34 protein-coding genes, 2 pseudogenes and 1 riboswitch (1 of these 37 running past the window's edge) are annotated in these 57,671 nt (G+C 73.3%); of the genes and pseudogenes, 21 read left to right on the top strand and 15 right to left on the bottom strand.

The window, feature by feature from the left end:
- A protein-coding gene (locus tag ACFRCG_RS24510; protein ID WP_380034747.1) for a hypothetical protein crosses the window boundary here: on the top strand, positions 1 to 2,684 show its 3' portion. Its footprint begins 1,816 nt before the window's first position; only the last 2,684 of its 4,500 coding nucleotides appear in the window; the start codon falls outside the window, past its left edge; its stop codon occupies positions 2,682 to 2,684.
- 29 nt (positions 2,685 to 2,713) lie between these two features.
- Here ACFRCG_RS24510 and ACFRCG_RS24505 read toward each other — a convergent pair whose 3' ends face one another.
- A complete protein-coding gene (locus ACFRCG_RS24505) occupies positions 2,714 to 3,736 on the bottom strand; it encodes an ABC transporter substrate-binding protein (protein ID WP_380034744.1) in 1,023 nt (340 codons plus the stop codon).
- Between the two features lie 223 nt (positions 3,737 to 3,959).
- Here ACFRCG_RS24505 and ACFRCG_RS24500 point away from each other — a divergent pair, with 223 nt between their 5' ends.
- The gene (locus ACFRCG_RS24500; RefSeq protein WP_380034741.1) at positions 3,960 to 5,360 is read left to right on the top strand and encodes an aminotransferase class V-fold PLP-dependent enzyme; all 1,401 of its coding nucleotides are present in this window, start codon (positions 3,960 to 3,962) and stop codon (positions 5,358 to 5,360) included.
- A 16-nt stretch (positions 5,361 to 5,376) separates the two neighbouring features.
- Here the strand turns inward: ACFRCG_RS24500 and ACFRCG_RS24495 are convergent, their stop codons facing one another.
- The 3 genes from ACFRCG_RS24495 to ACFRCG_RS24485 form a co-directional block, all read right to left on the bottom strand.
- Entirely contained in the window at positions 5,377 to 7,143 is a 1,767-nt protein-coding gene (locus ACFRCG_RS24495) for an ATP-binding cassette domain-containing protein (protein WP_380034738.1), read from the bottom strand.
- A gap of 120 nt (positions 7,144 to 7,263) precedes the next feature.
- On the bottom strand, positions 7,264 to 10,215 hold the full coding sequence (locus tag ACFRCG_RS24490) for an AAA family ATPase (protein ID WP_380034735.1): 2,952 nt from the start codon (positions 10,213 to 10,215) through the stop codon (positions 7,264 to 7,266).
- An 83-nt stretch (positions 10,216 to 10,298) separates the two neighbouring features.
- Positions 10,299 to 10,871 (bottom strand): GNAT family N-acetyltransferase, encoded by a 573-nt coding sequence (locus tag ACFRCG_RS24485; RefSeq protein ID WP_380034732.1) that lies wholly within the window; start codon positions 10,869 to 10,871, stop codon positions 10,299 to 10,301.
- A gap of 157 nt (positions 10,872 to 11,028) precedes the next feature.
- Here ACFRCG_RS24485 and ACFRCG_RS24480 point away from each other — a divergent pair, with 157 nt between their 5' ends.
- Positions 11,029 to 12,843 (top strand): glycosyl transferase, encoded by a 1,815-nt coding sequence (locus ACFRCG_RS24480; RefSeq protein WP_380034730.1) that lies wholly within the window; start codon positions 11,029 to 11,031, stop codon positions 12,841 to 12,843.
- Positions 12,844 to 13,049: 206 nt separating this feature from the next.
- Positions 13,050 to 13,694 carry a histone deacetylase gene (locus ACFRCG_RS24475; RefSeq protein ID WP_380034727.1) on the top strand — a complete coding sequence of 215 codons (645 nt, stop codon included), beginning with the start codon at positions 13,050 to 13,052 and terminating at the stop codon, positions 13,692 to 13,694.
- A gap of 7 nt (positions 13,695 to 13,701) precedes the next feature.
- Here ACFRCG_RS24475 and ACFRCG_RS24470 read toward each other — a convergent pair whose 3' ends face one another.
- Positions 13,702 to 14,427, bottom strand: coding sequence for a flavodoxin family protein (locus ACFRCG_RS24470; RefSeq protein ID WP_380034724.1), 726 nt, complete (start codon positions 14,425 to 14,427; stop codon positions 13,702 to 13,704).
- Positions 14,428 to 14,760: 333 nt separating this feature from the next.
- On the opposite strand from ACFRCG_RS24470, the gene ACFRCG_RS24465 reads away from it, so the two are divergent.
- Both ACFRCG_RS24465 and ACFRCG_RS24460 read left to right on the top strand, forming a co-directional pair.
- On the top strand, positions 14,761 to 15,168 hold the full coding sequence (locus ACFRCG_RS24465; protein WP_380034721.1) for a WXG100 family type VII secretion target: 408 nt from the start codon (positions 14,761 to 14,763) through the stop codon (positions 15,166 to 15,168).
- 1 nt (position 15,169) lies between these two features.
- Entirely contained in the window at positions 15,170 to 17,290 is a 2,121-nt protein-coding gene (locus tag ACFRCG_RS24460) for a hypothetical protein (protein WP_380034718.1), read from the top strand.
- A 38-nt stretch (positions 17,291 to 17,328) separates the two neighbouring features.
- Here ACFRCG_RS24460 and ACFRCG_RS24455 read toward each other — a convergent pair whose 3' ends face one another.
- Positions 17,329 to 17,970 (bottom strand): uridine kinase, encoded by a 642-nt coding sequence (locus ACFRCG_RS24455; protein ID WP_380034715.1) that lies wholly within the window; start codon positions 17,968 to 17,970, stop codon positions 17,329 to 17,331.
- Positions 17,971 to 18,079: 109 nt separating this feature from the next.
- On the opposite strand from ACFRCG_RS24455, the gene ACFRCG_RS24450 reads away from it, so the two are divergent.
- From ACFRCG_RS24450 to ACFRCG_RS24440, 3 genes are all read left to right on the top strand, one after another.
- Positions 18,080 to 18,400: a DMT family transporter gene (locus ACFRCG_RS24450; RefSeq protein WP_380014501.1), complete on the top strand. Its 321-nt coding sequence runs from the start codon at positions 18,080 to 18,082 to the stop codon at positions 18,398 to 18,400.
- The gene (locus ACFRCG_RS24445; protein ID WP_380034712.1) at positions 18,397 to 18,936 is read left to right on the top strand and encodes a TetR/AcrR family transcriptional regulator; all 540 of its coding nucleotides are present in this window, start codon (positions 18,397 to 18,399) and stop codon (positions 18,934 to 18,936) included. The genes ACFRCG_RS24450 and ACFRCG_RS24445 overlap by 4 nt, the downstream gene beginning before the upstream one ends.
- Positions 18,937 to 19,224: 288 nt before the next feature.
- Positions 19,225 to 19,809, top strand: coding sequence for a TMEM165/GDT1 family protein (locus ACFRCG_RS24440; protein ID WP_126642227.1), 585 nt, complete (start codon positions 19,225 to 19,227; stop codon positions 19,807 to 19,809).
- Between the two features lie 12 nt (positions 19,810 to 19,821).
- Here the strand turns inward: ACFRCG_RS24440 and ACFRCG_RS24435 are convergent, their stop codons facing one another.
- Positions 19,822 to 20,298, bottom strand: coding sequence for a DNA-binding protein (locus tag ACFRCG_RS24435; protein ID WP_380034710.1), 477 nt, complete (start codon positions 20,296 to 20,298; stop codon positions 19,822 to 19,824).
- Positions 20,299 to 20,740: 442 nt separating this feature from the next.
- Positions 20,741 to 20,897, top strand: a riboswitch (cyclic di-AMP (ydaO/yuaA leader).
- A 6-nt stretch (positions 20,898 to 20,903) separates the two neighbouring features.
- Here ACFRCG_RS24435 and ACFRCG_RS24430 point away from each other — a divergent pair.
- The gene (locus ACFRCG_RS24430; protein WP_380034707.1) at positions 20,904 to 21,866 is read left to right on the top strand and encodes an NlpC/P60 family protein; all 963 of its coding nucleotides are present in this window, start codon (positions 20,904 to 20,906) and stop codon (positions 21,864 to 21,866) included.
- A gap of 122 nt (positions 21,867 to 21,988) precedes the next feature.
- On the opposite strand, the gene ACFRCG_RS24425 is transcribed toward ACFRCG_RS24430, so the two are convergent.
- The 5 genes from ACFRCG_RS24425 to ACFRCG_RS24405 form a co-directional block, all read right to left on the bottom strand.
- Positions 21,989 to 23,773, bottom strand: coding sequence for a methyltransferase (locus tag ACFRCG_RS24425; RefSeq protein ID WP_380034704.1), 1,785 nt, complete (start codon positions 23,771 to 23,773; stop codon positions 21,989 to 21,991).
- Positions 23,774 to 23,921: 148 nt separating this feature from the next.
- Complete coding sequence (locus ACFRCG_RS24420) at positions 23,922 to 25,751, bottom strand: acyl-CoA dehydrogenase (protein ID WP_380034701.1); 1,830 nt, start codon at positions 25,749 to 25,751, stop codon at positions 23,922 to 23,924.
- Positions 25,752 to 25,842: 91 nt separating this feature from the next.
- Entirely contained in the window at positions 25,843 to 31,836 is a 5,994-nt protein-coding gene (locus ACFRCG_RS24415; RefSeq protein ID WP_380034698.1) for a beta-ketoacyl synthase N-terminal-like domain-containing protein, read from the bottom strand.
- 510 nt (positions 31,837 to 32,346) lie between these two features.
- Complete coding sequence (locus ACFRCG_RS24410) at positions 32,347 to 33,420, bottom strand: ROK family protein (protein ID WP_380034695.1); 1,074 nt, start codon at positions 33,418 to 33,420, stop codon at positions 32,347 to 32,349.
- Complete coding sequence (locus ACFRCG_RS24405; RefSeq protein ID WP_380034692.1) at positions 33,417 to 34,952, bottom strand: APC family permease; 1,536 nt, start codon at positions 34,950 to 34,952, stop codon at positions 33,417 to 33,419. The genes ACFRCG_RS24410 and ACFRCG_RS24405 overlap by 4 nt, the downstream gene beginning before the upstream one ends.
- 227 nt (positions 34,953 to 35,179) lie before the next feature.
- Here ACFRCG_RS24405 and ACFRCG_RS24400 point away from each other — a divergent pair, with 227 nt between their 5' ends.
- Positions 35,180 to 36,418, top strand: a complete 1,239-nt coding sequence (locus ACFRCG_RS24400; protein ID WP_380034689.1) for an ROK family transcriptional regulator — start codon at positions 35,180 to 35,182, stop codon at positions 36,416 to 36,418.
- A 10-nt stretch (positions 36,419 to 36,428) separates the two neighbouring features.
- On the opposite strand, the pseudogene ACFRCG_RS24395 reads toward ACFRCG_RS24400, so the two are convergent.
- Together ACFRCG_RS24395 and ACFRCG_RS24390 are read right to left on the bottom strand one after the other, a co-directional pair.
- Positions 36,429 to 36,758, bottom strand: a pseudogene (locus ACFRCG_RS24395) (transposase); the annotation flags it as partial.
- Positions 36,759 to 36,830: 72 nt separating this feature from the next.
- A pseudogene (locus ACFRCG_RS24390) lies at positions 36,831 to 37,205 on the bottom strand (winged helix-turn-helix transcriptional regulator); the annotation flags it as partial.
- 185 nt (positions 37,206 to 37,390) lie between these two features.
- Here ACFRCG_RS24390 and ACFRCG_RS24385 point away from each other — a divergent pair.
- The 9 genes from ACFRCG_RS24385 to ACFRCG_RS24345 all read left to right on the top strand — a co-directional run bounded on the left by ACFRCG_RS24385 (position 37,391) and on the right by ACFRCG_RS24345 (position 56,150).
- Positions 37,391 to 38,269 carry an NAD(P)-dependent oxidoreductase gene (locus tag ACFRCG_RS24385; RefSeq protein ID WP_380034687.1) on the top strand — a complete coding sequence of 293 codons (879 nt, stop codon included), beginning with the start codon at positions 37,391 to 37,393 and terminating at the stop codon, positions 38,267 to 38,269.
- Between the two features lie 342 nt (positions 38,270 to 38,611).
- Entirely contained in the window at positions 38,612 to 41,839 is a 3,228-nt protein-coding gene (locus tag ACFRCG_RS24380) for an amino acid adenylation domain-containing protein (protein WP_380034684.1), read from the top strand.
- Positions 41,836 to 47,445 carry an amino acid adenylation domain-containing protein gene (locus tag ACFRCG_RS24375; protein WP_380034681.1) on the top strand — a complete coding sequence of 1,870 codons (5,610 nt, stop codon included), beginning with the start codon at positions 41,836 to 41,838 and terminating at the stop codon, positions 47,443 to 47,445. The genes ACFRCG_RS24380 and ACFRCG_RS24375 overlap by 4 nt, the downstream gene beginning before the upstream one ends.
- Positions 47,442 to 48,956 (top strand): class I adenylate-forming enzyme family protein, encoded by a 1,515-nt coding sequence (locus tag ACFRCG_RS24370; RefSeq protein WP_380034678.1) that lies wholly within the window; start codon positions 47,442 to 47,444, stop codon positions 48,954 to 48,956. Before ACFRCG_RS24375 ends, ACFRCG_RS24370 begins: the two co-directional genes overlap by 4 nt.
- Complete coding sequence (locus tag ACFRCG_RS24365; protein WP_380034675.1) at positions 48,953 to 52,297, top strand: amino acid adenylation domain-containing protein; 3,345 nt, start codon at positions 48,953 to 48,955, stop codon at positions 52,295 to 52,297. The genes ACFRCG_RS24370 and ACFRCG_RS24365 overlap by 4 nt, the downstream gene beginning before the upstream one ends.
- Complete coding sequence (locus tag ACFRCG_RS24360; protein WP_380034672.1) at positions 52,297 to 52,530, top strand: MbtH family protein; 234 nt, start codon at positions 52,297 to 52,299, stop codon at positions 52,528 to 52,530. The genes ACFRCG_RS24365 and ACFRCG_RS24360 overlap by 1 nt, the downstream gene beginning before the upstream one ends.
- Positions 52,527 to 52,793 (top strand): acyl carrier protein, encoded by a 267-nt coding sequence (locus tag ACFRCG_RS24355; RefSeq protein ID WP_078979926.1) that lies wholly within the window; start codon positions 52,527 to 52,529, stop codon positions 52,791 to 52,793. The genes ACFRCG_RS24360 and ACFRCG_RS24355 overlap by 4 nt, the downstream gene beginning before the upstream one ends.
- Entirely contained in the window at positions 52,786 to 54,249 is a 1,464-nt protein-coding gene (locus tag ACFRCG_RS24350) for a condensation domain-containing protein (RefSeq protein ID WP_380034670.1), read from the top strand. Before ACFRCG_RS24355 ends, ACFRCG_RS24350 begins: the two co-directional genes overlap by 8 nt.
- On the top strand, positions 54,246 to 56,150 hold the full coding sequence (locus tag ACFRCG_RS24345) for a N,N-dimethylformamidase beta subunit family domain-containing protein (RefSeq protein WP_380034668.1): 1,905 nt from the start codon (positions 54,246 to 54,248) through the stop codon (positions 56,148 to 56,150). The genes ACFRCG_RS24350 and ACFRCG_RS24345 overlap by 4 nt, the downstream gene beginning before the upstream one ends.
- Before the next feature lie 4 nt (positions 56,151 to 56,154).
- Here ACFRCG_RS24345 and ACFRCG_RS24340 read toward each other — a convergent pair whose 3' ends face one another.
- The gene (locus ACFRCG_RS24340; RefSeq protein WP_380034666.1) at positions 56,155 to 56,679 is read right to left on the bottom strand and encodes a cupin domain-containing protein; all 525 of its coding nucleotides are present in this window, start codon (positions 56,677 to 56,679) and stop codon (positions 56,155 to 56,157) included.
- Positions 56,680 to 56,928: 249 nt separating this feature from the next.
- Between ACFRCG_RS24340 and ACFRCG_RS24335 the strand changes: the two genes are divergently transcribed.
- Positions 56,929 to 57,552 (top strand): dihydrofolate reductase family protein, encoded by a 624-nt coding sequence (locus ACFRCG_RS24335; RefSeq protein ID WP_380034664.1) that lies wholly within the window; start codon positions 56,929 to 56,931, stop codon positions 57,550 to 57,552.
- Positions 57,553 to 57,671 lie beyond the last annotated feature (119 nt).

Raw genomic sequence — 57,671 nt, 5'->3', positions numbered from 1 at the left:
CTCTCCCGGACCACCTCGAATCGGCGGACGGGCCGGGCCGGTTGGGCGCGGTGCGCATCCCGTACGAGGACCCCGACGCACTGGCGAACGTGCTGGCCGGCGCGCGCGGGCGCAACGCCACCCGCCGGCTCCTGGCCACGCTGGTGCACGAACCGTACGCGTACGACCTGCCGCGCCTGGTCGCCCGGCATCGCGAGACGCCCTTCGCGCCCGAGTCGATCGACGAACTCCTGCGCCACGAGGACGCCGTCGGCGAACCGGCCCGCCTGCTGCGCCTCGCGGTGGTCAACCGGGCCTGCGGGACGGCCGCCGAGGACCTGAACCGCGAGCCGATCGACCGGCTGCGCGAGGTCGCCTTCCACCGCACCGACGCCGGCTGGGTGAACGACTGCGTCGAGCACGAACTCCTGGACCCGATACGCCTGGTGGACACCGCCCGCCCGGCCGGCGAGGTGTTGCGCGCGCTGCCCAAGCTGACCCGGGACACCGTCGCCGCACCGGTCCGGGCCCGAATCGGCGCGCTGGTGCGGACCCGGCTCGCCGGGCACGTCGAGGCAACCGTGATCGCGCTGGGCCTGCTCGACTCGTTCGCCGGCACCGTCGGCGAGCTGATCGATGTCGCCGCCCAGGCCGCAGGCCCGCCGCCCGGGCCCGGGCAACGCGCCGCCGACGACGCCCGGATCGCCGAATCGGCGCGCGAACCGGCCGCGTCCACACCGGCGTCGCGCACCCCCGAGCAGGTCGGGCCGATGTTGCCGACCCGGTGCGGGCGACGCGGCGCGCCGGACCGAAGTTGTGCGCTGGCCGCCGCGCATCTGCTGCGGTCGATGGTGCCGGGCGCGCCGATCCCCACCGATCCGGCCGTGCTCACGGTCTTCGCGGAGACCCCGGAGGCGGATGTACCCGGGCTGGCCCACCCGGACTGGTTGCGCGCGGCCTGCGCGGCGGCTCCCGTGGACCTGCCGCGCGAGCGGTTGGCCCGGCGCGATCCGGTCGGCTTCCGCGCCGGCGCCTCGGCCTCGGTGCGCTACCGTGCCGGGCTGGTCGGCCCCGCCGAGTTGATCGCCGGCACCCCCGCCCGGGCGTTGAGCGCCGCGCGGCCGGGCGAGTTCTCCCAGCTCGCCCGGGAACCGCTGACGCGGGCGGTGCGCGCGCTGCTCGCCGAACACCTCGGCCACGACCCGCGCCGCTGGCTCGCCGCACTGGCGGTGATGGACAGCGACGGCGGCGAACTGCCGCTGCCCAAGCTGCTGGAGCGGGTCACCGCCGGCGCACCGGAGCCGCCGGGCGACGGGCCGCCCCCGGTGCTCTCCGACGCCGGGTCGGCCCTGCTCGTCTACGCCGACGTGCGGGTGCTGCGCGCCGTCCTGCCACTGCTCGCGCCCGGCGCGCCGAGCATCCTGGCCCGCGACGCCGAGCGGGGTCGGCATGTCACCGCCGACCTGGTCGAGTACGTGCTCGGCCTGACCGACGTCGAGCCCGCGCTGATCCTGGCCGAGGGCGAGGCCCGCTCGCCGCACACCCGACACGTGCGCGAACGCCTGCTGGCCCGGCGCGATCCGGCGCTGGACGACCGGCTGTACGGCGATGTGAGGCGGCGCGGCGACGCGGCCGAGCGGCGGCGGATCCTGGCCCGGGCCGCGGACGACCCCCGGCCGCTGTCCGCCGCGCTGCGGGCCCGGCTGCTCGAACCCGGCGTGTTCTCGGCGTATTGGGTGGACGCGCTGCGGGTCACCGTCGAGGCGGCCGACGCGGACGTGGTCGAACCGGCCCTGGCGGCGATGTCCGGGAAGTTGTCCCTGCTCGACCAACTGATCGCGGCCCGCAACGTGTTGCGCTTCGGCGGCGCGCACCGGCTACGCGCGGTGATCGATCGCGGCCTCCTGGGCAGCGGCGCCGCCAGGATCGCCGGCAAGGCCCTGGAGGCGCACGATCGGGCGCTCGACGCCCCGCCGGCCGGGGGGCGGGCCGGGCCGGACGGGTCCCCGCCCGCGCGCGCCGCGCTCGACGTCGGGCTGTCGGTGCTGAGCGAGCGGGTCGAGCGGGAGTCGTCGCCGGCCCGGCTGGTGGCCCGGCTGCGCGGGTGCCGGCGACTGCCGGACGCGGAGCGGGTCCTGGATCGGCCGTACCGGCGCGACTGGGCGCTGCTGGCGCGCGAGCACGCGCGCGAGCCGTGGCCGGCGGGGGTGCGGCACGCGCTCGCGAGCCGGCCGGACGCGCCCGACGAGATCGTCCTGTCGATGCTGGCCGACCTGCATCCGGCGGAGGCGTTCGCCGCGGCCCGGCGCGGCCCGCGCACCGCCCGCGCCGTCGCCGCGCTGGTGGTACCCGACGGCGGCACCGCCGAGTGGCACGCGGAGGTGGAACGCCTGGTCGAGGCGGGCCTGTTGACCGGCCGCGACCTGGTGCACGAGGTCGGCCACGCGGAACGGGCGCTGCGCTACCTCGCCGACGCCCTGGCCCGGGTCGACCTGGCCGGGCCGGTGCGCGCGGCGGTCGACGCGGCATACGTGGAGGTCACCGTACTGGCCGTCGACCTGCTGGGCACCGAGGACCGCTCGTGGCAGCGCCTGTTCGCGGCACTGACCGAACACGACGAACACTGGCGCCGCGCGCACGGCCGGGCCGCCGGCATCGCCGGCCTGCTGACGTACGCGGCCCGCGAACCGCTGGGACCGGCCTGACATCGGGCCGGTCCCGTCCGCGAGCGGCCTCAGCCGGCCAGGTTCTTCTCCAGGTCGCCCAGGATCGAGTTCGCCGCGACCACGCCGAGGCCGAGGTACCAGGTCTCGTCGGGGACCGTGACGGCCTTGCCCTTCTCCACCGCGCCGAGCTTCTTCCACAGCGGGTTGTCGGTGACCCTGCCCTGCGCGGTCTTGTCCGCCGGGCCGTAGGTGCCGACGAAGATCCGGTCGGCGTCCGCCTCGGTGATCCGCTCCTCGGACAGCTCCACCGCCAGGTCGTCGATGTTCTGGTTGGCCGGGCGCGGCAGGCCGACGTCCTGGAGCACCGTGCCGATCAGCGACTTGTTCGCGTACAGGCGGATCTTGCCCGGCATGAACCGCACCATCGAGATGGTCGGCTTGTTCGGACCCAGCTTCTCGCCGAGCGCCTTGGCCCGGGCCTGGTAGGCGTCCAGCTGCTGCTTCGCCTCGGCGGTCTTGTCCAGGGCCGCGGCGTTGAGCAGGAAGTTCTCCTTCCAGGTGTAGCCGGGGCGCACCGAGAACACGGTCGGCGCGATCTTGGCCAGCGTGGCGTACTGCTGTTCCGCGCGCAGCTTGCTGCCCAGGATCAGGTCGGGCTTCAGGTTCTCGATCGCCTCGAGGTTGAGGCTGTTGATCGTGCCGACCTTGGCCGGCTTGCCGGCCTTGCCCTCCAGGTAGGCGGGCAGTTCCTGGGAGCCGTCGGTGAACGCGACACCGACCGGCTGCACACCGAGCGCGGCGACATTGTCCAACTCGCCGGTGTCCAGCACGACGACCCGCTTCGGCCGCTCCTTCAGCACCACGTCGCCCATCGCGGTCCGGATGGTGCGCGGGTACTGTCCCGGCGCCGCGTCGGTGCCCAGGCCCGTGGTGACCTGACCGGCGTTGCCGAACTCCTTGCCGCCGGCGGCGACGGCGGGCTTGCCGCCCTTGTTCGCGTCGGACGAGTCCGAGCTGCCGCAGGCCCCGGTGAGCAGGGCGGCGGACAGGGTCACGGCGACGGCGGCGATCCGGCGGCGGGGTATCGGCATGGGTGCTGGTTCCTTGGCGCGTGGGGGACGCGGGCCGAGCGCCGCGGTGCGGCGGCGATCGACCCACCTGTGTTCAGGTAAGGCTTACCTTTCCTCACCCTAGAGGATGGTTGGCGCGGAACCGCCATCAGGGGTGAGAACGGGCATCCGGAACACGCGGTCGCATCCGTTGACGTGCGCTCGGTGAGGGCGCGAGACTCGGACGTCCGGGGAGGTGGGGACCGTGGCAATCACCGAGCGGACCGGACCGCCGGACTTCGAGGCGATCCGCCACGCGGAATACGGCTACCTCGACGACCAGGGCCTGGTCTACCTCGACCACACCGGCGCCGGTCTGGCCGCACGCCGCCAGTGGCGGGCGCACGCCGCACGCATGGCGGGCCGTACCTACGGCAATCCGCACTCCGAACACCCGGCGTCGGTCGCCGCCACGGAGCTGGTCGAGCACACCCGCCGGGCGATCCTGGCGCACTTCAACGCCGATCCGGACCGCTACGCGGCGGTGTTCACCACCAACGCCACCGGCGCCTGCCGACTGGTCGGCGAGGCCTACCCGTTCCGGCGCGGCACCCGCTTCCTGTTGCCGATCGACAACCACAACTCGGTGAACGGGATCCGCGAGTACGCCCGCGCCCGCGGCGCCCGCACCGAGTACATCGGCCTGTCCGGGCCCGAACTGCGCCTGGACGGCGAACGATTACGCGCCACGCTGGCCCGCCGCCGGGGCCTGTTCGCGTTCCCCGCGCAGAGCAACTTCACCGGCGTACGCCACCCCCTGGAGTGGATCGACGTCGCCCACGAGCACGGCTGGGACGTACTGCTCGACGCGGCCGCGTACGTGCCCACCAACGTGCTCGATCTGGCCGTCGTGCAACCGGAGTTCGTCGCGGTCAGCTGGTACAAGGTGTTCGGCTACCCGACCGGCGTGGGCGCGCTGATCGCCCGTCGGGACGCGCTGGCCCGACTGCGTCGGCCGTGGTTCGCCGGCGGCACGATCGAGGCGGTCAGCGCCCAGGGCGGCTGGCATCGGATGGCCGACGACGAGTCCGCGTACGAGGACGGCACGCTCAACTTCCTGGCCGTTCCCGACGTCGCGCAGGGCCTGGCCTGGGTCGAGGAGGTGGGCGTGACGGCCATCCACGAGCGGGTCGCCGCGTTGACCGCGCATCTCCTCGCCGGGTTGGCCGGGTTGCGCCATCACGGCGGCGAACCGCTGGTGCGGGTGTACGGGCCGGGCACGACGGACGAACGGGGTGCGACGGTGGCGCTCAACGTCCTGGACGCCGCCGGGCGGGTGGTCGACGAGCGGGTCGTGGCGCGTGACACCGCCGCCGCCCGGATCTGCGTGCGCACCGGCTGCTTCTGCAATCCCGGCGCGGGTGAGGCGGCGTTCGCGATCGGCCGACGCACGCTGCGCGGCGCGGTGTTGCGCACCGCCGCGTCCGGCGGCACCCTCGACGACTATCTGACCCGGCTCGGTCTGCCCTCGGGCGGCGCGGTCCGGGTCTCGCTCGGCCTGCCGTCCACCCGCGCCGACGTGGACGCCTTCCTCGACTTCCTGGTCCGCACCTACCGCGACCGGCCGGTCGACCCGAACGGACTGGCCCCGCGGCTGCGCTGCTGACCGCGCCCGCGCGGGCTCACCGCCCGGCCCGGGGGCAGCGGCGGGCCAGCACGACGCAGGTCGCGGCGACGAACAGCGCGGCGCAGCCCGCGAGTACCGCCCAGCCGAGCAGCGGCGAGTGCTCGAAGCTGTCCCCGTACGAGGCCAACAGTGGCGGCCCGAGCGGGGAACGGCTGTGCGCCCAGCGGCCGGACAGGTCCAGGTCGCTGCCCAGCGCCTCGAACGCCCACCGGTTGGTCATCGCGTAGCTGAGCGTGTGTCCGATCGTGGGCATCCGGGGCACCGGGACGAACGCGCCGGAGAAGAGCACCTGGGGAAAGCACAGCAGCGGCAACATCAGCGTGGCCTGGCCCACTTCGGTCACCGCGGCGGAGGTGAGCAGTCCGAGCGCGAGCGCGGCGGCGGAGGCGAGCAGCAGCGTGACCAGGAGGGATCCGTACACGCTCCAGGACGCGGCGGGCAGCCGGTTCATCCCGCGCAGCACGGCGAGCAGCAGTACGTCGGCCGACACCAGGATCGGCAACAGCACGGTGAACTTGGCCGCGAGGTACGGCCCGATCCGCAGTACGGTCAGCCGTTCTCGGCGCACGATCGGCAGTTCCACGCAGATCTGCAACAGCCCGTAGGTCAGCCCGAAGAAGAAGCCGCCGAACGCGATCCAGAACAGGATCATCGCCGCTCCGGACGGACTCGGCGCGAGCGGGTCGAAGGCGCCGGGGCGAAAGAGCATCGCGAACATGGCCACGATCACCAGCGGCGAGCCGATCAGCATCGCGGCGGTCAGCCGGTCCCGGGTGATCAGTTCGAGATCGCGGCGGGCCAGGATCGACCATTGGCGCAGCGGGTGATCGGCTTTTCCGGCGCCACGGGCCGGACTCGGCCCGCGGACGCCCGGGGGTTTCCGGGCGGCGGGACGTGGCTCGAACGCGCGATCGGATGTGGGCATCGACCCGCCGACCGGGCCCGACCTGCCTCCCGTTCCGGCTGTTCGCTCCAATTCGGGTTCCAGGGCACCCAGTTCGGGTTCGAGTAACAGTTCCGGCTCACGATCCGCGTCCACGCTCGCGCCCCGGGACGCCACCGCGGCGTACACGTCGGCCTCGGTCGCCACGCCGAAGTGCGCGCACATCGCCCGGGGATCGCCGACGTAGGCGAGCCGTCCGTCGGGCGCCAGGAACGCCACCCGGTCGCAGCGGGCCAAGTCGGCCGGGGCGTGTGTGGTGAGCACGACGGTGGTACCCGCGCGGGCCAACTCGTGCAGCAGGGCCATCAGTTCGGCCGCGGCGGCCGGGTCCAGGCCGGACGTCGGCTCGTCCAGGAACAACACCCTGGGCCGGGTCAGCAACTCCACCGCGATGCTCGCCCGCTTGCGCTCGCCGCCGCTGAGCGTGCCCACCCGCTGATCCGCGCGCGCGGTCAGCCCGAGCGCGGCCAGGGTGCGCTCGACGGCGTCGGCCGGCCCCTCGTCGGCCGGTGCGCGCAGCGCCGCCGCGTAGCCCAGGCTGTGCGCCAACGGCAGCGCACGGTGCAGGATGTCGTCCTGCGGGACAAAGCCCAGGGCGCGCGCGTCGGGCCGCCCGCCGTCGTGCCGCACCTCGCCCGCACTCGGCGGCCGGATCCCGGCCAGGGTGTCCAGGAGCGTGGTCTTGCCCGACCCGCTGCCGCCCGCGATCGCCGACACCTCACCGGCCTCGGCGACCAGCGAGACGCCGCGAAGCACGGTTCGCCCGCCGACCGTGCGCTCCACGTCGCACGCCGCGACCCGTATCCCGTGCCCTGACATGAGCGCCCTCCGACGACTGCCCCCGAACCATCGACGGATCATGTATAGCCCGTGCGTCCGGCCCCGGACACCCCGCCGGGGACGATCGGTGTCGGGTCGCCGAGGTTCGTCGGCGCCGGGTCAGTCGTCGAGCAGCCGCATCCGGTGGGCCAGCGCGGCGGCCTCGCCGCGGGTGGACACCTCCAACTTGGCCAGGATGTTGGACACGTGCACACTCGCCGTCTTGACGCTGATGAACAGCGTCTCGGCGATCTGTCGGTTGCTCCGCCCGTCCACGAGCAGGCCCAGCACCTCCTGCTCACGGGGCGTCAGATCGCCCGCCTGGTGCGCCGGTCGGGCGGTCGGGCCCGCGCCGGCGCGGCCGAACGGTTCGAGTCGGGCCCGTCGGGCGAGCAGTTCGATACGTTCGCGCAGCGGCACGGTGCCCAGGCGCACCGCCGTCTCGTGGGCCCGGCCGAGCACCTCGGCGGCGGCCGCCCGTTCGCCGGCGGCCACGAGCGCGGCGCCGAGGTCGGCCTGTGCCTGCGCGGTGGGATAGGGCTGCGTGGTCGCCTCCCAGCCCGCCACCACCTCCCGCCACCGGTCCGCGGTGTCGGTGCCCTCGGCGCGGTCCAGGCACGCGGTCAGGGTGCGTGCCTGGGTGCGGTCCAGCGCGCAGTCCTGGGCCAGTGCCGCGCCCGCCGCCCGGATCCGCGCGAGGTCGGCCCGGATCGCCTCGGTCGGCTCGTCGTCGGCGTACGCACGTGCCGCCTCGATCAGCAGCGGGAAGGCGAACCGCTGGTTGCCCACGCCGAACCCGGCCCGCAGTTCCGCGTCCAGGATCTCGGCCACCTCGGCGCGCCGGCCCCGCGCCCGGGCCAGCGCGATCGCGGCGCCGGACTGCGGGATGCGGTGTTGCGCCTCCTGGTGCCTGCCGCGTGCGCTCTCGTGCGCGTGGGTCAGCGGGGCCGCCGCCCCGGCGATGTCGCCGCGGACCAGGTGGGTCATGGCCAGCATGCGTTCGGCGTGGCCGGTGGCGCAGCCGTCGGCGTTGTGCTCGCGGATGTCGTCCACCGTCCGGGCCACCTCGTCCCAGCGGCCGAGCGAGAACAGGCTCTCCGCGAGGTTGCCCAGGAGGAACGCGCCGGTGTTGCGGACCACCCCGCGTTCGCGGGACAGGTCGAGCGCTCGGTGGAGCGCGGCGACCGACTCCTCGTGGCGGCCGACACCCTCCAGGACGGAGGCCCAGTTGCCGAGCACGTAGATCAGCGTGTCCGGCTTGCCGCCCGTCGCCGCCTCCGCGACGCGGACCGCCTCGAGGCCGTACGCGAGCGCCTGCGTCTCGTCCGGCTCGCCGGACCCGGTCAGGAACCACGACAGCGCCTGGAGCGTGCCGGCGATCATGTCCTGGTCGTCGAGGCGGCGGGCTATCTCCAGGACCTGCCGGGCGATCCGCAGGGCCTCCCGGACGTGTCCCTCCAGGAAGTGGGCGCGGGCGCTTCGCAGGGCCACGCCCGCGTACTCGATCGAGTCGGGTCGGTCCTGCAACAGGCCTTCGGCGTGCTCCAGTTCGACCATGCCGGAGCCGCGGCCCAGCCGGCTCAGCGACTTCGCCCGCTGGGTCCACAGCAGCGCCGCCCGGAGCGGGTCGCGCTCTTCGTCGACGAGGTCCAACGCGTGGCGCAACAGGGCGAGTTCGCGATCGCCGGAGTTGTCGTAGCGGGCCGCGACGATGGCGCCGTCCAGAACCTGCGCGAGCGTGGTGCCGGTGGACTGCTCCGGGTCGGGGACCATGTCCCACATCGCGATCGCCCGCTCGTACAGTTCCCGGGCCTCGCCGAAGGCGTACCGGTCGGCGGCGGCGACCGCCGCGGTCAGGCTCGCGGGCAGCGCCTCGGCGGGGCGGCCGGCGGCGGTCCAGTAGCGGGCCCGGCGCTCCACGTGGTCGCGGTGCGGGGACAGTTCGCCGCGCTCCACCAGGGTGTCGTGGGCCCGGGCGAACGCCGCGTACATCCGGGTGCGCTCGCCGGGCAGCAGGTCGCCGAGTGCCGCCTCGCCGACGAGCGCGTGCCGGAAGGTGTAGCCCTCGCCGTCCGCGTCGGAGACCAGGACGTGCCCCGACACGGCCGCGCGCAGCGCCGTCTCCAGGGTGTCCGGGTCGAGACCGGCCACCTCGGCGAGCAGCCGGTGCTCCACGCCGATGCCGCCGACGGCGGCCAGCCGGACCACCCGGCGGGCCTGTTCGGGCAGTTGTTCGATGCGGATCAGGAGCAGGTCGCGGAGCGTGTCGGACAGGTCGGTGAGCCGCCCGTCGCGGATGCCGGCGGCCAGTTCCTCGACGAAGAACGCGTTGCCCTCGGAGCGTTCGAACACCTGCCGGGCGAGGGCGCGCGAGGGGGTCTCGCCGAGCAGGCCGGTGAGGTGCTTCTCCACCTGCGGCAGGGTGAGCCGGCCCAGTTCCACCCGGGCCACCGAGCGGATGCGTTCCAGCTCGGCGACCAGGCGGCGCATCGGGTGGCTGCGGTCCATCGCGTCCGCGCGCAGCGTGCCGACCAGCAGGATCCGTCCCCGACGCAGCGAGCGGACCAGGAACGCGAGCAGTTCGCGGGTGGCCGAGTCGGCCCAGTGCAGGTCCTCGAAGGCGATCACGAGGGTGCGGTCCTCGCCGGCGCGCTCCAGCAGGCGCAGCGCGGACTCGTACAGCCCGGCCCGCTCGGGGGCGGGGCCCACGACGGGTTCGGCGGCGAGTGTCGGCGAGATCCAGGCCAGCTCGCGGCGGCGGTCGCCGACCACGGCGTCGAAGCCGTCGCCGAGCGTGGTCGCCAGCGCCCGCAGGATGGCCGAGAACGGCGCGAACGGCAGGCCCTCGGCGCCCAGTTCGAGACAGGCCCCGACCGCGACCACGGTCGGCTGCGACCGATCGGCGGCACCGGCCAAAAACTCGTCCAACAACCGGGTCTTCCCGACCCCGGCCTCCCCGGTGAGCAATACGACCCGGGGCTCCCCGCCATCGGCCTCGCCGAGCGCCTCGACAAGTCGCCCCATCTCGGACTCACGACCAACGAACAGCGGCACCCCGACAAGAACAGTCACACAACGCAGCTTCCCACGCCCCGCGGGCCCTCGGGCCGGCGGATCCGTGCTGGGCGGAGGGCGGCGGGTGGTGTTGCGCCGGGTCAGGCGGTGGACCGGGTTCGGTGGAGCCATTCGGTGCGGGTGATGGTGTATTCGACCTCGCCGTGTTCGGAGCCCTCGATCGGCTCGGGCCAGTTGTCGAAGTATGTGCGTCGCAGGGTCAGGCCCAGCTTTTCCAGCACCCGTCGCGACGCCCGGTTCACGAACATCGTGTTCGCGGTCACCTCGCGCGGTCCCGGCTCGGCGAAACCCCGGTCGAGCAGCGCCCCCGCGCCCTCGGTCGCGTAGCCCAGCCCCCACGCGTCACGACGCAGGCGATATCCCAGCTCGACCACGTCGACACCGTCCTCGGCGAGCGGACGCAGCTCGAACCACCCCACGAACCGCCCGCCGTCCCGCTCCCGCGCGGCCCAGAAGCCCGGCCGCCCCCACGCCGGGTACACGTGCCGCAACCGAGGCAGGACCCGCTCGCGAACGACCTCGACCGACGTCGGCCGCCCGCCGTCGATGAAGCGCATGACCTCCGGATCGCCATCCAGCTCGACCAGATGCGTCAGGTCCGACTCGACGAACGCCCGCAACTCCAGCCGCGGCGTCTCCAAAAAGATCGACATCCCGCCATCCTGGCCGAAGCACCGGCGCCGAGCCGGCGAATTTACCCGGCCGGCGACCCCGGTGCCTGCTCGGTCGCCCGGCCCTCGTAGCATGGCCGGCGATCCTCTCGCCGCTGGGCGCTCATGGCGGGGCAATCTCCCCGGAAGGACCCGATCCATGGCCGCCGTCGCGACCCGGCTCCGCATCTCGTCCCGCCTCGCGCGCGCCGGCGGTATACGCGGCGGCCGCATATCCGGTGTGCGTGCCGGCGACCGGTGGGTCGCCGTCGGGTTCCTCCTGCTCGCCATCTGGCTCTACCACGACCTCTGGGCCGATCTCGATCACGCCTATCTGGCCTCCGCCGGCCAGGACCAGAACATGTGGGAGTGGTTCTTCGACGCCACCGCCGACGCGGTGCGCGACCTGCGCGATCCGCTGATCTCGGACCTGCAGAACCACCCGCTGGGCGTCAACATGATGGCCAACACGGCCATGCTCGGCCTCGGCGTGCCGCTGACCCCGGTCACCCTGCTGTTCGGCCCGACCAGCACGTGGGCCCTGGTGCTCACCGGCGGCCTGGCCGCGAGCGCGTTCGCCTGGTACCGGCTGTTCATCCGCCACCTCGTGCGCCATCGCGCCGCTGCGGTGGTCGCCGGCGGGTTCTGCGGGTTCGCGCCGCCGATCGTCGCGCACGGCAACGCGCATCCGAACTTCGTCGTGCTCTTCGTGATCCCGCCGATCATCGGCGTGGTGATCCGGCTGTGGCGCGACGAGCGGCCGGTGCGCAACGGCATCGTGCTCGGGCTGCTGATCGCGTTCCAGATCTTCATCGGCGAGGAACCCCTGGTCTTCGCCGCCACCGGCCTGGTGGTGTTCGGGTTCGTCTACGCACTGGCCCGCCCCGAGGCGGCCCGGGCGGCGGCCCGACCGCTGGGCACCGGACTGCTGATCGCCGCCGCCGTGTCGTTGGCGCTGGTGGCGTATCCACTGTGGGTGCAGTTCTTCGGGCCGCAGCACTATTCCTCGCTCGAACACGAGTCCGGCAACGACCTGGCCGCGTTCACCGCGTACGCGAGCGATTCCCTCGCCGGCGACCGGAGCAGCGCGGCGGCGTTGTCCGAGGGCCCGACCGAGGAGAACGCCTTCTTCGGCTGGCCGCTGATGATCCTCACCGGATTCCTCGTCGTCTGGCTGCGCCGCGAGGTTGTCGCCCGGGCGGCGACGATCACCGCCCTGGTCGCGGCGCTGCTCTCGCTCGGCCTGCGGATCGTGGTCGACCACGACAAGACCGGCATCCCTGGACCGTGGCAGCTGGTGAACAAGCTGCCCCTGTTCGAATCGATCCTGGAATCCCGGTACGCGATGGTCTGCGTCCCCGCGATCGCGGTCCTGCTGGCGATGGCCACCGACCGGGTACTGGCCTCGGTCCGGGATCGACCCGTCGCCGAGCGCGAGTTGCCGGTACGGCTGATCTGGGCCGGCGTGCTGACCATGGCCCTGCTGCCGATCGCGCCCACCCCGCTGGACGTCGTCGACCGCCGCCCGGTACCGGCCTTCTTCGCCGACGGACGGTGGCGCCCGTACGTGGACCACGGGTCGGTGGTCGTGGTGCCGCTGCCGAGCGTGGTCGAGGCGTCCGCGCTGCACTGGCAGAGCGTGGCGGACCTGGGCTTCCCGCTCGCGGAGGGCTACTTCGTCGGCCCGTGGGGCCCCGACCGGGTGGGTGTGTACGGCGCCGACTACAGCCCGACCTCGGCGCTGCTCGGTCGGGTCGCGTCCGACGGCAAGGTCCCCGAGATCACCGACGACCAGCGCCGCGAGGCCCGCGAGGACCTGACCCGCTGGCGCGCCGACGTGGTCGTACTGCCCCGGCACCCGCACGGCGTGGAGCTGGCCGGCACCCTGACCGCGCTGCTCGGTCCGGGTCAACGGGTCGCCGACGTGCAGGTATGGGACGTGCGACCGCTCGTGGCGGCGGCCCGGGCCGGATAGGCCGGGGCCCGAACCGGCCCGAAGCCGGGCACCGGATCAGCGGTATCCGGCCGCGATCTCGGCGAAGTACGCCGTCGCGAGCCGCGGAATCCGCGCTTCGCACAGCGAAGAAAAGGTCCAGGGTGAGCGCGCCCGGCACCGCCGACCGCCCGAATCCGGGCGCGGTTCGCCGCTTCGGGGCGCACGCAGGGCCTAGGCTGCCGGACGTGCGTTCCGATCTGGTGTGGTTTGTCGCGTACGGGTCCAACATGCACGCCGCCCGCCTCGACTGTTACCTGCGCGGCGGCCGGCCCCCCGGCGGTGTCCGGGACTATCCGGGATGCCGGGACCCGGCCGCGCCGCGCGCGACGCGGCCGGTGGTGCTGCCGGGCCGGATGTACTTCGCCCTCGAGTCGAAGGTATGGACCGGCGGACTCGCCCTGTACGACCCGCTGGACCCGGGTCGCACACCCGGCCGGGCATACCTGCTGACCCTCGGGCAGTTCGCCGACCTCGCCGCACAGGAGATGCACCGCGCCCCCGGGCGCGACCTGGACCTCGGCGACTTGGCGGCCACCGGGCGGATGACCCTCGGCCCGGGCCGCTACGAGACGGTGGTCCGCGTCGGTATGGCCGACGGCCTGCCGATACTCACGCTGACCACGCCGTCCCGCAGCGCCGACATGCCGTGGAACGCCCCCGCCGCCGCGTATCTGCACCACCTGAGCGCCGGTCTCGGCGAGGCGCACGGCTGGTCCCGCCGGCGCGCCGCCCGCTACCTCGCCGGCTGCCCGGGCGCGGCCGGCACCTGGACCGAGGACACGATCGCCGAACTGCCCAGCCCGCCGGACCCGCCCGGCCCGCCGAGTTGACCGCCCCTCAGCGATAGTCCGGATTCTCGAAGTCGTACCGGCACCCGGCGTCCCACCCCGCCCGCTGGTTGCCGTACGCCGGCACCCCGCCCGCGTCCTTGAGCAGCCGGGCCAGGTGCAGCAGATTCCAGGTCATGAAGGTGGTGTTGCGGTTGGTGAAGTCGTTGTCCGGACCGCCCGACCCGGGATCCAGATACGACGGCCCCGGCCCGGCCTCGCCCATCCACCCCGCGTCCGCCTGTGGCGGGATGGTGTAGCCGAGGTGCTGAAGGCTGTACAGCACGTTCATCGCGCAGTGTTTGACGCCGTCCTCGTTCCCGGTGATCAGACACCCGCCGACCCGCCCGTAATAGGCGTACTGCCCGGCCTCGTTGAGCAGGCTGGAACACGCGTACAGCCGCTCCACCACCCGCTTGAGCACCGAACTGTTGTCGCCGAGCCAGATCGGCCCGGCCAGGACCAGGATGTCCGCGTCCATCACCCGCTCGTACAACTCCGGCCACTCGTCGCTCGGCCACCCGCGCTCGCGCATGTTCGGCCAGACCCCGGTGGCGATCTCGTGGTCCACCGCCCGGAACTCGTCGACCGCGACCCCGTGTCGGGTCATGATGCCGCGGCTGATGTCCACCAGGCCCTGGGTGTTGCTGGTCTCCGGGGAACGTTTGAGGGTGCAGTTCACGAACAGCGCTCGCAGGTCGTCGTAGCGCGCGGGCGGTGGTCCGAAGTCGGGCATCGAAGGCTCCTCTTGTCTCTTGTCTCGACGGCGGTGAACCGCGGTGACGCGGGGCCGGTGCGGCGGACGACCGAGGACGTCCCGGCGCCGGCCTCTCGCATCCGATCACCCCGGGGCGGTACATTCCCCCGCACCTCGCCCACCGCCGCGCCCCGTCCCACCCGCTCGGCGCAACACCGGCGCCCGTCGGCCCACTCCCCGCCCGCGGTCCCGATCCGGCATCATCCCCCGCGATGTCCACGGATCGGTTGATCACCGCGAGCCGGTGGTCTTGGATGGCCGTGTATCGCGCGTGTATGGCGCGTATCGCATCGGTGACTCGGGGGTTATGGCATGACGACCGATTTCGACTCGATACTCAATCCGGGGCTGCCCCGGGTGAAAATGGACGGCAGTGCGTTCGCCGCCACGAACAGGCCCGACCCGCGCCCGGGTTGCGCACCGCAGGCACCCGACGTACATGTCGAGCCCGGCACCCTGGACACCGCCGCCGGCCGACTTCGGGAGATCGCGGGGGACTTCCGCACCACCGGCCTCAAGGGCGTCACCGCACTCGAACCGGTGACCAAGGCGCTCGGCGGCTTCGACCTGGCCAAGGCGGTGGACGCCGCGCACACCGCGTGGCACGACCGCACCATCGCGGTCGCCGACACCCTTGCCGGCCGGGCCGGGAACCTGAACAGCGCGGCGACCACATGGCGCGACACCGAGGGATCCGTCTGCACGACCTTCGGGGGCTGACGTGGTCGATTTCATCCACCTGCGCGACGTCGACCTGGGCACGCTCGTCACCGCGGCCGAGGTGTGGGCCACGCTGCCCGACCGCATGCACACCCAGCACGGGGACGTGGACCGCGACGTGGTCTCCCCGCTCGCCGGCGGCGCCTGGAAGGGTGCCGAGGCCACCGCCGCCATCGGCGAACTCCGGGCCATGTCCGGCCAGATGGAGGACGCGCACACCGAGGCGGCGGCGCTGCGCACGGTACTGCTCGACGCGGCGAGCGACCTGAAGACCGCCAAGGAGCACCTGACCAGGGCGATCGCCGACGCGGCCGACCAGAAGTTGACCGTGGACGACAGCGGCGGCGTGCACTGGACCGCGCCGTCGTACGCCCGCAACCTGCCCCCGGACGACTACGACGCGGTGACCAAGCCGCTCAAGGAGGCGGCGCAGGGCATCGCGGACCGGATCGGCAGGGCGCTGACCGAGGCCACCGCCGCCGACCAGCGCGCCGCCTTCGCGCTGGACGCGGACACGCGCGGCGGCGATCCGAAGAAGTTCAACGGCAGGGCGGTCGGCGCGGGCCCGGCCCAGGACGCGCGCCGCGCGACCGACCTGGCCGATCGGCTGATGATGCTCAGCCCGGCCGAGCGCGGCGAACTGCGCAACCTGCTCGCCGCCAACGCCGACGACCCGGCGTTCGGTACCCCGTTCCTGAACCAACAGGGCCCGCGCGGCACGCTCTGGCTGGCGGGGATGATCGCCAAGCTGGGCGGCGGCGACGCGCCCAAGGGCTTACAGGAGGACCTGAAGGCGATCCAGGCCGACCTCGGTCGGGTGCTGGCCGCCGGTACCGGAAAGGGCCCCGGGCCACACGTCGATCGGGCGTGGGTCGACGAACTCATGCGGGCCGGCCGGGAGAAGACCGACATCGGGCTGTATTCGTTTCGGCCCTACGGATATCAACTCCTGGGCACCCTGCTCGACACCGGGCATCAGGACACCGATTTCCTGCGCCTGATCGGCCAGGACATGCGCGCCATGGAGCGGGACGATCCCGCCGTATGGATGAAGAACACGCCGTCGGGCGCGATGTACAACGGGTTCCGACTCGACATCGCCGACGGACACGGGGCGGGGCTGGACCCGATGACCGGCCTGATGGCCGCCTTCGGCAACAACCCCGAGGCGTCGAAGGAGTTCTTCGACCCCGCCAAGCACCCCGGCGAGGTCGGCTACATGCTCGAGCGGCACTGGTTGCCGGACTGGGCCGGCCCGGGCCCGATCCCGGAGGGGTACAACCCGCCCGGACTCGACCGGTTGGGCGGGGCGTTGGAGGCCGCCTCGACCGGACAGACGCCCGGCGGCGGCTACGGACTGCCCGGCGGCCCGCATCCCCCGCACGACGAGACGATGCGGCAGATCATGCGGGACACGGTTGCCACACTCGGCGGCGACGACGGCCTGCGCGGCAAGTTCGCGGCCAACCTGCGGGACAGCGTCGGCAACATGGTGGCGTCGTACATGGGCGACGGCGTGTACGACCAACTGGTCGCCAAGGACGGGCAGAACGGGGCGATGTTCCACGACCGGGACCTGATGCGGGTGATCACCGGCGCGGGCAACGACCCCGAGGCGTTCGCGGTGATGCACGGTGCTACCGTCGAACACGCCGCCGGCGTGCTGGCCGCACACCCGGTGGTCAAGGCGCCGGGGGCACTGCCGGCGATGGACGTCGAGGCCCGGCAGGCGTTCAACGCGCTGGGCACGATGGACGGTCTGCGCGACGAGTCGATCGTGGCGGCGCGCGAGGCGGGGGTCACCGAGGCGACCTGGAACCGCAAGTACCAGACCCTCGCGAGTGCGCAGATCCTGAGCTACATCCCGCACGTCGGTGTTCCCGCCGGCCGGATGATGGACATCTACACGGCCCACGCCCTGGCCGCCGACACCGCCGCCCTCGAACACGGCTCCGGGCTCAGCCGGACCGAGAACTACTGGAGTGGCTGGTCGAGTTCGCAGGCGATGGCGGAGGAGTACGCGCGGGCGAACACCACCAGTCCGGAGGAGATCGCCGACCTGGCCGAGGACCGCCGGGCCCAGGCGATGGACACCGCCGCGCGGCGACTGGCCCGCAAGTAGCACGATCGAGCCCGCCGCCCACCCCCCGGGCGGCGGGCTCACCCGGATCCGGCGACGGCCCCGGCCGGTGAGGCGGGCGATCCGGGCGGCACGAGCCTGCCGCTCGTACCGTCGACGCGCACATGGGGGCGCTCCCAGGGACGGTCGGCCGCCAGGTGCGCGGCCTCGGCGGTGCGCCACAACCGCCAGAACCAGGCGAGCCCGGGCCCGTCGCGCTCCAGCGTGCGGGCGGCGGCGGCCTCGGCCGGGGTGTCGACCAGGACGCGCAGCGCGGTGACCGTACCGAGTTCCCGGCGGGCCGCGCCGACGCCCTCCAGGATCACCACCGGGGCGGCCGGTATCTCCCGGTAGCCGCCGATCCGGTAGGCGGGCCAGTCGTAGATGTCGCACCGCGCCGCCTCGTGCCGCGCCAGCGGCGTCAACAACTGCTCGCGCAACCGCGGCAGCCAGCCGAAGAAGTCGCCGGGCCGGGCGAAGTCGTCCAACCGCACCACGGGTGCGCCGGGCAGGTGCGCGGCGAGCGTGTCGGCGAACGTGGTCTTGCCCGAGCCGCCGATCCCGTCCACCACGATCAACCGGGTCCGGCCGACGGACGGCGGGAGCGCCACGACACACGCGGCCAACCGGACGGCCGTCGCGCACCGGCGCGGATCGAGCCGTTCGGGCCGTTCGGTGGGCATCGGCGCAGCCTACCCACCACCACGACCGGGCGCACCGGGGCCGGCGACCGCGCACCTCGCTCCAGTACATTTGTACTTGTACATCTGTACAACTCGGTGGGGAGGGCGCATGGCCTGGTTGTTCCTGGGGTTGGCGATCTCGTGTGAGGTGATCGCGACCAGTCTGCTCAAGAGCACGGACGGCTTCACCCGGTTGTGGCCGACGCTGGCGTGCCTGGGCGGCTATGCCGGCGCCTTCTATCTCCTGACGCTCTCGCTGCGCCAGTTGCAGGTGGGCACGGCGTACGCGATCTGGTCGGGGCTCGGGACGGTGGCGATCGCCCTGGTCGGCGCGGTGTTCCTGAACGAGCCGATGACGCTGCTCAAGGCGTTCGGGATGGCCCTGGTGATCGCGGGCGTCGTGGTGCTCAACCTGGGTGGTGCGCATTGACCGCGACCCGGGACCCGGAGGGCCGGCGGTTGCGGATCGTACGCGGCGCCGTCCAGGCCATCGCCGAGGTGGGTGTCGGCAACACCACGCACCGCCTGGTCGCGGCGCGGGCCGAGGTCCCGCTGGGGGCGACCACGTACTACTTCGCGTCGCTCGACGACCTGGTCGCCGCGGCACTGGCGTACGCGTCGGCGGAGACGGCGCGGATGGTGGAGGACTGGGCGGCGCGGATTCGGGGCAGCGACGACGTGCCCGGCGTGCTCACCACGCTCACCGCCGAATACCTCGCGGACCGACCTCGGGCGCTGGTCGAGTACGAGTTGTATCTGGCGGCGGCGCGCAGCCCCGAGTTGCGCGGTTTCGCGCGAGCGTGGGTCGAGGGGATCGGCGGCTTCCTGGCCGACCGGTTCGGACCGCCCGCCGCCGTGGCGGCGGTCACGCTCCTGGACGGCACGATGTTGCAGGTGCTGACCCTGGGCACGCCGCTGGACGAGGAGCAACTGCGCTGGTCCCTGGCACGCTGCCTGACGTCGTGAGCCGGACCCGGGTCCGCGCGGCGACGCTCGGGCGGGTCGTACGCATGCGGTAGGGTCGCGGTCAGCGAAGGGGAGTAGCCCCGCGAACCGGTCGTCGACATGCTGGAGCCCTCGGGTTCCCGGTGGCCGGGCCCGATCATCACGGGTGGGCGAGACCTTCGGCCAGGCAACGACGCGTCCGCGAATCTCGCGGACGCACCCCGTCGTGCCGGGCCGAGTGGTCCTCCAATCCGCCGAGCGGCGCTTCGTGAAGACCCGGGGCCCGGCTCTCGTAGAAAGCCACCCGGAATGCACCTCGACCTCCTGGCGATCCTGACCGCCTTCGGGCTGATCTTCCTCGCCGAGCTACCGGACAAGACCATGTTCGCGTCGCTCGCCATGGGCACCCGCATGCGCCCGCTCTACGTCTGGTTCGGCACCTCGACCGCGTTCGCCGTGCACGTCGCGCTCGCCGTGGGCGCGGGCGGTCTGCTCGGCCTGCTCCCCGGTTGGATCGTCAAGCTCGTCTCCGCCGCGCTGTTCGGCTTCGGCGCGTTCATGCTGCTGCGCGGTGGTGCCGACGACGAGGACGCGGACGGCGGCGGCGCGCGGATCACCGGGTTCCGGGCGGTGTTCTCGACCGCCTTCATGGCCGTGTTCATCAGCGAGTGGGGCGACCTGACCCAGATCACCACCGCCAACCTGGCCGCCACCAACGGCACCTGGTCCACCGCGATCGGCTCGGTCGCGGCGCTGATGTCGGTGTCCGCGCTGGCGCTGCTCGCCGGGCGGTTCATCGCCAAGCGCATGCCGTTGCAGACCGTGCAGCGGATCGGCGGGGTGTGCATGCTCGGCCTGGCGATCTGGTCCCTGGTCGAGGTCTTCGCGGGCTGACCCGGTGGGCGCTCAGGCCTGGGGGGCCGGGTCGTCCTCCGACTCGGGCGTGGTGCGGCCGAGCAGGCGTTCGTAGCGCTGGCGGGCCGCCTGCGGGGTGCCCAGGCCCAGGCCGAAGGCGATCTCCTGCCAGGTCATCTCGCGCCCCCGGGCCATCCGGAGCAGCCCCGCCTCCAGGTCGTCCATCTCGCCCCGGGCCATCGGGATCAGGCTCAGCGCGGCGGTGATGTCGGCGTGGTCGACCGCCGGCTCGCCGTCGGCGGGTTGCGCGATACCGCTGAGCAGGAACGACACCAGCCGGATCGCCTCGTGCGGGCCGAGCATGTACGGATGCACCTGCCGGGCGCGCTGCTCGTCGGTGGCCGCGTGCCGCTCGGCGATCCGGAACAGGGAGGCGTGTACGCGCTGGGCCCGCGCCTGCTCGGGGTCGGGCGCGGTGAAGGGGTCGTGGGATTCGGGGGTCGCGGGAGTATCCGGAGTCGAAGACATGATCACAGCATGCCGGGACGCACGGATCGATGTCAATGGATCGTGTCGCACGATTCGTGGTGAACAACTTGTTCACATCTGCCGGGATGCGGGTGCGAGGCACGGCCGACCCGATGCCCGGAATGTGATGTAGCCCGCATGGATAAAACGGACATAAATTATATAGCCGACTTCGGGTTGCAATTCATTTCCGGTGGCCGACGACGGATCTCGACTATTTTCCGTTACCGCTCCGTCACGCCACTCTCCGAGATATGCCCTCGTCATCGCGGGTGCTTCCGACCGAAGCCGGCCGAGATGTCGCCTTTATTCCGCCTTTACACTCCGGGCAAACTCTGCGATTCGGTTGTGATCTCCCCATCGCATTGCCTACCTTTCTCGCCGATTCACCTTTCGGGTGAACCCTGCCGCCGGTACGCCGAATCCCGTCGCCGGCAGCGGGATGTCTACAGCGAAGAATCCGACGGGAGCGGGGGAACCAGGTGAATCGCCGTGGCCGGGATCGTTCCGGTGACGGCTAGGGGTGAAGTCGCGTGAAGCGACCGGGCTGCTCCAGTCCGAATCCGACAGCTCACCTCGTAGGCGACAGGAGAGGACCCCATTTCATGCTGTCCGCAAACGCTCGCCACCGAGCCGCCCGCCCCGCCAACGTCCGCCGCTTCGTCGCGGCGGTGGGCATCGCCGGCATGGGAGCCGTCATCCCGGTCGCCGGTGCCGGTGCGGCCCACGCGCAGGTCCCCACCACCGACCAGACCCCCACCGGCGCCTCCGCCGTGCTGTCGGCCACGCCGACCGCCGCGGTCGACAGTGCCCCGGTCCAGGCCGAGGTCGCCGCGCCCGCGGCCGCCACCGCCGCGGAGAAGGCCCGCTACCTGGTCCAGGCCGGTGACACGCTGTCCCAGCTCGCGCTGACCAACAAGGTCTCCGGCGGCTGGCAGAGCCTGTACCAGCTCAACCGCGACGTGCTCCCGTCCGGCCCGGACCTGATCGAGATCGGCCAGACCCTGCGGCTGACCGGCTCGGCGCCCGCGCAGCCCAAGGCGGAGGCCCCCGCCAAGCCGAGCATCCAGGTCCAGCCGAAGACCGCGGTCACCGGCACGACCGCGCCGAAGCCGACGAGCAAGCCGTCGGTCGACGTCGCGGCCAAGCCCGCCGCCAAGCCGGCCACCGGTGGCTCGAAGGGCAACCAGGCGCCCACCGGCGGTTCCTCGAACACGTCGAGCAAGGCCGCCCAGGCCGTCGCCTTCGCCAAGGCGCAGGTCGGCAAGCCGTACGTGTACGGCGCCACCGGCCCGAACGCGTACGACTGCTCGGGTCTGGTCCAGGCCGCGTACAAGGCGGCGGGCATCTCGCTGCCGCGCGTGACCAACGACCAGTTCGCCGCCGACCCGCACGTGTCGATCGCCAACCTGCAGCCCGGCGACCTGGTGTTCTTCTACTCGGGCATCAGCCACGTCGGCATCTACATCGGCGACGGCAAGATGGTGCACGCCGCCAACTCGCGCAAGCCGGTGGAGATCGCCTCGATCAACACCATGCCGATCGCCGGCGCGACCCGCCCGAACTGATCGCGCGACCCGGCCGCGGCGGCGCCCGGGTGACCATCGCACAGCAGTGGCAGTGGCAGCAGTGGCACGGCGCTGTGCCCCCGACCGTGGTCGGGGGCACAGCGCCGTCGCACGTCCGGTGCCTACTCCCGCGTGGGGCGCGGTCGGGCGGTGAGTACCGCCATGTCCAGCGGCAGCGGTCGCAGGTCGAGCAGTTCGAAGCCGCCCTCGGCCAGCAACGCGCGATACTCCGCCACCGTGCGCTCGCGGCCCCGCGCGTTGGTCATCATCTGGATGTCGAAGCGCAGCGGCAACACCGACCGGCCCGCCTCGACGATCGGCCGCTCGACGATCGCCAGACGTGCGTCGACCGGCATCGCCCGGGCCAGGGCCCGCAACACGATCAGGCACTCGGGGTCCGCCCAGTCGTGCAGGATCCGAGCCAGCAGGTACACGTCCGCCCCGCCGGGCAGCGGATCGGCGAAGAAGTCGCCGACCACCAGGTCGCACCGCTCCTCGGCGGCCGACGCGGCGAGCAACTCCCGGGCGGCGTCGATGACATGCCCCCGCTCGAAGAGCACTCCGCGCGCGGTCGGATGCTCACCCAACACCCGGAGAAGCAACTCCCCGTCGCCGCCCCCGAAATCGACCACCGTCGCGGCCGGCGGCAGGTCCAGGGCGGCCGGCACCGCGTCGAAGACGATCGTGCCGAACGCCATCGCCTCCCGGAACAACCGGGCGTCGTCCGGGTGTTCGGCGAAATACTCGAACGACTCCCGGCCGTGCACCCGGGTGAACGCGTCCTCGCCGGTGCGCACCGTGTGCTCCAGCCCCAGATACGACGTGAAGAACAGACCGCTGTACAGGTCCGCCAGCGCGGCCAACGATCCGTCCCGATCGGTGCGCAGCAGCGCACCGCGCTCGGTGAGCCGATAGTGCCCGTCCGCCTCGGCCCGGAACACCCCGTGCCCGGCCAGCAGGCGCATCAGCCGCCCCAGGCGGTCCGGTTCGGCGCCCGCCGCCTCGGCCAGATCGGCCACCGACCGGGACCCGTCGCCGAGGTGGTCGGCCAGGCCCAGCCGCGCCGCGACACCGATCGCCTGCGTCACCCACGCGCCGGTGACCAGGTGCAACATCTCCCGGGTCGGGTCCTCGCGCGGCGGACCCTCGTGCGCCGGCGAACCTGCTCGGCCGGTCGCCGGGTTCGGAGCCGCGTGCCGCCGAAGCACCTCGGGATACGATCCGGTGGCCAGGATCTCCAGGCGGCGCGGCCAGCGGTCCGAGGCCGGTCCGCCGGTGCTGCGGAAGTACAGCACGAAGGTGTCCTCGTGCGGATTGAAGCCGCCGCCGTCCCGCAATACCTCGTCCCGGGACACCAGCAGGTCGTGCAGATCCAGGAGGGTGACCGGAGTCGGCTCGACCACGCGGAAGGCGAAGTGTGTCTCGCCGTTGCGGGCCCGCTCCTCGGCCCGTAGTCGGGCGAAGTCGGCTCCCGGGACCGGTGCCACGGCGAACAGTTCGAGGTTGCGGCCCTCGCAGGCGGCGACCCCGTCGCCGGGCAGCGAGCATCGCACGATGTGTACCTCGACCGATTCCGCGCGCAGGCCCAGGCGTTCGGCGATCCGGTCGCGAACGACGGTGCTGGGCACGACTTCGGTGGTCCGTAATCCCCAGTGCGGCAGTCGGTCGAGCAGGTCGCCGAGCCGCTCCGGGAAGACGAGCAGCGCGGCGTGGTCGAAGCGGCAGTGCCGGGACACCATGTCCACGACCGCGTCGGGAACTCCCGGCGGCAGCGCGGCCCGGAGGATGTCCGCCGCGCCGTGTCCGCACACGTGCTCGATCAACGCGCGGATACGGTCGGCGTCCGGATCGGACAGGTACTCGGGGGCGATCCCGGTCGGGACCGCCGTCGAAGGTGCAGGGTTCATCAAAGCTCCGTTTGTCCGTGGTCCGAGGGGTGGTGCGCGCGCGTCCCGAACGGCCCGGCGGGGGTGCGCGGGTCGGGGCGGGGCGCCCTGTGGAGGCATGGGGGGTCAGGGGGTTGCCCGGGGAGGCGGATCCGGGGGCGGCGGGGCGTCACGTCGTCGGGTCGCCGATCGGGTCGTGCCCGGCCAGGGCGCTCCGGACCAGGCCCGGCGGCACGTCCAGCAGGTCGACCAACGCCGCGGCGTGCGGCGCCAGTCGGGCGCACGCGGCGTCGATCCGCGCCGACAGGGTGCGTACCTCGTCGGCGGTGAGCAGACCAACGGCCAGGAACCAGCCGTCGTGCGCCGCGACTTCCTCCAGGACCCGGACCAGGCACAGGTCGTCGAGCACCGGCTCGGCCACCCGGTGTCCGAACGTCGGGCGGGCGTCGTGGAGCAGCGCCTCGACGGTGATCCGCGCCGCGTGCGCCTCGCCCAGGCGTTCGGCGGCATCCGCGCAGTCGTTGCGCAGGACGAACGGGTCGGTCCCCCGCTCGGCGCCGATCCGCAGCCGTTCGACGAGTTCTTCGTGCAACAGTCGCTCGCGGGCGCGGAACAGGCCCGCCCAGCCGCCGCGTTCGAGGGGCGCGGTGCAGCGGCCCGGGGCGCCGGGGTCGTGGGGCGCGTCGGGCGCCGCCGGGGGCTCGTAGTCGACGCCGGTGGCCATGGACCAGCCCGCGTCGAGGAGGATCAACTGGTTGTCGCCGCCCGCCGCGTTGAACGCCATCGCCAGGCCCTGGTAGTCGATCAGCCGGTTCTCCGCGAAGAAGCCGAACGCGCCGCACGCCCGCCGACAGCGCGACACGGCCTGTTCGGCGAGTCGATCGGTGGTCACCTTGAGCAGCGAGGCGGTGCGCATCGCGGCCGGCGGCAGACCCCGATCGGCCCCCCGGTGCACCGGCAACCGCCAGCACAGGTCGGTCGCCCGGCGGGCCAGCACCGTCGCGGTCAAGGCCGCCGCATGGGCGCCGAACAGTGCGCGCTGCTGGTTGCGGTGGGCCAGCGCCGGGGTTTCCGGATCGAAGCGGCCGACCGTGCGGCGCCGGTGGGCGTGCCCGAGGGCGATCGCGGTCGCGGCGCGCGTGACGGCGGCCATCCCGGCGGTGATCGCTCCCCAGGCGAACCTGCTCTGGCCTTGGCTGCGCCGGCTGCGGCCCGCCGGGTCGAGCGGGTCGTGATGGCCGTCCGGTGCGGTGATCGTGGCCCCGTCGCGCAACCAGCGGTCGGCGGGCACCCGGACGTGGTCGAAGCGTACGGCCGCGTAGTCCAGTGGCAGCAGCCCGGTCGGCGGTCGCGGCGTGATCACCACCCCCGGGCACGGGCCGGCCTCGTCCCGCAGCGGCACCAGGAACAGCCCGGTGCCCCGGCCGATGCCGTCCACCACGATCCGCGCGCCGACGACCGCCACTCGGGGCACACCGGAAAGGCCCACGTTGGGTGGGTACTTGCTCGCCCCGGCGTCCGGGGTGTGCAGGTCGAACGCCTCGCCGGCCGGGTCCCAGACCGCCTCGGTGCGGATGCCGGCGGAGCTGTTGCCCCGGCCCACCTCGGTCATCAGAGCGGCGCCGATCGAGGGGCCGAGGGCCAGTTCGGCGATGTCCCGGGGGCTCGCCCCGAAGTCCAGCGCGGGGCCGAGGGTCATGCAGTGGTGCAGGAACATCACGTGGAACACGCTCGGGTCGACCATCGCGGCGAGTTCGAGCAGTTCGCGCAGGTACGCGGGATGGTGCAGGAGCGGATCCTCGCCGGATATGCGCTCGTGCAGCCACCGCACCCGCCGATAGGTCAGCGTGTCCCGGACCGGCCCGGCGATCGCCGCGTCGGGCCCCGTCGGCGGATCGAACAGCACGTCGGCGAACAGCTTGGCGGGGTCGGGGAAGGCGGGCTCGGTGGGCGGCACAGGGGCGTTTCCCACGGCTGTTCGCCGGGCGTGCTCGGTCATCCGGGTGGCTCCTGACACAAGGGGCGGCCGCACGACGCCGGGGGCCGGCGGTGCGGTGGTACGACGGGCGGACGGGGTGCGGAGGGGGTGGTCACCGATCTGCCGCGTCGAACGGGAGCCGGAGCAGCCAGGATTCGACCGCCGCGACCACCGGTGCGGCGTGCGCGTCGAGCACCGAGAAGTGGTCGCCGGGCACGTCCACGCGGGTGTGCGGGAGCGCCCAGTCGGCGGCCCCGATGAGCGGTCGTTCGGCCCGGAGCAGCAGCGTGGGCGTGCCGATCGGCTCCGGTTGCCGGGCGGTCAGGATGCGGAGGTAGGCGCCGGTCGCGGTGAGCCGGGTCGGGCCGGCGTCGATCGGGTCGGCGGACTCGGGGCGGGCGTCGGTCCCGAGGTCGGCGTCCGTCCCGGACCCGGCCGTGGGCGCGGCGAGGATCGTCGGCAGCGCCGTGGCGAGGAGGTCGGGATCCGGTCGCGAGGTGTCGAGCAGGACCACCCCCTCGGCCGGCCGGCCGAGCGCCTCCAGGCGGCCCGCCACCGCGTGGGCGATCAGCCCGCCGGAGGAGTGGCCGCACACCACGAACGGCGCCGAACCGTGCCGGCGTTCCAGACCGGCGACGTGTGCCGCGACGAGGGCGTCCAGGTCGCGCGGCAGCGGTTCGCCGGCCAGGAAGCCCGGTTGGGACAGGACGTGGACCGTCCGCACCCCGGCCCAGCGGGCCACGAGGCGGGCATACTCGTGCGGCCCGCTCATCGGCAACACCGAGGGTAGCCAGATCAGTTCCGGGTGCGCCTCGCCCCGGGCCCGGGTGCGGCCGATCGAGGCGTGCGCGGGCGCGCCGGAGGCGTCGAAGGCGGATCGCAGCCGCGACGCGCTCGCGAGGATGTCCAGGGCGACGGCGGCCTGTCCGTCCGCGCAGGCTCGGCGCACCAACCCGGCCAGCCCGTCCGGCAGTTCGGCGGAGGATGTGGCAGGCGAAGCGGCGTCCACGACCCGGGTCCAGACGTACCCGGCGAGTCGGGCCGGGGTGGGGAGGTCGAACACGACTTGGGCGGGCAGCCGGACGCCGAGCAGGTCGGTCAGCCGGCGGCGCAGGCGGGCCGCGGCGAGCGAGTCGAACCCGTGTTCCTGGAAGGCCCGTTCGGCCGGGATCTCGTCGGCGTCGGGATATCCGATCACGTCGGCGGCGATCCGCCGGACCAGGTCCGACACGGCGATCCGGCCCTCGGCTTCCGGGAGGGCGCGAATACGGTCGGCGGTTCCGGCGGTGTCGGCGTCGGCGGGTCGGTCGGGCGTGGGCGACAACGGGCCGGTCGGTGTCGACGTGTCGGGCAGCCAGTACCGCTCCCGCCGGAACGGATAGGTGGGCAATTCGACCAGGTCCCGCGCCTGCCCGGGGCAGATCGACCGCCAATCGACGGACACGCCCTGGACGTACGCGTCGGCCATCGACAGCAGGAATTGGCGCATGCCGCCGTCGCCCCGGCGCAGGCTGCCCACGGTCACCACGTCCCGTCCGGCCGCCTCCGCGCTCTCGTGCACGGCGTGGGTGAGCAGCGGATGCGGACTGGGTTCGACGAAGCAGCGGTGGCCGTCGGTCAGCAGCTTGCCGACGGTGGTGTCGAACGCGACCGGCAGGCGCAGATTGCGGTACCAGTACTCGGCGTTCATCCTCCGCGTGTCCAATCGGCCGGGGTCGACCGTGGAGTACAGCGGGATGTGCCCGGCGCGCGGGGTGATCCCGGCGAGTTCGGCGCGCAGGCGGTGTTCGGCTTCGGCCACGTGTGCCGAGTGCGAGGCGTAGTCGACGGGGAGTCGGGCCACCCGGACGTCCTCGGCCCGCAGTTCGGCCAGCAGCGCGTCCACCTCGGGGGCGTCCCCGGCGAGTACCACCGAACGCGGCGCATTGACGGCGGCGATGCTCACCCGGCCGTCCCGAAGCGCCGCGCGGGCGCGGAGTTCGTCGGCGGACAGCGCGACGGAGGCCATCGCGCCACCCGCGAGTTCGCGCACCGCCCGGCCCCGTACGGCGACCACCCGGGCGGCGTCGGCGAGCGACAACGCTCCGCATATGTACGCGGCGGCCACCTCGCCCTGGCTGTGTCCGACCACGGCGGCGGGTCGTACGCCGTACGCGCGCCAGAGTTCGGCCAGCGAGACCTGCGTGGCGAACAACACCGCCTGGATCACCTCGACTCCGTCCGCCGGCGGACCGTCGGCGGCGCCGCGCAGGACGTCGAGCGGGGACCAGTGCAGGTGTTCGGCCAGAGCCGCATCGCAGGCGGCCATCGAGCGGGCGAACTCCGGCGACTCGGCGAGCAGTCCGTCGACCATGCCGGCCCACTGCGACCCCTGGCCGGGGAACACGAACACGGCCTCGCCGACGGGCCCGGCGATCCCGCCGACCAGGTCCGGGGTGTCCTCCCCCGCGGCGAACGCGCGCAACGCGGCCCGGTAGGCGGCCGGTTCGTCGGCGACCACGACGGCGCGGTGCCCGAAGCCGGTCCGGGTGCGGGCAAGGGTGTGGCCGACGGCGGCCGGCGCGAAGTCGGCCCGGACGGTGGGGTGATCGGCCAGCCGTTCGGCGAGTACCCGCAGCGCGGCCGGGGTCTTCGCGGACAGGACCCAGGGCACGGGTCGACCCGGCGCGGCGGGTCGTGCGTGCGGCGCGTCGTCGGCCGCGTCCGCCTCCGCCACCAGCACGTGGGCGTTGGTGCCGCTGATCCCGAACGCCGATACACCCGCGACGCGGGGGCGGTCGGCGGACCTCGGCCACGGGGCCGCGGCGGTCAGCAGCCGAACCGTGTCGCTCGACCAGTCGACGTGGGGGGTCGGCGCGTCCACGTGGAGTGTGCGGGGCAGTACGCCGTGGCGCAGCGCCAGTACCGTCTTGATCACCCCGGCGATCCCGGCGGCGGCCTGGGTGTGGCCCAGGTTCGACTTGATCGAGCCCAACCACAGCGGTGCGTGCGCATGGCGCCGGCTGCCGTAGCCGGCCAGGATCGCGCGGGCCTCGATCGGGTCGCCCAAGGGGGTTCCGGTGCCGTGTGCCTCGACCGCGTCCACCTGGTCGGCGGTCAGTCCGGCGTCGGCCAGGGCCTGGCGGATCACCTGCTCCTGGGCGCCGCCGTGTGGCGCGGTCAGCCCGTTGCTCGCGCCGTCCTGGTTGACCGCGGAGCCGCGCAGCTCGGCCAGGATGGTGTGGCCCAGGCGCCGGGCGTCGGAGCGCCGTTCCAGGATCAGTACGCCCGCGCCCTCGGCCCAGCCGGCGCCGTCCGCCGCCGCCGCGAACGCCTTGCAGCGGCCGTCGGCGGCCAGCGCGCGCTGCCGGCTGAACTCGACGAACGAGCCGGGGCCGGCCATCACGGTCACTCCGCCCACCACGGCCAGCGTGCACTCGCCGCGGCGCAGCGCCTGACCGGCCAGGTGCAGGGCGACCAGCGACGACGAGCAGGCGGTGTCCACGGTGAGCGCGGGGCCGGTCAGGCCCAGCTGATAGGCGATCCGGCCGGACGCCACACTCGCGGCGTTGCCGGTGAGCAGCCGACCGTCGAAGCGCTCCGGGGCCTCGCCGACGCGGGGCGCGTAGTCCGCGGCCATCATGCCGACGTAGACGCCGGTGGGTGTATCGCGCAGGGTCGCGGGGTCGATGCCGGCCCGCTCCAGCGCCTCCCACGTGGTTTCCAGGAGCAGCCGCTGCTGCGGATCCATGGCAAGGGCCTCGGCGGGGCCGATGCCGAAGAAGCGGGCGTCGAAGTCGGCGGCGTCGGCGACGAATCCGCCGTGTCGCACGTAGGAGGTGCCCGGGTGGTCGGCGTCGGGGTGGTACAGCCGCGCCGCGTCCCAGCCGCGATCGGTGGGGAATTCGGTGATCGTGTCGCGGCCCTCGTCGAGCACGCGCCACAGGTCGGCCGGGGAGTCGATCCCGCCGGGGAGGCGGCAGCCCATCCCGACGATCACCAGGGGTTCGTCGTCGTCTCCGGCGGCCGGCCGCGGCACGGCGGTGTCGTCGGGTTCCGCCGCACCACCGAGGGCGACCAGGTGTCGGGCCAGCGCGCGCGGGGTCGGGTGGTCGTAGACCACCGTGCTGGGCAGCGGGATCCCGGCCGCGTCCGACAGCCGCAGGGCCAGCCGCACCGCGGCCGCCGAATGCAGGCCGAGCGAGCCGAACGTGGCCTCGGGCGCGATGGGTTCGGCCGGGTCGGCACCGACCGCGTCCGCGGTGAGGTCGAGGACCAGGGCGAGCGCGGCGGCTGATCGCGGCGCCCGGATCGCGGGGTCGGTCGGGTCGGTCGGGGCGGTCGGGGCGGTCGGGTCAACCAGGTCGGCGGGGTCGGCAAGGTAGGTCGGGTCGGTCGCGTCGATCAGGTCGCCCGAGTCGGCCTCCGCCGAGATCGGCCGCTCCAGGCCGGTGGCCCCCGTCCGGCCCACCCCCGTCGGGCTCCCCGCACCACCACCCCGGTCGCCGCCGGACGCCGCGCCGGTCGGGCTCGCCAGCAGCTCCGCCAACCGACCGCGCGCGATCTTGCCGGTCGGGGTGACCGGCACCTCGTCGACCACGATCAGCGCCAACGGCCACTTGTACTCGGCGACTTCCCGGCGGGCCAGGTGCGCCCGGATCCCGTCCAGGTCGATCGTGGCGCCCGGACGCAACGCGGCGACCGCGCACGGGTATTCGCCCAGTCGGGCGTCCGGGCGCGCGCCGATCGCGACGGTGGCGAACTGCGGCAGCTCGTCGAGCACCGCCTCGACCTCGGCGGCGCCGAACTTCAGCCCGCCGACGTTGATCGACTCGGCGTGCCGGCCGTGGAAGGCCACGGTGCCGTCCTCGGCGAGCGCGGCCCGGTCCCCGGTGCGCAACCAGCCGTCGGCGGTCATCGCCGCGCGGGTGAGTTCCGGGTCGCCCAGGTAGCCCCGGAACACATGCGGCCCCCGGTACTGGAGTTCGCCCACCTCGCCGAGCGCGCACGGCGCACCGCTCTCGTCCAGCACCCGTACCCGGGCGTCCTGTATCGGGCGGCCGATGCTGCGGACGGCGACCTCGGGTGGATCGTCCGGGAGGGTGTAGGTGCCGGCGCCGAGTTCGGACATGCCCCACTGCACGATCGTGCGGGCCCCGGCGACGCGGCGCAGTTCCGCGACCAGCCGGCCCGGCACGGCGGCGCCGCCGGTGCGGACCTCGCGCAGCCGGATCGGCGGGTGGGTCCCGGTCCGGCCCACCACGTCGCGCAGTTGCGCCGGGACGGCGAACAGCACGGTGGCGTCGACCCGGGCGGCCAGATCGGCGAAGGTCTCGACGTCCCAGGCGGGGAGCAGCGCCTGACGATGGCCGACCAGCACCGACAGGTGGACCGACAACAGGCCGAACAGGTGGGTGAACGCGCTTGCGCTGACGATCGTGTCGTCCGCCCGGAAGCGCCCCTCCCGGGCCACCGTCGCGGCGTTCGCGAGCAGCCCGGCATGGCTGTGCAGGCAGAGTTTGGGCCGGGTGGAGGTGGTTCCGGAGGAGGGCAGCAGGACGAACGGCTGCTCCGGACGCACCGGAACCGGGCGTGGCCGGCGGCCGGCGTATGCGCGCAGCAGCGCCGCGAACGAGCGCACGTCGGGCGTCTCGGTGACCTCACCGGTCACCAACAGGCGAGTGGGGACGGCCAGTCCCGCCGATATTCGACGCGCGTCACCGAGTTCGTCCCGACCGCGCCACTCGGCCGGCAGCACGAGGACCCGGGGCGGCACCCGCTCCAGCAACGACCGCAGTTCGCGCGGGCCCAGGGCCAGATGCAGCGGCACCATCACCGCGCCCAGGTCGGCGATCGCGACATGCGCGAGCAGGAACTCCCAGGAGTTGGCCAGCCGTACCGCCACGGGGTCGCCCGGGCGCACGCCGAGGTCCTGGAGTCCGGCGGCCAACGCGTGTGACTCGGCGCGCCATTCGCGCCAGGTCCGGGTGTGTTCCCCGTCGGACACGGCGGGTGCGTCGGCCCACGCGGCGGCGGCCTCGGCGAACAGGTCGGGCAGCGTACGCGGGTCCTCGACCCGGTCGTGCATCGTTTCGTCGATCAGGTAGTCGCCCACCGTGATGGCCATCCGCACCTACCCCCGCACACCGAATGGGCCGCCACACGCCGACCGTTGCGCACACAGGCGGTGACCATGGCGCGCGTATGCGTGTGCATGGTGCGGGTGGGGCGCACATCTTGTCAAGACGAAAGGGTCTTATCGGTCGATCATTTCGATCGGGATGCGATGGCCGCCGTGCGGCGGCTGTTGTCGGGAGCCGGCGGAAGTCGCCCGGCATCGGCCGCAATCGCACACCGGCCCGGGCGAATTCGGAGCGTTCGTTGTCCGGGTGGGACGAATTCCGACGCGCATATCGCGCGTGCCGCGCACGAATTCGCTCCGGTGTCGAATTGGTGCGGGCGAACCCGGTACACGTTCCGAATGCGGTCCGGGCGCATTCGGAACGTGTACGGGGGCGGATTGCGAGCGCACCCGGTACGCTCCCGGCCCGCGTGCCGGACCGGTCCGGTCCGCGATTCCCCCGTCGTTCGGGCCGATTCCGGGCACGTCGAGCACATATCGAGCCGAGGCGACCCCTTACGGCCGCCCGGCGTTGGAGGTCGCCCCGGCGGTGGCCGTCGGCAGGCGGGGCAATTCCGCGGCGAGCGAGAGGGCACCCCGCAGGGACGCGTCCTGGAGGAAGCGGGCCGGGACGACCACCGGCGGGAAGGGCACGGCGGTGCGGATGCGGGCGCGCAGCGCGGCCAGCACCCGCGGCGCGGAACGCATCAGGCCGCCGGTGATCGCGATGCGTTCGGCGTCGATCGTGATCGCCAGATTCGCGACGTGGACCGCGAGTTCGTCCAGCGCCTCGTCGACCAGGGCCCGTACGCGCGGATCCGGGTCGGTGAACAACGCGGCGGCGTCCACCTCACGGCCGAGCAGTTCGCCGCCGCGCCGGCCCAGGCCGCTGCCGGCGGTGTACTCCTCCAACGGCGCGCGCCCGGCGCCGAATCCGACGTCCGCGCGGTCCCGAAGCAGGTAACCGATCTCGCCCGCCGCGCCGTTCGCCCCGGCCAGGACCCGCCCGCCGAGCACGATCGCCGCGGCGATCCCGGTGCCGAGGGTGAGCAGGATCGCCGGGTCCGCGCCGCGCAGCGCGCCCCAGCGGGACTCGGCCAGCGCCGCCGCCTTGCCGTCGTTGCCGACCGCGACCCGCTCCGGGTCCAGGTCGAAACCCTCGGCCAGGGTGGCCGCGAGCGCCAGATCCTGCCAGCCGGGCACGTTGGGCGCGAGCAACACCCGGTCGGGCAGCACGATCCCGGGGCTGACCGCGCCCACCGCCGAGCAGTGCCCGCCGGTATCGGCCGCGGTCCGTGCGACCAGGTCGCGAGCCACGTGCATGGCACGCCGCACCGCCTGCTCGGCGCCCTCGCGGGCGTCGGTTTCCAGCCGTTCGCCGGCCAGCACCGTGCCGTCCGGCCGCGCGGTCGCCACCGCGATCTTGGTGCCACCGAAGTCGATGCCACACACGAACGACTCCCCCACCCCCGCGCCGAAGCGGGCGAACACCCGCTCCGGCGCGGGAAGGGCGCCGGGAGCGCCGGGTGCCTCCGGAGCGCCGAATGCCTCGGCGGCAGCGGGATTCCGATCACCACCGACCGCCCTCATGCGGGCTCCGCGACGCCACCGCCGGTCGCACCGGCTCCACCCGGCCCGACCTCGCTCGCCGCCGCCCCGGCCGGTGCCGGTTCACCATCGACCTTGCCGTCCACATCCGCCTCGTTCCGGTTCACGTACACCTCGTCGATCTCCCTCGGCCCGAACGGCCAGGTCCGCTCCACCTTCGCCCAGATCAGGAACGCCAGACACCCCAGCGCCACCCACGCCAGCGACCACTCGATCGGATGCCGGTCGGGCGAATTCTTGTCCGCGTAGCAGAAGATCGCTATCCAACCGACCAACGAAACCACGGCCGGCACCGGGTAGAGCCACATCCGGTAGGGCCGGCGCAGCCCGGGTTGCCGGCGGCGCAGCACGATCAGCGCGGCCACCTGGGACACCGCCTGCACGATCACCATCACCGCGGTCAGCAGCACGATGATCGTGTTGAAGTCGGTGTGGTTGCCGATCAGGAAACCGGCCGCGGTCACCACGCCCATGGTGATCAGGCCCACGGTCGGGAACCGGTGGCGCGGGTGCAGTCGGGCGAACTGCTTGAAGAACACCCGGTCGCGGGCCGCGTCGAAGGGCACCCGGGAACCGCCGAGCAGGCCGGCGAACACCGACGCGAAGGCGGTGATCAGGATCAGCACGGTCACGGTCTGTGCCGCACCCTTGCCCCACGCCTTCTCCAGGACCAGCGAACCGATCGACGAGGAACCGGAGATGGTGTCGGTGTCGGTCACCCCCAGTACGCCGATCTGCATGATCAGGTAGATCCCCATGATGCCCACGATCGAGTAGACGATCGAACGCGGCAGTACCCGGCCGGGGTTCTTGATCTCGGCGCCGAGGTAGGCGGTGGTGTTGTACCCGAGGTAGTCGTAGATGCCGATGTTCAGGCCGCCGACGAACGCCAGCCAAAAGGCCGTGGTGCCCATGTCGAACGCGCCGTCGGGATAGGTGAAGGCCAGGTCGGCGTCGAAGTTGGTGTAGCACGCGATGATCACCGCGCCCACGCTGATCAGCATGACCACCCACATGATGGTGCTGAGCAGCCCGATCGACTCGATCCGGCGCCACAGCAGCAGCACCACGAGCACCACCACGCCGACGCCGACGACGTCGCCCTCGCTCTGCGACATCGAGGGCCACAGGTATTGCAGGTACTGGACCATGCCCAGCACGCCGGTGGACATGATCAGCGGGATGAACAGGATGGCCGTCCAGACGAACAGGAACGGCATCAGCCGACCCGTGCGGTACTGGAACGCCTCGCGCAGATAGATGTACGTGCCGCCCGCGCCCGGCATCGCGGCGCCGAGTTCGGCCCAGATCAGGCCGTCGGCGAGGGCCAGCAGCGCGCCGGCGAGGAAGCCGAGGATGGCCTGCGGGCCGCCGAAGGTGCCGACCATCAGCGGGATCGTGACGAACGGTCCGATGCCGCACATCTGGCTCATGTTGATCGCGGTCGCCTGGAACAGGCCGATCCGGCGGGCGAATCCGCCGTCCGGCGTGGTCGTTCTCGGGCCGGCGCTCATCGTGGACCTCCTGCAGAGGGGTACCCCCGGGGGAACACCGGGGGTCGGAACGATGGTGCGGAGAAAGGGACTTCGGACAACGGCCGAGTGCTCGGGGCCGCCGGTTTGTTAAGTAAAATTCCTTAACTAATCCCCGTCAAGAGCGCCCCGGGATCGAGGCCACATCTTTGCCCTTCCGTGGCGGTTACAGTGGCGCGACCACCTTCGATGCCGCTGACGGAGAGCCGATGACCCCAGGAGGTATCCCGCCGGAACCCGACGCGCCCGCCGTGGCGCACTGGAACCGGGGCGTGCTGCGCAGTCACAACGAGCGGGTACTCCTGGATCGGGTCCGCGCCGCCGCGCCCATCTCGCGCGCCCAACTCGCCCGCGACACCGGCCTGTCCAAACCGACGGTGTCCACCGCCCTGGAGGCGTTGGAACGCGCGGGGCTGGTGCGACCGGTGGGCCTGGAGACGGGCGCGCGGGGTCGGGCGGCGCTGCTGTACGAGCCCGATCCGACGGCGGGCTACGTGGTGGGGATCGACGTCGGGCGGTCCTGGATCCGGGTCGCGGTCGCCGACCTGGACGGCCGGCTGCTGGCCCGCCAGGATCGGCACAACCGAGCCCGTACCTCGGCCACCATGCTGGCCACCGCCACCGACCTGGCGCGGACCGTGGTCGCCGACGCCGGCCTGGAGCCCACCGCCGTGGTGCACACCGTGATCGGCTGCCCGGGCGTGTACGACCGCGCGGCCGACCGGATCCGGTACGCGGTCAACCTGCCCGGATGGGGCCGCCCGGGCCTGCGCGGCCGGATGGAGGCGGCGCTCGGCACCACCGTGGACATCGTCAACGACGCCAACCTGGCCGCGCTCGGCGAGTACCACGGCGGCGCCGGCGCGGGCTGCCCGCTGTTCGTGTACGTCACCGTCGGCACCGGCCTGGGCATGGGCATCGTCGCCGACGGGCGGCTGTTCCCGGGCGCGGGCGGCGCGGCGGGCGAGATCGGCTTCCTGCCGCTGTCCCCGCGCCCGTCGGACCGGGTCGGGCACGGCGCGAGCGGCCCGGTCCCGCGACGCGGCATGCTGGAGGACGCGGTGTCCGCCGACGCGGTCGTGCGCGGCGCGCGGGCGCTGGGGATGACCGGGCCGCTCACCGCGAAGGCCGTCTTCGACGCCGCCCGCCGCGCGGAGGAGCCGGCCGTGAGCGCGGTCCGGCACGAGGCGCAGCGGCTCGCCCACGTGGTGGCCTCGGTCGCCGCCGTGCTCGATCCGGAACTGGTGGTCCTCGGCGGCGGGATCGGCGCCAACGCGGACCTGCTGCTCGGCCCGATGACCGCCGAACTGCACGAGTTGACCCCGCTGCGCCCGCGGGTGGCCGCGAGCGGCCTCGGCGAGGAGGCGGTCCTGCTCGGCGCGGTGGCCACGGCCGTCGCCACCGCCCGTGACCGCGTGTTCACCCACCACACGATGGGCCAGGGTTAGCCCGCCGGCCTCAGCTTTGGCCAACCACCAGCGGTCGCGGTTGGCGGGCCACCTCGCCCAGCCGACCGATCAGGCCGCGCAGCACCTGCGCGTCGTCCCCGTCGGCCACCTGAAGGCGGTCCTGCAACACCCGGACGGCCGCCGCCCACGTGCCGTCGGCGACCCAGCGGCGCCGGCACGCGGCGACCGTCCGCCACGGCCCGAACCGGGGCGGCAGGTCGGACCAGCGCACACCGGTCCGCGTCCGATACAGCACGCCGTCGACGACCTGTCGCAGACCCGGCCCCCGGTCGGCACCAGGCCCGGACGCCGGCCAGAGCGGGGCGAGCAACGCCCATTCCCGGTCAGTGAGTTCGGTGCGATCGGCGACCACGGACAGGGTGATCATCCGGTCCGTGTCGGCGCTGTGCCCGGACGCGTCGCCCAGGAGGTTCGCCCGTCCCCACGCGCCGAGCGGTCGCAGTGCCTCGTTCAGCGACGTGCCCAGCGGAGTGAGCGAATACTCGACCCGCAACGGCAGTTCGTCGAACTGCTCACGATGCACGATGCCGTCCAGTTCCAACTCCCGCAGATGCGAGGCCAGTACCTTCTCGGTGACCCCGGGTACCAACCGGCGCAGCTCGCCGAAGCGGCACGGGTGCTCGTTCAGCGCCCACAGGATGAGCACCTTCCACTTCCCGCCGACCACCCCCATGGCCGCGTCGATCCCGCAGACGTACGCCCCCGGCCTGCCCCTGCCCGTGCCAGTTCCCGTGCCCGTGCCCGTGCCTGTTCCCGCGCCCGTCATGTCCGTCCTCCGCCCGCTCGTCGCCCGTGCACCGCGCACGTGCCGCTTCCGCTGCGGTACCGCTCGGGCCGCCCCGGCGGCCGGTGTCGCGCGAGTACCCACTTCCAAGTGCGTACTTGCCCGCGCGGACGCCGGTGACCAGCCTAATCGGCATGGAACCCGAGACCCGAACGACCGATCCCACCATGCCCGCATCCACCGCCAAGTCCCCGCTCGCCGTACTCGGCCTGGGCGCCATGGGCGGCGCGCTGGCCCGCGCCTGGCTCGCCGCCGGACACCCACTGACCGTCTGGAACCGCAACCCGGGCCGGGCCGAGCCGTTCGCCGCCGCGGGCGCGACCGTCGCCACGAGCGCCGCGGAGGCGGTGGCCGCGGCCGAGTTGGTCGTGGTGTGCCTGCTCGACCACGCCGCGGTCGAGGAGACCCTTGCCGGTGTCGACCTCGCCGGTCGGGACCTGGTCGACCTCACCACGACCACCCCCGCCGAGGCCCGCGCCGGCGCCGCCCGGGCCGCCGAGCGCGGGGCCCGCTTCCTGGCGGGCGGGGTGATGGCGATCCCGCCGATGATCGGCGTCCCCGGGGCCGGCGGCTACGTCTTCTACAGCGGCTCCCGGGAGGTCTTCGACACCCGCGGCGACACCCTGGCCGTACCGGCGGCCGGCCGCTACGTGGGCGCCGACGCCGGTTTCGCCGCGCTGTACGACGTGGCCCTGCTCAGCGCGATGACCGGGATGTTCGGCGGCCTCACCCACGCCTTCGCACTGGTGCGCGAGGAGGCGATCGAACCGACCGCCTTCGCTCCGCTGCTCGCCGAATGGCTGACCGCGATGGCGCCCACGGCGCACCGCACGGCGGCCCAACTGGCGGCCGGCGACTACGTGTCGGGTGTGACCTCCCCGCTCACGATGCAACTCGCGGGCGCGCCGACCCTCCTGCGTACCGCCGCCGAGCAGGGGGTCAGTCCCGAACTGCTGCTGCCCTACCTGGCCCTGATGGAGCGCCGGGTCGCCGACGGGCACGGGCACGAGAGTGGGGCGGGGTTGATCGACCTGCTCCGCGACTGAGCCGGGCTCGACTCCACGCCCGAATCCCGTTGCCCGACCGCCTGTTCGAGCATCCCGATCGCTGACACCCGGTTGGTATCCGGGCCGGTCCGTTCCGTTCCGCTTGATTCGAGGTCTGGACCAATAGTCGGTTTGGTATAGACCATTGACACTGCGTCGATGGCCCTCCTAGCGTGGCCGACGCACGCCACGGGGGCGGACTTCGATCGGGCGACGACAGGTCGTCCGACGCGCCGCCGTGCCGCGAGCCGACGCCCGCGTCGGATCGCGGAAACGGGATGACGGCACGGCCGTTCGGTCGGCGCGTGGCGTCCCTCGGGCGATGGTGGCGAGGGGGTCGACATGGACGACGAGCACACGCTTTCCCGAACCGGGTCCCGGGAGCGGACCGAGCCGGCCGGGGCCGCCGAGCCGCACGCCGGGGAGCGGGTCGGCGGGTTGTCCTTCGGCCAGGAACGCCTGTGGTTCCTCGACCGCTTCACACCGGGCGACGCCGCCTGGAACATTCCGTGGTTGTTGCGCCTGTCCGGCTCGCTGGACATCGAGGCGCTGCGTGTCGCGTTCGCGGGCGTCGTCGCCCGACACGACGCGCTGCGCACCCGATTCCCCGACGACGAGGGACGCCCCGTCGCCGTGGTGGCACCGCCCGGCCCGGTCCCGATCGAGATCGTGGACCCGGCCGGGCCGAGTGCCGACACACCGGACCGCGTCCTCGCCGAGCGGGTCAACGCCGGCTTCGACCTCGCCGCCGCACCGCCGCTGCGGGTGACCCTGGTCCGGCTCGACGACCGTGAACACGTGTTGTGCGTGGTGCTCCACCACATCCTTGCCGACGGCTGGTCGCTCAATCTGCTCCGCCGCGAACTGGAACTGCGCTACAGCGCGCACCGCGACGGCGTGCGGCCCGTCTTCGCCGAACCGCCCTCCTACCTCGACCACGCCGCCCGGCAGCGGGAGCACGGCCCCGACACCGAGCGGGCCGTCGACTACTGGCGCCGGCAACTCGCCGACCTGCCCGCGCTCGACCTGCCACTGGACCGCCCGCGCACCACCGCGCCGTCCTCCGCGACCGCGTTCCACACCCGGCGCCTGACCGGCATCGGTCCCGCCCTGGACCACGTCGCGCGGACCCGGCGCTGTACCCCGTTCATGGTCCTGCTCGCCGGCTACCAGGCGCTGCTGCACCGGCACGGCGGGCAGCGCGACTTCGCCGTGGGCGCGCCGATCGCCGGTCGCGGTGAGGTCGAACACGAGGGTCTGATCGGCTACTTCTCCAACACCCTGGTGTTGCGCGCCGACCTGCGCGGGGAGCCGACCTTCGGCGAACTGCTGCGCCGCACCCGACGGACCGCGCTGGGCGCGTACGGCCACGACCGCATCCCGTTCGAGCGACTGCTCGCCGAACTGCGGGTGGACCGCGATCCGGCGGCACCCGCCCCGCTGTTCCAGACCCTGCTCACGGTGCACACCCAGGACGCGGACACCGGACCCGCCCGCCGCTTCGCCGACCTGGAGGCCCGCGAGGTGGACGGCGGCCATCGCGCGGGCAGGTTCGACCTCTCCCTGGACATCCGACGCGACGGCGACGACCTGGTGGCGGTCCTCGGCTACCGCACCGCGCTGTTCGACGACTCGACCGCGATCTCCCTGGCCGCCCGCCTGGAAACCCTGCTGCGCGGCGCCCTCGCCGACCCGGACACCCCGGTACACCTGCTGCCGCTGCTGACCGACGCCGACCGGGACCGTCTGCGCATCCGACCCGAACCCGTCGACGAGCCCGCCGAATCGGTCCCGGCGGCCATCGCCCGGGTCCCGGGCGACCGCATTGCCCTGCGCACCCCCGGCGGCCCCGTCACCTACCGCGAACTCGCCCTGCGCGCGGACACCCTGGCCGCCCGACTCCGCACCGCGGGGGTCGAACCCGGCGCCGTCGTCGCGGTGTTGTGCCCACGCGGTGCCGACGCCGTCGTGGCCATGCTCGCCGCCTGGCGCGCGGGCGCCGCGTATCTGCCACTGGACCCAAAGTACCCGTCCACACGCCTGGAGTTCATGCTCGCGGACAGTGGGACCCGGGTGGTGGTCACCGATGCCGCGCACGCCGAGGGTCTGCCCGCCACGATCACCCCGGTACTCGCCGACGCCGCGCCGGGGGAGGCGCCCTTCACTCCCGTCGAGCCCACCGCCCAGTCCCCCGCCTACCTGATCTACACCTCCGGCTCCACGGGCACCCCCAAGGGTGTCCTGGTCCCGCACGGCGCGCTGGCCGCCCGGGTGCGCTGGATGCGCACCGGCTACCGGATCGAGCCGAGCGACCGGGTCCTGCAGAGCGCCTCGCTCAGCTTCGACACCCATGTCGAGGAGCTGTATCCGACCCTGGCCGCCGGCGCCACGCTGGTCCTGCCCGCGCCCGACACCACCCTGCCCGACGTACTCGCCGCGGGCGACGCGGCCGACGTCACCGTGCTCGACCTGCCCACCCCCTACTGGCACGAACTCGTCGAGACCGGCGCCGACACCATCGCCTGGCCGCCCGCGCTGCGCCTGCTCATCCTCGGCGCCGACCAGGTCCGGCCCGGCGCGGTCGCCGCCTGGCGCGCCCGCTTCGGCGACCGGGTCCGCCTGGTCAACTCCTACGGGCCGACCGAGACCACCGTCATCGCCACCACGGCCGACCTCGACGCCGCCGACGCCACCGCACGCCCGCCGATCGGCACCACGATCGACGCCACGCACACCGTCGTCGCCGACGCGCACGGCAACCCCGTCCCGCCCGGCGTGCCCGGCGAACTGCTGATCGGCGGCGCCGGCGTCGCCCACGGCTACCTCGGCCGCCCCGGCGCCACCGCCGCCGCCTTCCGGCCCGACCCCGACGGTCCGCCCGGCGCCCGCCGCTACCACACCGGCGACCGGGTTCGGGTGCGCACCGACGGGCGGTTGGAATTCCTCGGCCGGCTCGACGCCCAGGTCAAGGTGCGCGGCTTCCGGATCGAGCCGGGCGAGGTGGAGGTCGCTCTCCTGGCCCACCCCGGCGTACTCCAGGCCGCCGTGGTCGCCCGGGACGAGGCCCTGGTGGGCTACGTGGTCACCACCGCCGACCTGTCCGTACCCGAACTGCGCGCCGACCTCGCCGGCCGACTGCCCGCGCACCTGCTGCCCGGCGCACTGGTCCGGCTCGACCGGCTCCCCCTGACTCCGAACGGCAAACTCGACCACCGCGCCCTGCCCGCCCCCGACCGACGCGCCGAACAGACCCACGGCTACCTCGCGCCGCGCACCGACGCCGAGGAACTGGTCGCCGAGATCTGGATCGACGTGCTCGGCCTGGACAAGGCCGGCGTGCTCGACGACTTCTTCGAACTCGGCGGCCACTCACTCCTGGCCACCCGCGTGGTCGCCCGGATCGCCGCCGCCACCGACCTCGTCGTACCGCTGCGCACCCTGTTCACCCACCGCACCCTCGCCGGATTCGCCGCCGCGGTCGAGGAACTTCTGATCGCCGACCTCGCCGCGCTCGACGACGACACCGCCGAGCAGCTGCTCTCCGCCGAGAGGAACCGTTCGCAGCCATGAGCACCGAGTCCCCCGCGCGCGACACGCCGCTGTCCGCGACCAAACGCGAACTCCTGGAACGCCGGCTGCGCCGCCGCATGCCGACCGGCCCGGTCATTCCGCGCCGGCCCGAGGGCACCGTGCCGCCGCTGTCCTATGCTCAGGAACGCGTCTGGTTCATGGAGCAGTTCGCGCCCGGCACGGCCGCGTACACCATCCCGGTCGCCCGCCGGCTGCGCGGCGCGCTCGACGTCGACGCCCTGGAACGGGCCCTGGCCGACCTGGTCGCCCGCCACGAAACCCTGCGCTCGCGCTACCTCGTGGACGAGGACGGACAGCCCCGCCTGGACATCGCCACGACCCTGCCCTCGGTACTCACACGCGTCGAGGCGGCCGACCGGGCCGAGGCAAAGCGGCTGGTCGACGCGGGCGCCGCGGCGTCCTTCGACTTGGCCGAGGGGCCGCTGATCCGGGCCCTGCTGATCCGCCTGACCGACACCGACCACGTGTTGCTGTTGACGGTGCACCACAGCGTCAGCGACGGATGGTCCAGCGAGATCATGGTCCGCGAGGTATTGGCCGGCTACGCCGCGCACGCCGCCGGCAGCGCGCCCCGACTGCCCGATTTGCCAATCTCCTACGGCGACTTCGCCATCTGGCAGCGGGAGCGGCTGACCGGCGAGACACTGCTGCGCGAGACCGCGTACTGGCGAACCGAGCTGACCGGAGTCGAACCACTCGAACTGCCCACACGCGGACCACGCCCGGCCCGACAGACCTTCGCCGGCGCCGGACACGCCTTCGAGGTCGACCGCGACCTCCTGGACCGGCTCACCGCGTTGGCCCGCGAGCGCGGCGCCACCCTGTACATGGTGCTGCTCGCCGCCTTCCAACTCATGCTCACCCGGCACAGCGGGCAGCGCGACTTCGCGGTCGGCTCGCCGGTTGCCGGTCGCCCGCATCCCGAGGTGGAGAACCTGGTCGGGATGTTCGTCAACGTGGTGGCGCTGCGCGCCCGCACCGGGGGCGATCCGACCTTCGCCGAACTGCTCGACCGCACCCGGGAAACCTGCCTGGAGGCTTACGCACACCAGGAGTTGCCGTTCGCCCAGCTGGTCACCGAGCTGAACGTGGCGCGCGACGTGACCCGGTCGCCGGTGTTCCAGGCGGTGCTCGCGGTGCAGAACTACGCCACGGCGAACGCCCCCGACGGCGGGTCCGGGTTGACCGCCGAGGCGTTCGGCCTCCAGGCCGGCGGCACCCGGTTCGACCTGGAACTGTTCCTGATGGAGTGGCCGGACGGCCTGTACGGCGCCTTCAACTACAACACCGACCTGTTCGACGAGACCACCATCGCCCGCCTGGGCCGGCATCTGGGTCGGCTGCTCGCGGTACTCGCCGACCGGCCCGACGTACCGGTGTCCACCCTCGACGGCCTCGACCCCGACGAACGCGACCTGGTCCTGAACCGCTGGAACGACACCGCCGCGCCGGTCCCGGAACGGTCCACGCTGGTCGACCTGATCGCCGACCGCATCGCCCACACCCCCGACGCCACCGCCGTGGTCCTGGACGAACGCACCCTGACCTATCGTGAACTCGACGCCGCCGCCGATCGGGTCGCCCACCGCCTCCGCGCCGAGGGGGTCCGCCCCGGCGACCTGGTCGCGGTCGGCGCGGAACGCTCCCTCGAACTGGTCGCCGCCCTGCTCGGCGTGCTGCGCACCGGCGCCGGATACACGCCGCTGGACCCCGAATACCCGGCCGAACGGCTGGCGTTCATGCTGGCCGACTCGGGCGCGCGGGTGTTGCTCGGTCACCGGCGACTACCGATGCCCGCCGACTGCGCGGCCACGGTGATCGCCCTGGACGACCTCGCCGACTGGCCCGACCCGACACCCGGCTCCGACGGTCCCGCCGATGTCGGCGCACCGACGCCCGACCACGTCGCGTACATGATCTACACCTCCGGCTCCACCGGCCGGCCCAAGGGTGTGCCCAACACGCACCGCGGCATCGTGAACCGGATCGCGTGGATGCAGGACACCTACCGACTGGGCCCCGACGACGCGGTGTTGCAAAAGACCCCGGCGAGCTTCGACGTGTCGGTCTGGGAGTTCTTCTGGCCGCTGACCGCGGGCGCCCGGCTGGTCCTGGCCCGACCCGGCGGGCACAAGGACGCCGGATATCTGCGCGACGTGATCGCCGAACAGGGCGTGACAGTTGCGCACTTCGTGCCCGCGATGCTGACCGTGTTCCTGGCCGAGGAGGGCGTCGAGCGCTGCACGACGCTGCGCCGAGTGGTGTGCAGCGGCGAGGAGTTGGCGCCGGACAACGCTCGCGCCTTCCGCGGGCGGCTGCCGGATTGTGCGCTGGCGAACCTGTACGGGCCGACCGAGGCGGCCGTGGACGTCACCGCGTGGGAGTGCGCCGGCCCCCTCACCACCGTGCCGATCGGCGCGCCGATCCACAACACCCGGGTGTACGTGCTCGACGAGGCGATGCGACCCGCGCCGCTCGGCACGCCGGGCGAGCTGTATCTGGGCGGGGTCCAGGTCGCGCTGGGCTACCACCGGCGGCCCGGACCGACCGGGGAACGTTTCGTCCCGGATCCGTTCGGCGCACCGGGCACCCGGCTCTACCGCACCGGCGACCTCGCCCGTTGGCGACCCGACGGCGCCCTCGACTTCCTCGGCCGGATCGACGGTCAGGTCAAACTGCGCGGCCTGCGGATCGAACTCGGCGAGATCGAGGCCGCGTTGCGCGCCCGCCCGGAGGTGGACGAGGCCGCCGCGGTGGTCCGCGAGGACACACCCGGAGACAAACGCATCACCGCGTATGTGGTGCCCACCGTCGCGGCGGTCGCGCACCCCGACCCGGGAACGGTCGTCGCGGACCCCGACCCGGCCCGCGGCACCGAAGACTTCGACGCCGACGCCATCCGGGCCGCGCTCAAACGCACCCTGCCCGACTACATGGTTCCCACCGCGTTCGTCGCGCTGCCGGCGCTGCCCCTGACCCCCAGCGGCAAACTCGACCGCAAGGCTTTGCCCACGCCCGCCGCGCGCCGCTCCAAGGGCGCCGCCGCCGCACCGCCGACCACCCCGGCGGAGCTGCTGTTCGCCCGGATCTGGTGCGATGTACTCACGCTGCCCGACGTCGGCGTCGACGACGACTTCTTCGACCTGGGCGGCCACTCCCTGCTCGCCACCCAGGTGGTCGCGCGCGCCCGCAAACAACTCCCGGAGATCGGCGGCCGGGCGGTCAGCGTGATGGACGTCTTCACGCACAAGACGATCCGCGAGATCGCCGCCCTGTCCACGCTCTCCGAGGCCGAACGCGGCCCGGCGCGGCTGCTGTACCGGCTGAGCAGACCCGTCCCGGCGGCGCGGCGCACCCTGTCCCTGGTCTGCGTGCCCTACGGCGGCGGCAGCGCGGTGGTGTACCAACCGCTGGCCGACGCGCTGCCGGACACCCACGACCTGTGGTCGGTGGCCATCCCCGGACACGACGTGGGCGTCACCCAGGAGCGGCTGCCCTTCGACGAACTCGCCCGGCGGATCGTCGCCGAGGTCCAGGAACGGGTCGAGGGACCGATCGCGCTCTACGGCCACTGCGGCGTGGGCAGCGCGTTGATCGTCGCGGTGGCCCGGCAACTCGAGTCCATCGGGCGCGAGTTGGACGCGGTGTACATCGGCGCCCAGTTCCCGTTCGCCCGCCCTCGCGGGCGGGTGTTGTCCGCGCTGAGCAAGGTGGCCGCGCTCGAACCGCTGCTCGGCGACCGGGTGTACGCCAACTGGCTGACCTCGATGGGCGCCGACATGGCGGACCTGGACGACGACCGGATGAAGTTCATCATCGGCAACATGCGCCGCGACTCGGTGGCCGCCGAGGAGTACTTCACCGAGGCGCTGTCCGACAACCAGCCCCGGCTGCACGCGCCGATCGTCTCGGTGATGGGCGAGCGGGACCCGGCCGCCGACTTCCACCAGGAACGCTTCCGCGAGTGGCGCGCCATCGCCGACCGGGTGGCGCTGGTGATGCTGGACGAGGCGGGCCACTTCTTCCTCAAGCACCGCGCCGGCGACCTGGCCGAGGTGATCACGCGCGTACATCCGGCGGTGGCCGCGGGCCGCACCGACGCGCTGCCCACCCGCGAGGCGGACGGCCCGTGGTGGTTCCACGGCACCGCCGGACCACCGGACGACCCCGGACCGGACCGAGCCCGGACCGACGCCTCGCCGGGCCGCGAACCCCAGCCCGGCATGGGCCGGTTCCTCCTGGTGGCGTTCAGCCAGCTGGTCTCGATCACCGGCTCCGCGCTGACCGAGTTCGCGTTGCCGATCTGGATCTACCTCCAGACCGGCTCGATGGGCCGCTTCGCGCTCTACGCGGTGATCGGCATGTTGCCGGGCATCCTGATCGGCCCGCTCGCCGGGGCGATCGTGGACCGGATGGACCGGCGCCGGGTGATGCTGCTCGGCGACCTGGCGGCCGGCGGCACCCAAGGTGTGCTGTTGTCGCTCCTGGTCTCGGGGTCGCTGCATCCGTGGCACATCTACGTCCTGCTGGGCGCGCTGTCCGTCGCGCTCACCTTCCAACGCCTGGCCTACGCCTCGGCGGTGCCGCAACTGGTGCCCAAGCAATACCTCGGACACGCCAACGGCATCGTGCAACTGGCCGGCGGAGTCGCGCAGTTCGTCGTCCCCCTGATCGCGGTGGGGCTGATGGCCGGCATCGGCCTGCGCGGCATCCTGATCCTGGACGTGATCAGCTACACGATCGCGATCACCATCATCGCCTGCGTGAGGTTCCCGCGCACCCTCCCGTGGCGGCGGCGCGAATCGCTCACCGCCGAGATCAAACACGGCTTCACCTACTCGTGGCGCCATCGCGGCTTCCGGGCCATGCTGCTCTGGTTCGCCGTGCTGAACCTGTTCCTGTCCCCGCTGTTCCTGCTCACCACGCCGCTGGTGTTGTCCTTCGACTCGCTCGGCGGCGCCGCCCGGGTGTCCATGGCGGCCGGTGCCGGGGTGATCGTGGGCGGCATCGCGATGGGCTTCTGGGGTGGTCCGCGCCGGCAGCGGCTGCGCGGCATGTTGTGGCTGGCCGCCGCCCTGGCCGGGGCGTCCGCGTTCACCGGGCTGCACGCGAGCCTGTGGGTGGTCGGGATCGGCGCCTTCGGCATGTCCTGCGCACTGTCCCTGGTCAACGGCGTCTACACGACCATCGTCCAGGTCAAGGTGCCCCAGCGGTTCCACGGCCGGGTGTTCGCGCTGAACACCCTGGTCGCCTGGTCCACGCTGCCGATCGGACACGGCATCATCGCGCCGCTCGGCGCCGAGCTGTTCGAGCCGCTGATGACCGACGGCGGGCCGCTCGCGGGCTCGATGGGCCGGCTGATCGGATACGGCGAGGGGCGCGGCATCGGCCTGCTCTACCTGGTGTTCGGCGCGGCGATGCTCGCCCTGGTGCTGATCGGCCTGCGGCTGCCGGTACTTGCCCACTTCGACCGGGACGTCCCGGACGCGCCCGCCGACGACGAGGTCGGCATCCAGGAACGCGAACGCCGGATCCGGGCCCGGGCCGCCGAGTCGGCGCCCGCCCTCGCGGAGGTGTCGAGATGAGCATCGGAACCCGACCCCGGCCGACACCCGCCGGCCGCCGCGCGCCGGAGAGCCTGTCCGCCCTGCTCGCGCATCGTGCCGAGATCGAGCCGGAGCAACCCGCGATCCTCAGCGGACGCGAGAAGTTGACGTTCGGCTCCTGGCACTACCGTGCGGACGCGGTGGCCGCCGGGCTGGCCGAACGCGGTATCGGCGCGGGCGATCGGGTCGCGCTCCTGTACGGCAACGGCGACTGGATCGACTACGCGACCGCCTACCTTGGCGTGCAGCGCGCCGGCGCGGTCGCGGTACCGATGTCGGACCGGCTCGCCCCCGCCGAGGTGCGGCACCTGCTCGCGCACAGCGGCGCGGCGGCCGTACTGCACCGCGCCGAGTTGGTCCCGCCGGACGCCGGCACCGGCGCGTGGACCGCCCCGGTCGAGGACATCGAGACCTACCCCGCCGGCGGCCTGCCGAACCCGGCCCCCGGCGACCTCGCGCAGATCCTGTACACCTCCGGAACAACCGGCACTCCCAAAGGGGTTGCCGCGACGCATGCCAACCTGGCGTATGGCTGCACGCTGGACGCGCGCCGTCGCCCGCTCGGCCACTCGGCGCACTTCCTGCACGCGTATCCGGTGGGCACCAACGCCGGGCAGACCATGCTGATCAACGCGCTCGACGCGAAGGCGACCGCCATCGCCGCCCCGCGCTTCACCCCGGGCCACTTCGCCCGGCTGATCGAACGGCACGCGGTGGGCAGTGTGTTCGTGGTGCCGGCGATGGCTGTCGAACTGCTCGGCGCGGACCGGGCGCACCGCCACGACCTGTCCAGCGTGCGGCTCCTCGGCTCCACCGCCGCCGCCCTGCCGCGCCGGGTCGCGGTGGGCCTGGCCCGGCTGTTCCCCCAGGCGCAGATCGTCAACTACTACACCTCCACCGAGGCCGCGCCCGCGCAGACCACGATGTTGTTCGACCCCGAACATCCCGGCTCGCCCGGCCGGCCCGCGTCGTTGCGCGACCTGCGGGTGACCGACGAGCGCGGGCGGGTGTTGCCGGTCGGGGAGACCGGTGAGGTCTGGCTGCGCACCCCGACCACGCCCCGCTCGTACTACGGCGAGGAGGCCGACTCCCGCGTGTTCTCCGGGCGTTGGGTGCGCATGGGCGACCTCGGGTACCTGGACGCGGACGGCTTCCTGTACCTGGTCGACCGCGAGCGGGACGTGATCAAGTCCGGTGCGTACAAGGTCTCCACGTTGCAGGTCGAGGACGCCCTGCACGAACACCCGGGCGTGCTGGACGCGGCCGCGTTCGGCGTACCGCACCCCGTGCTCGGGATGACCGTCGCGGCCGTCGTGGTGCCCCGGGGCGAACTGACCGCGACCGAGCTGCGGGTGTTCCTGATGGAACGGCTCGCCGCCCACGAACTCCCCGGACACGTGGTGTTCCGGGAATCCCTGCCGCGCAACGAGGGCGGCAAGATCCTCAAGCGCGAGCTGCGCCGGCTCCTGGACGACGAGGTCCGACCATGACTGTGACGAACGATCAGATCCCCTGGAACGATCGTATTCCGCCGAGCATCCCCCCGGCCGCGACGGGCGAGGGTGTCCGCGCCGACGCCGAGCCCGGGGCGGGGCTCGACACGCTGCCCTTCGCGCCGTTGTCCGCCGCCCAGTTGGGCGTGTGGGTGACCGAGCGCACCTTGCCCGCCGAGTCCGCCTACCACCTCTCGGTGCTGCTGCGCTTCGACGGCCCCCTCGACCCGGACGCGTTGGCCCGCGCGTGCGCCGCCACGATCGAGCGGCACCCGATACTGGCCGCGGCGGTCGGCGAGGCGGACGGCACACCGGGTCTGGTGCCCACGACGCCCGCGCCGATGCGCCGGGTGCCGGCCGACGAGGCGGACCTGGGCGCGCTGATCGGGGCCGAACTGGGTCGCCCCTTCGACCTGTACGCCGGTCCGCTCGCCCGTTTCACCCTGTTCTCCCTCGCGCCGGACCGGCACACGCTCCTGGTGACCGCGCACCACGTGATCTTCGACGGCACGTCCAAGGAGATCGTGGTGGCCGCCCTGGCCCGGGCCTACCGCGCGGCCCGCGAGGGCGGAACTCCAGCGGCGCCGGTATCGAACGGCGCGGGATCGCCCGACGTGTTCCGGCCCGGACCGGCGTCGGCCGATCATCCCGACCCCACCGGCGTCTGGGCCCGGCACCGCGAGGAACCCGGTCGGGCGATCCTGCCGGGGCTGCTGCCCACCACGCGGGCCGGCGGCGAACCGGCGCCGGGCACCACGATCGCGTTCACCCTCGGGCCCGAAACGGTCGACGCACTGCGCGAGACCGCCGTACGACTCGGCGTCACCCATTTCGAACTGCTGCTGGCCGCCTGGCACACGCTGCTGTTCCGCTACGGCAACGCACGGGTGCGTACCGCGCTCGAACTCACCACCCGCACCCCGGCCGAGGCACGCCGGGTCGGGCTGTACGTCAACGAGCTGCCGGTCTCCTCCCGCCCGCGCGCGGGACAGGGATTCGGCACGTTCGTCCGGGAACTGCGCGCCGAACTGCGGGCGATCTACGCCTTCCGTGACGTACCGTACAGCCACACCGTGCGCGGTCTCGGGCCCAGGACCGCGCTGACCGAGCTGACCGTGAGCTATCGGCGGCGCACGCGTGTGGTCGAGCCGGTCTTCCCCGGGGTGGAGACCCGGGTCGAGTGGATCGTGTTGCCGCCGACCGCGCGCAACACCGCGCATCTGCAACTGGTCGAGGGCCGGGACCGGATCGACGGCGCGCTGCACGTACCCACGGACGGCTTCGTCCCGGCGGCGGCCGCGCGTATCCCGGGCCACTTCGCCACCCTGCTCAACACCGCGCTGGCCGACCCCGAACTACCGCTCGGTGACCTGCCGTTGTTGTCCGAGCGGGAGCTGGTCCGGGTCCTGCACACCGACAATGCCACCGACACGCCGTATCCGGCCGAGGAAACCGTCGTCGAACTGTTCGCCGCGCGCGCCGCGGCCGCTCCCGACACGGTCGCCGTCGTGTGCTCCGGCCGGTTCCTGACCTACCGCCAGGTGGCGTCGGCCGCCTACGTGTTCGCCGAGCGCCTGCACCGCGCCGGGATCGGCCCGGGTGACCTGGTGGCGATCGAACTGCCGCGCACCGGCGAACAGGTGGCCGCCGTCCTCGGTGTGCTCGCCGCGGGCGCCGCGTATCTGCCGCTCGACCCCGGCTATCCGGCCGAACGGCTGGCGTTCATCCGGTCGGACGCGCGCATCGCGGCGATCGTACGGGACGCGGGTGCGCGGGCGGGTGACGGTCCCGGCGGCCCCGGCGCGCCCGTCACGCCCGACCGGGAACCGCCTGCGGAGTCGGCCCGGCTCGGCCTCGTCGCCGCCGACGCCCCCGCCGCACCGGCCCGGCTCCGTCTCGTCGCCCCCGTCGAACCGCTGGTCGTGGCCGCCCCCGACCTGAACGGGCCCGACCTGTTCGGTACCGAGCCCGGACGGGTCCGGCCGCCCACCCGGCCCGAGCCGAGCGATCCGGCGTATGTGATCTACACGTCCGGCTCGACCGGTCGGCCCAAGGGCGTCCAGGTGCCGCACCACGCGCTGGCCAATCTGCTCGCGAGCATGCGCGACCGGCTCGGCGCCGGTCCCGGCGACCGCTGGCTCGGGTTGACCTCGCTGTCCTTCGACATCTCCACGGTCGAACTCCTGCTGCCGCTGACCACCGGCGCCCGGGTGGTGCTGGTGCCCGACGACCGGCACCGGGACGGACCGGCGCAACTGGCCCTGCTGGAGCGGCACGCCGTCTCGCACGTCCAGGCCACCCCGAGCGGCTGGCGGGTGTTGCTCGCGGCCGGGCTACACCGTCCGGGCCTGACCGCGATCACCGGCGGCGAGGCGCTGCCCGCGCAGCTGGCCACCGAACTGCGCGGCGCGGTAGGCCGGTTGGTCAATGTGTACGGGCCCACCGAGACCACGGTGTGGTCCACCTACGCCGAGGTCGACTCCGAGGCCGCGCCCGGCATCGGCCGGCCCCTGGCCAACACCCGCACGTACGTGCTCGACGGCCGACTGCATCCGGTCCCCGAGGGCCTGGTGGGCGAGTTGTTCCTGGGCGGGGACGGCGTCGCGCACGGCTACCTGGGCCGCCCGGGGTTGACCGCCGAGCGGTTCGTGGCCGACCCGTTCGGGCCGCCCGGCGCCCGCCTGTACCGCACCGGCGATCTGGTCCGGCACGCGCCCGGCGGCGGGCTGGACTACGTCGGGCGTAGCGACGCCCAGGTCAAACTGCGCGGACACCGGATCGAACTCGGCGAGATCGAGAACCGGCTCACCGCACACCCCGGCATCGCCCAGGCCGCGATCCGACTGCTCGACCCGGACGGCGAACACGCCCGCCTGATCGGCTACCTGGTCCCCGAGCCCGGACAACCCCCGATCGCCCCGGACGAGTTGCGCGCCTTCCTCGCCCGCACCCTGCCGAGTGCCATGGTGCCCGCCGGTTTCCTGGCCCTGGAAGCCTTCCCGCTGACCCCCAACGGCAAGCTGGACCGGGCCCGCCTGCCCGAACCGGCACCCACCCGGCCCGAACCGGGCGAGTCCGCCGACCCGCTCGGCGCGGCCGACGGCCCGGCCGACGAACTCACCGAGGCCGTGCGGGCGATCTGGGCCGAGGTGTTGCGCCTGGACGACATCGGCGTGGACGAGGACCTGTTCGACCTCGGCGGCCACTCGCTCACCATCACCCAGATCGCCGCCCGGATCCGCAAACGCCTCGGCGTCGAGGTCCCGCTCGACGTCTTCTTCGACACCCCCACCGTCGGCGGCGTGACCGACGCCGTCCGCGACCTCCAGGAGCCGTGATGCGCAACGATCCCGAAACCACCGCCCCCGAGACCGACCAGGAGACCTACCGCGTCGTCGTCAATGACGAGGAACAACACTCGTTGTGGCCGCTGCGCACCGACCCGCCCGCCGGCTGGGTGCCCACCGGATTCGTCGGCACCCGCGAGGAGTGCACGGCGCACATCGACCGGGTCTGGCCGGACATCCGGCCGCTGAGCCTGCGTCGGCGACTGGCCGGGGACGCGGCATGAGGGCGGACCCGCTGCGCGAGCGGGTGGCCACGCTGATCGCCGACGTGAGCGGCGGCGAGGTGAGCGCGCACGAGGTGTTGGAGTCGACCGGCTCGCTGACCGCGTCCGGGGTGAGTTCGCTGACGTTCCTGCGGCTGATCGACGCCCTGGAGGGCGAGTTCGACGTGTTCTTCGACTTGGACGCCGACCTGGACTTCGTCGAGGACCTGGACTCGCTGGTGGCGCACCTGACCCGGCACGGCGTGGCGGTGGGCGATGGTTGAGGACGAGTCGGCGAGAGCCCGGGTCGCGGCCGAGGCACCGGTCGCGGCCCCCTACGAGGTGCCGGCGCCCTTCGCGGTCTCCGCCGACGACCCGGTCCGAGCGCCGCTGACGTGGGGTCAGCGGGCCATCTGGCAGGCCATCCGGCGCACAGCGCCCAGCGACCACTACTTCAACATGACCCGCGTATTGCCGATCGCCGACCGCGGCCTGCCGGTGGACGTGACCCGGGCGACCGCCGCGCTCGGTCGGCTGATGGAGCGTCACGACGCGTTGCGCACCCGGCTCGTGCCCACCGACGGCGAGCCCCGACAGGCCCGCCACTCGGTGGGCACGCTGCCGGTGGAGGTGTTCGAGTCGGCGCTGATCGAGGACGCGGACACGGTCGCGGCGGCGGTGGCCGAACGCCTCGGCGCCACCCGCTTCGACTACTTCGACGCCTGGCCGATCCGGGTCGGCCTGGTGGTGCACGGCGGCCGGGTCCGCTACATCGCGCTGGCCCTGTGTCACGTGGCCACCGACGGGCACGGCGTCGAAGTCCTGGTCCGCGACCTGCGGTTGCTGATCCGGCGCGGGTCGGCGGGCGGCCGGGCCGCGGGTGGGCCACTGGACCTGGCCCACGAGCAGTCCACGACCACGGGCCTGCGCCGGGGCGAATCGGCGCTCGCGCACTGGGAGACGCACTATCGGCGGATCGCGCCGACGGTGTTCGCCGACGTGATCGCCGAACCGGCGGCGCCGCGTTTTCGCACCGTGCGCCTGGTCTCCCCCGCGCTGGCCCGGGCCGCCGACGCGGTCGCGCTGCGCCATCGGGTCAGCCCGTCGGCGGTGTTGCTCGCGGGCGCGGCCGTGTTGGCGGCCCGCGCGGGCGGGCGGAACACCGCGGTGATGTTGCCGATCGTCGCCAACCGGTTCCGGGCGGACAGCCGCGATCTGGTCACCACACTGTCCCAGGAAGGGCTGTTCGTGCTCGACCTGGACCTCGCCGCGCGTTTCACCGACCTGCTACCCGCCGCGTGGCAGGCGTCGCTGCGCGCGTATCGCAGCGCGGGCTACGACCCCGACCGGTGGAACGCGCTGATGTCCAGGATCACCGCCGAACGCGGCACACCCATCCGGCCGTTCTGCTGCTTCAACGACATGCGCCTGGTGGACCGGCCGCCGGAGTCGGGGCCCGAGCCGACCGCCGCCGAACTGGACGTGGCGCGCACCCGCAGTCGGGTGGAACCGGCGGGCGGACACGAGTTCATCGCCTGCCGGTACTGCATGCACGTGGTCGCCGAGGGCGACGCGCTGGTGGTCAGCGTCACCGGCGACACCGCCTATCTGCCCGTACACGCGCTGGAGGCTCATCTGGTCGCGCTGGAGGATCTGCTGGTACGCGCCGCCGCCGGGCGGGAGGTGCCGATCGGCGCGCTGACCGGCTTCGCGGAGCGGGTGGCGGAGCCGGTCGCATGAGCGTGCTGGCGTATGCCGGTGCCACGTCCGTCGCGGCGGGCGACCGGCTGCGCTTCCACCTGGCCTCGACCGGCGGCGGCCCGGTGCGCGGCGAGGTCACGATCGTCGACGCGACCACCGACCACGTCCTGGCCCGGGGTCGAGTGGGCGGCGAACACTGGGAGTTGGCCGTTCCACCGGACTGGCCCAGCTCGCTGTACCGGGCCGTGTTCGACGACGGCACCCCGCTCGCCGGGGACGAACCGCTGGACCACGAGGCCTGGTTCGTGGTCCGCGCGGCGCGGCCCGGGGTGGCCGCGCCGATCCTGGTGTCGGTGCCGTTCGCCACTTGGCAGGCGTACAACCGCTCCGGTGTGCCCGGGCGGGGGCTGTACTACGCCGAACAGCCGGACCGGGCCGCCCGGGTCACGTTCGACCGACCCGGTGGCGGGCCCCCGCCGGAGCGCTGGGAGGAGGGCCTGCTGCGCTGGTTGCGGGCCACCGGCCGGCCGGTCGAGTTCTGCTCCGGCCTGGATCTGCACGGCGGGGACGAACTCCTTTCGCACTACCGTCTGTTGGTGATCAACGGGCACGACGAGTACTGGTCGCGGGAACAGCGCGACACCGTCGAGGAGTTCGTCCGGCGCGGCGGCGGCCTGGCCATCTTCGCCGGGAACACCGCGTGGTGGCAGATGCGCCTAGAGGACGACGGCCGCACCATGGTCTGCCATCGGGACGCGGTCGCCGACCCGATGGCGGCGATCGATCCCGAACGGGTCACCGTCGAGTGGTCCAGCGCGCCGGTGCACCGGCCGGAGAACACGATGACCGGGCTCAGTTTCCGGCGGGGCGCGGGTGCGTGGGGCGAGGGGATGAAGGTGATCCGCGAGGAGGCGTACATCGCCCGGTTCACCGACCACTGGGTGTTCGCCGGCAGCGGCCTCGCGGACGGCGACAAGTTCGCCCAGGGCGCGCTCGGCTACGAGACGGACGCGGCCGAACTGGACTGGAGCACGGGCGTGCCGCGCGCCACCGGCCGCGACGGCACCCCACCGTCGTTCGTCGTGCTCGCCACCGCCGATCTGCGGCACTGGGCGCGCTACGGGCAGGGCGGCGACGCCGTGATGGGTACGTTCCGGCTCGGCGCGGGCACGGTGTTCAACGCGGGCACCATCAACTGGGGCAGTGCGCTGGCCGATCCCGTGGTCGACCGGGTCACCCGCAACGTGCTGGACCGGCTCGGCGCCGCCACACAGCCCCAGTGGGAGGTGATCGGCCCCGCCGCCGACATCCGCGCGCTCACCGCCTGCGAGGACGTGCTGTTCGCGGTGGACATCGAGGGGGCGCTGATCTGCCGCGACACCGGCGGGCAGAACCTGCCCTGGCGGGCGATCGGCGCCGCGCCGGCGGTACGCGCCCTGGCCGCGGCGCGGGAGGCGGCCGGTGCGCTGCCGCTGGAGGTGTACGCGGTGGGCGCGGACGATCGGCTGCTGCGTCGTCCGCCGGTGACTCGGCCCGCGCCGTGGATCCCGGTCGCCCGACTGCCCGAGGGCACCCTCGCGCTGGCGCTGTGCGACGGCGGCGTCTTCGCGGTGGACGCCGCGGACACGCTGCACCACGTGTACGCGAGCGCCCTGCCCGCCGACCCCGAGGCGCCGGCGCCCTGGCGCGTGCTCGGCCCGGCGGGCGGCGCGATCGCCCTCGCCGCGATGAACGGTCGGCTGTACGCCGCGGACCGCACCGGTCGGCTGTACACCCGGCTGCCGATCGTGGGGCCGGCCGCGTTCGTCCCGTTGCCCGGCGAATCGCCCCCGTCCGACACGTGCCGCACGCTGACCGGTCACGCCGGGAGCCTGATCGTCACCGCACCGGGTTGCCGGATCCGCCGCCGCTCGGCGGTACCGCCGCCGACGAGGGGCTGAGCGCCTACCCGCCGAGGTCGACCCAGTGGTTGTCGTGGCGGAGGAAGAAGCGGGCGCGTTCCTTGTCGGTGAGGTGTTCCAGCTCGGGGATGCCCTCGAAGTAGGCCTCCCGGGGCGCCCCCGGGGCGAATTGGAGCAGCATCGAGGCCGGCTCGCCGGATTCGTTCCGGAACGCGTGCAGGCCGCCGACCGGGACGTACAGGAAGTCCCCGGCCCTGGCGTCGCGCCAGTCCCGGCCGTCGAACAGCCGGATCGTGCCGGAGAGCACGAAGAACGACTCGGAGATGGTCCGGTGGAAGTGGGTGCCGGGGCCGCTGGGCACCGCGTGCATGTCGACCCGGTACAGGCCGTACTCGCCGTCGGTGGAGTCGGTGGTGGCCAGGTAGTGGTAGGTCGCACCGGCGGTGATCAGCTCGGGCGGGTGCTCGGCGGGGCGGAACCGGGCGTTGACCTCGCCGGAGTCGCCGCGGTAGCGGGTCTCGGGGTAGCCGAGGCTCTGCGGATCGTCGGGGACTTCGGGGAAGGACATCGTGGGCTCCTCGTCGGACGTGTCGCGTGGGGTCGTCACGCGCGTGGCGGTGACGCGTGTCGCGGTGACGCATGTTGCGGTGACGCGTGTGGTCGTGGCGCATGCGGGGGGATCGGAACGGGAATCGTCGGGGATCGATCGAAGGATCGCTCCCGGACCGATGAGTTTCCGGTGGACGCGCGGTCGAAGCATGTGTCGGCTCGAAAAGCACGGGAGCACCACGGCGACACCGCGACGAAGGGCAGCGCCATGAAGATCACCCTCACCACCTTCCTCACCATCGACGGGGTCTACCAGGCCCCGGGCGGCCCGGAGGAGGACCCCGGAGGCGGCTTCGAACACGGCGGCTGGTCGGCGCCGTACGGGGACGACGACTTCGGCCGGTTCATGGTCGGGGTGATCGGCCGCGCGGAGGCGTTCCTGCTCGGACGGCGGACGTACGACATCTTCGCGTCCTACTGGCCCGCGATCACCGACCCGGCCGACCCGATCGCCGGGCCGCTGAACACGCTGCCCAAGTACGTGCCCACCAACACCCTCACGTCGGCCGATTGGCACAACACCCGGCTGCTGCACGGCGACCTGGCGGAGGAGGTCGGCGCGCTCCGGAAGCAGGACGGCGGCGAACTCCAGATCCACGGCAGCGGCGCGCTCGCCGGGGCACTGCTGCGGCTCGGTCTCGTCGACACGATGCACCTGCTGACGTTCCCGGTCGCGCTCGGCACGGGCAAGCGCCTGTTCGAGCCGGGTGTACTGCCGACCGCGTTCGCGCTCACCGGCTCGGAGGTCACCGGGAAGGGCGTGGTGATCACGTCCTACGAGCGCCGGGGCGCACCCACGTACGGCAGCTACGAGCGTCCCGAGCAGGGGTAGGGCCGCAGGCTCCAGCGGGGGTGGCCGCAGGGCCCGAGCCGGGATGGCCGCAGGCCCGGGAGCGCGGCCGAGAGCCCGGGAGCGCACACACCGACGGCGCGTCCGACACCCACGGGGGG

It is taken from the genome of Embleya sp. NPDC056575 (assembly GCF_042793325.1).
In the GTDB taxonomy this organism is placed as follows: domain Bacteria; phylum Actinomycetota; class Actinomycetes; order Streptomycetales; family Streptomycetaceae; genus Embleya.
The sequence above is the reverse complement of the archived record's forward strand: the minus strand, read 5'-3'. Positions and strand labels throughout refer to the sequence as shown.

Excerpts from the sequence above, each read along its gene's own strand:
- ACFRCG_RS24340 (WP_380034666.1), bottom strand. The coding sequence starts at position 56,679 with ATGTCCTTCCCCGAAGTCCCCGACGATCCGCAGAGCCTCGGCTACCCC.
- ACFRCG_RS24370 (WP_380034678.1), top strand. The coding sequence starts at position 47,442 with ATGAGCATCGGAACCCGACCCCGGCCGACACCCGCCGGCCGCCGCGCG.
- ACFRCG_RS24420 (WP_380034701.1), bottom strand. The coding sequence starts at position 25,751 with ATGACCGAGCACGCCCGGCGAACAGCCGTGGGAAACGCCCCTGTGCCG.
- ACFRCG_RS24365 (WP_380034675.1), top strand. The coding sequence starts at position 48,953 with ATGACTGTGACGAACGATCAGATCCCCTGGAACGATCGTATTCCGCCG.
- ACFRCG_RS24440 (WP_126642227.1), top strand. The coding sequence starts at position 19,225 with ATGCACCTCGACCTCCTGGCGATCCTGACCGCCTTCGGGCTGATCTTC.
- ACFRCG_RS24355 (WP_078979926.1), top strand. The coding sequence starts at position 52,527 with ATGAGGGCGGACCCGCTGCGCGAGCGGGTGGCCACGCTGATCGCCGAC.
- ACFRCG_RS24405 (WP_380034692.1), bottom strand. The coding sequence starts at position 34,952 with ATGAGCGCCGGCCCGAGAACGACCACGCCGGACGGCGGATTCGCCCGC.
- ACFRCG_RS24470 (WP_380034724.1), bottom strand. The coding sequence starts at position 14,427 with ATGCCCGACTTCGGACCACCGCCCGCGCGCTACGACGACCTGCGAGCG.
- ACFRCG_RS24360 (WP_380034672.1), top strand. The coding sequence starts at position 52,297 with ATGCGCAACGATCCCGAAACCACCGCCCCCGAGACCGACCAGGAGACC.
- ACFRCG_RS24425 (WP_380034704.1), bottom strand. The coding sequence starts at position 23,773 with ATGAACCCTGCACCTTCGACGGCGGTCCCGACCGGGATCGCCCCCGAG.
- ACFRCG_RS24485 (WP_380034732.1), bottom strand. The coding sequence starts at position 10,871 with ATGTCGATCTTTTTGGAGACGCCGCGGCTGGAGTTGCGGGCGTTCGTC.
- ACFRCG_RS24400 (WP_380034689.1), top strand. The coding sequence starts at position 35,180 with ATGACCCCAGGAGGTATCCCGCCGGAACCCGACGCGCCCGCCGTGGCG.
- ACFRCG_RS24380 (WP_380034684.1), top strand. The coding sequence starts at position 38,612 with ATGGACGACGAGCACACGCTTTCCCGAACCGGGTCCCGGGAGCGGACC.
- ACFRCG_RS24480 (WP_380034730.1), top strand. The coding sequence starts at position 11,029 with ATGGCCGCCGTCGCGACCCGGCTCCGCATCTCGTCCCGCCTCGCGCGC.
- ACFRCG_RS24410 (WP_380034695.1), bottom strand. The coding sequence starts at position 33,420 with ATGAGGGCGGTCGGTGGTGATCGGAATCCCGCTGCCGCCGAGGCATTC.
- ACFRCG_RS24375 (WP_380034681.1), top strand. The coding sequence starts at position 41,836 with ATGAGCACCGAGTCCCCCGCGCGCGACACGCCGCTGTCCGCGACCAAA.
- ACFRCG_RS24505 (WP_380034744.1), bottom strand. The coding sequence starts at position 3,736 with ATGCCGATACCCCGCCGCCGGATCGCCGCCGTCGCCGTGACCCTGTCC.
- ACFRCG_RS24430 (WP_380034707.1), top strand. The coding sequence starts at position 20,904 with ATGCTGTCCGCAAACGCTCGCCACCGAGCCGCCCGCCCCGCCAACGTC.
- ACFRCG_RS24415 (WP_380034698.1), bottom strand. The coding sequence starts at position 31,836 with ATGGCCATCACGGTGGGCGACTACCTGATCGACGAAACGATGCACGAC.
- ACFRCG_RS24465 (WP_380034721.1), top strand. The coding sequence starts at position 14,761 with ATGACGACCGATTTCGACTCGATACTCAATCCGGGGCTGCCCCGGGTG.
- ACFRCG_RS24450 (WP_380014501.1), top strand. The coding sequence starts at position 18,080 with ATGGCCTGGTTGTTCCTGGGGTTGGCGATCTCGTGTGAGGTGATCGCG.
- ACFRCG_RS24345 (WP_380034668.1), top strand. The coding sequence starts at position 54,246 with ATGAGCGTGCTGGCGTATGCCGGTGCCACGTCCGTCGCGGCGGGCGAC.
- ACFRCG_RS24335 (WP_380034664.1), top strand. The coding sequence starts at position 56,929 with ATGAAGATCACCCTCACCACCTTCCTCACCATCGACGGGGTCTACCAG.
- ACFRCG_RS24385 (WP_380034687.1), top strand. The coding sequence starts at position 37,391 with ATGCCCGCATCCACCGCCAAGTCCCCGCTCGCCGTACTCGGCCTGGGC.
- ACFRCG_RS24495 (WP_380034738.1), bottom strand. The coding sequence starts at position 7,143 with ATGTCAGGGCACGGGATACGGGTCGCGGCGTGCGACGTGGAGCGCACG.
- ACFRCG_RS24435 (WP_380034710.1), bottom strand. The coding sequence starts at position 20,298 with ATGTCTTCGACTCCGGATACTCCCGCGACCCCCGAATCCCACGACCCC.
- ACFRCG_RS24350 (WP_380034670.1), top strand. The coding sequence starts at position 52,786 with ATGGTTGAGGACGAGTCGGCGAGAGCCCGGGTCGCGGCCGAGGCACCG.
- ACFRCG_RS24455 (WP_380034715.1), bottom strand. The coding sequence starts at position 17,970 with ATGCCCACCGAACGGCCCGAACGGCTCGATCCGCGCCGGTGCGCGACG.